The 57,112-nt window shown below is 67.3% G+C and carries 55 protein-coding genes and 1 pseudogene (1 of these 56 cut by a window edge); 27 read left to right on the top strand and 29 right to left on the bottom strand.

Translation table 11 applies throughout. The features are described from left to right. Positions 1-176: 176 nt before the first annotated feature. Together BJF89_RS00005 and BJF89_RS00010 are read right to left on the bottom strand one after the other, a co-directional pair. Positions 177-992 carry a response regulator transcription factor gene (locus BJF89_RS00005; protein WP_075811123.1) on the bottom strand — a complete coding sequence of 272 codons (816 nt, stop codon included), beginning with the start codon at positions 990-992 and terminating at the stop codon, positions 177-179. A 44-nt stretch (positions 993-1,036) separates the two neighbouring features. Beyond that, positions 1,037-2,317, bottom strand: a complete 1,281-nt coding sequence (locus BJF89_RS00010) for a sensor histidine kinase (RefSeq protein WP_083650396.1) — start codon at positions 2,315-2,317, stop codon at positions 1,037-1,039. A gap of 65 nt (positions 2,318-2,382) precedes the next feature. Here BJF89_RS00010 and BJF89_RS00015 point away from each other — a divergent pair, with 65 nt between their 5' ends. The 5 genes from BJF89_RS00015 (at position 2,383) to BJF89_RS00035 (ending at position 7,088) form a co-directional block, all read left to right on the top strand. Continuing rightward, on the top strand, positions 2,383-3,438 hold the full coding sequence (locus tag BJF89_RS00015) for an ABC transporter ATP-binding protein (protein ID WP_075811125.1): 1,056 nt from the start codon (positions 2,383-2,385) through the stop codon (positions 3,436-3,438). A gap of 170 nt (positions 3,439-3,608) precedes the next feature. Continuing rightward, positions 3,609-4,874 carry an ABC transporter substrate-binding protein gene (locus tag BJF89_RS00020; RefSeq protein WP_075811127.1) on the top strand — a complete coding sequence of 422 codons (1,266 nt, stop codon included), beginning with the start codon at positions 3,609-3,611 and terminating at the stop codon, positions 4,872-4,874. 119 nt (positions 4,875-4,993) lie between these two features. Then, on the top strand, positions 4,994-6,040 hold the full coding sequence (locus tag BJF89_RS00025) for a carbohydrate ABC transporter permease (protein ID WP_369803614.1): 1,047 nt from the start codon (positions 4,994-4,996) through the stop codon (positions 6,038-6,040). Then, positions 6,040-6,858 (top strand): carbohydrate ABC transporter permease, encoded by an 819-nt coding sequence (locus BJF89_RS00030; RefSeq protein ID WP_187344658.1) that lies wholly within the window; start codon positions 6,040-6,042, stop codon positions 6,856-6,858. The genes BJF89_RS00025 and BJF89_RS00030 overlap by 1 nt, the downstream gene beginning before the upstream one ends. Beyond that, positions 6,855-7,088, top strand: coding sequence for a hypothetical protein (locus BJF89_RS00035; RefSeq protein WP_075811133.1), 234 nt, complete (start codon positions 6,855-6,857; stop codon positions 7,086-7,088). Before BJF89_RS00030 ends, BJF89_RS00035 begins: the two co-directional genes overlap by 4 nt. An 11-nt stretch (positions 7,089-7,099) precedes the next feature. On the opposite strand, the gene BJF89_RS00040 is transcribed toward BJF89_RS00035, so the two are convergent. From BJF89_RS00040 to BJF89_RS19195, 6 genes are all read right to left on the bottom strand, one after another. Beyond that, positions 7,100-8,134: a YdcF family protein gene (locus BJF89_RS00040; protein ID WP_075811135.1), complete on the bottom strand. Its 1,035-nt coding sequence runs from the start codon at positions 8,132-8,134 to the stop codon at positions 7,100-7,102. 21 nt (positions 8,135-8,155) lie between these two features. Beyond that, positions 8,156-8,632 carry a 5-(carboxyamino)imidazole ribonucleotide mutase gene (purE, locus tag BJF89_RS00045; RefSeq protein ID WP_075811356.1) on the bottom strand — a complete coding sequence of 159 codons (477 nt, stop codon included), beginning with the start codon at positions 8,630-8,632 and terminating at the stop codon, positions 8,156-8,158. A gap of 129 nt (positions 8,633-8,761) precedes the next feature. Continuing rightward, entirely contained in the window at positions 8,762-10,009 is a 1,248-nt protein-coding gene (locus BJF89_RS00050; protein WP_369803615.1) for a 5-(carboxyamino)imidazole ribonucleotide synthase, read from the bottom strand. A gap of 39 nt (positions 10,010-10,048) precedes the next feature. Continuing rightward, positions 10,049-10,612, bottom strand: coding sequence for a hypothetical protein (locus BJF89_RS00055; RefSeq protein ID WP_075811139.1), 564 nt, complete (start codon positions 10,610-10,612; stop codon positions 10,049-10,051). 10 nt (positions 10,613-10,622) lie between these two features. Further along, entirely contained in the window at positions 10,623-11,120 is a 498-nt protein-coding gene (locus BJF89_RS19190) for a biotin--[acetyl-CoA-carboxylase] ligase (protein ID WP_255372416.1), read from the bottom strand. Further along, positions 11,051-11,521 carry a biotin--[acetyl-CoA-carboxylase] ligase gene (locus tag BJF89_RS19195; RefSeq protein ID WP_255372417.1) on the bottom strand — a complete coding sequence of 157 codons (471 nt, stop codon included), beginning with the start codon at positions 11,519-11,521 and terminating at the stop codon, positions 11,051-11,053. Before BJF89_RS19195 ends, BJF89_RS19190 begins: the two co-directional genes overlap by 70 nt. Before the next feature lie 79 nt (positions 11,522-11,600). On the opposite strand from BJF89_RS19195, the gene BJF89_RS00065 reads away from it, so the two are divergent. The 7 genes from BJF89_RS00065 to BJF89_RS00095 all read left to right on the top strand — a co-directional run bounded on the left by BJF89_RS00065 (position 11,601) and on the right by BJF89_RS00095 (position 19,445). Continuing rightward, entirely contained in the window at positions 11,601-13,202 is a 1,602-nt protein-coding gene (locus BJF89_RS00065) for an acyl-CoA carboxylase subunit beta (RefSeq protein ID WP_075811141.1), read from the top strand. A gap of 10 nt (positions 13,203-13,212) precedes the next feature. Further along, positions 13,213-13,476 (top strand): hypothetical protein, encoded by a 264-nt coding sequence (locus BJF89_RS00070; RefSeq protein ID WP_075811143.1) that lies wholly within the window; start codon positions 13,213-13,215, stop codon positions 13,474-13,476. Continuing rightward, complete coding sequence (locus tag BJF89_RS00075; RefSeq protein ID WP_075811145.1) at positions 13,469-14,128, top strand: nucleoside triphosphate pyrophosphatase; 660 nt, start codon at positions 13,469-13,471, stop codon at positions 14,126-14,128. Before BJF89_RS00070 ends, BJF89_RS00075 begins: the two co-directional genes overlap by 8 nt. 209 nt (positions 14,129-14,337) lie before the next feature. After that, positions 14,338-15,258 (top strand): sulfurtransferase, encoded by a 921-nt coding sequence (locus BJF89_RS00080; protein ID WP_075811146.1) that lies wholly within the window; start codon positions 14,338-14,340, stop codon positions 15,256-15,258. Between the two features lie 93 nt (positions 15,259-15,351). Continuing rightward, the gene (locus BJF89_RS00085; protein ID WP_075811148.1) at positions 15,352-17,124 is read left to right on the top strand and encodes a biotin carboxylase N-terminal domain-containing protein; all 1,773 of its coding nucleotides are present in this window, start codon (positions 15,352-15,354) and stop codon (positions 17,122-17,124) included. Further along, entirely contained in the window at positions 17,124-18,716 is a 1,593-nt protein-coding gene (gene glpK, locus BJF89_RS00090) for a glycerol kinase GlpK (protein ID WP_075811150.1), read from the top strand. Before BJF89_RS00085 ends, glpK begins: the two co-directional genes overlap by 1 nt. 24 nt (positions 18,717-18,740) lie before the next feature. Next, complete coding sequence (locus tag BJF89_RS00095; RefSeq protein WP_075811358.1) at positions 18,741-19,445, top strand: DUF1707 domain-containing protein; 705 nt, start codon at positions 18,741-18,743, stop codon at positions 19,443-19,445. Here the strand turns inward: BJF89_RS00095 and BJF89_RS00100 are convergent. After that, the gene (locus tag BJF89_RS00100; RefSeq protein WP_369803610.1) at positions 19,442-20,677 is read right to left on the bottom strand and encodes an amidohydrolase; all 1,236 of its coding nucleotides are present in this window, start codon (positions 20,675-20,677) and stop codon (positions 19,442-19,444) included. The two genes, BJF89_RS00095 and BJF89_RS00100, sit on opposite strands and share 4 nt — an antisense overlap. A gap of 138 nt (positions 20,678-20,815) precedes the next feature. Between BJF89_RS00100 and BJF89_RS00105 the strand changes: the two genes are divergently transcribed. Beyond that, on the top strand, positions 20,816-21,709 hold the full coding sequence (locus tag BJF89_RS00105) for a purine-nucleoside phosphorylase (protein WP_369803611.1): 894 nt from the start codon (positions 20,816-20,818) through the stop codon (positions 21,707-21,709). After that, entirely contained in the window at positions 21,706-23,283 is a 1,578-nt protein-coding gene (locus BJF89_RS00110) for a phospho-sugar mutase (protein WP_075811154.1), read from the top strand. The genes BJF89_RS00105 and BJF89_RS00110 overlap by 4 nt, the downstream gene beginning before the upstream one ends. A gap of 4 nt (positions 23,284-23,287) precedes the next feature. On the opposite strand, the gene upp is transcribed toward BJF89_RS00110, so the two are convergent. After that, positions 23,288-23,938, bottom strand: a complete 651-nt coding sequence (gene upp, locus BJF89_RS00115) for a uracil phosphoribosyltransferase (RefSeq protein WP_075811362.1) — start codon at positions 23,936-23,938, stop codon at positions 23,288-23,290. Positions 23,939-24,078: 140 nt separating this feature from the next. On the opposite strand from upp, the gene BJF89_RS00120 reads away from it, so the two are divergent. The 4 genes from BJF89_RS00120 to BJF89_RS00135 all read left to right on the top strand — a co-directional run bounded on the left by BJF89_RS00120 (position 24,079) and on the right by BJF89_RS00135 (position 26,925). Further along, positions 24,079-24,420 (top strand): hypothetical protein, encoded by a 342-nt coding sequence (locus BJF89_RS00120; protein WP_075811156.1) that lies wholly within the window; start codon positions 24,079-24,081, stop codon positions 24,418-24,420. A gap of 322 nt (positions 24,421-24,742) precedes the next feature. After that, the gene (locus BJF89_RS00125) at positions 24,743-25,396 is read left to right on the top strand and encodes a C40 family peptidase (protein WP_083650399.1); all 654 of its coding nucleotides are present in this window, start codon (positions 24,743-24,745) and stop codon (positions 25,394-25,396) included. A 12-nt stretch (positions 25,397-25,408) separates the two neighbouring features. Then, a complete protein-coding gene (locus BJF89_RS00130; protein WP_075811158.1) occupies positions 25,409-25,588 on the top strand; it encodes a hypothetical protein in 180 nt (59 codons plus the stop codon). 11 nt (positions 25,589-25,599) lie between these two features. Next, positions 25,600-26,925, top strand: a complete 1,326-nt coding sequence (locus tag BJF89_RS00135; RefSeq protein WP_075811160.1) for a hypothetical protein — start codon at positions 25,600-25,602, stop codon at positions 26,923-26,925. 27 nt (positions 26,926-26,952) lie between these two features. Here BJF89_RS00135 and BJF89_RS00140 read toward each other — a convergent pair whose 3' ends face one another. Then, positions 26,953-27,624: a hypothetical protein gene (locus BJF89_RS00140; protein ID WP_075811162.1), complete on the bottom strand. Its 672-nt coding sequence runs from the start codon at positions 27,622-27,624 to the stop codon at positions 26,953-26,955. Between the two features lie 235 nt (positions 27,625-27,859). Here BJF89_RS00140 and BJF89_RS00145 point away from each other — a divergent pair, with 235 nt between their 5' ends. Next, entirely contained in the window at positions 27,860-29,278 is a 1,419-nt protein-coding gene (locus BJF89_RS00145) for an HNH endonuclease signature motif containing protein (protein ID WP_075811164.1), read from the top strand. 114 nt (positions 29,279-29,392) lie between these two features. On the opposite strand, the gene BJF89_RS00150 is transcribed toward BJF89_RS00145, so the two are convergent. The 8 genes from BJF89_RS00150 to BJF89_RS00185 form a co-directional block, all read right to left on the bottom strand. Then, a complete protein-coding gene (locus BJF89_RS00150) occupies positions 29,393-30,133 on the bottom strand; it encodes a hypothetical protein (protein WP_075811166.1) in 741 nt (246 codons plus the stop codon). A gap of 1 nt (position 30,134) precedes the next feature. Beyond that, positions 30,135-31,166 carry a hypothetical protein gene (locus BJF89_RS00155; protein WP_075811168.1) on the bottom strand — a complete coding sequence of 344 codons (1,032 nt, stop codon included), beginning with the start codon at positions 31,164-31,166 and terminating at the stop codon, positions 30,135-30,137. 317 nt (positions 31,167-31,483) lie between these two features. Continuing rightward, a complete protein-coding gene (locus BJF89_RS00160; protein WP_075811170.1) occupies positions 31,484-33,055 on the bottom strand; it encodes a serine/threonine-protein kinase in 1,572 nt (523 codons plus the stop codon). Beyond that, a complete protein-coding gene (locus BJF89_RS00165) occupies positions 33,052-33,765 on the bottom strand; it encodes a hypothetical protein (protein ID WP_075811172.1) in 714 nt (237 codons plus the stop codon). Before BJF89_RS00165 ends, BJF89_RS00160 begins: the two co-directional genes overlap by 4 nt. Positions 33,766-33,788: 23 nt before the next feature. Next, entirely contained in the window at positions 33,789-34,361 is a 573-nt protein-coding gene (locus BJF89_RS00170; RefSeq protein WP_255372418.1) for a hypothetical protein, read from the bottom strand. 160 nt (positions 34,362-34,521) lie between these two features. Continuing rightward, positions 34,522-35,298 carry an ATP-binding cassette domain-containing protein gene (locus BJF89_RS00175; protein ID WP_075811174.1) on the bottom strand — a complete coding sequence of 259 codons (777 nt, stop codon included), beginning with the start codon at positions 35,296-35,298 and terminating at the stop codon, positions 34,522-34,524. After that, positions 35,295-36,302 (bottom strand): ABC transporter permease, encoded by a 1,008-nt coding sequence (locus tag BJF89_RS00180; RefSeq protein ID WP_083650401.1) that lies wholly within the window; start codon positions 36,300-36,302, stop codon positions 35,295-35,297. Before BJF89_RS00180 ends, BJF89_RS00175 begins: the two co-directional genes overlap by 4 nt. Continuing rightward, positions 36,299-37,300, bottom strand: coding sequence for a substrate-binding domain-containing protein (locus BJF89_RS00185; RefSeq protein WP_083650407.1), 1,002 nt, complete (start codon positions 37,298-37,300; stop codon positions 36,299-36,301). The genes BJF89_RS00180 and BJF89_RS00185 overlap by 4 nt, the downstream gene beginning before the upstream one ends. A 593-nt stretch (positions 37,301-37,893) precedes the next feature. Here BJF89_RS00185 and BJF89_RS18355 point away from each other — a divergent pair. The 3 genes from BJF89_RS18355 to BJF89_RS00195 all read left to right on the top strand — a co-directional run bounded on the left by BJF89_RS18355 (position 37,894) and on the right by BJF89_RS00195 (position 39,696). Next, positions 37,894-38,502, top strand: a complete 609-nt coding sequence (locus BJF89_RS18355; RefSeq protein ID WP_139311813.1) for a hypothetical protein — start codon at positions 37,894-37,896, stop codon at positions 38,500-38,502. 178 nt (positions 38,503-38,680) lie between these two features. After that, a complete protein-coding gene (locus tag BJF89_RS00190; protein ID WP_075811179.1) occupies positions 38,681-38,863 on the top strand; it encodes a hypothetical protein in 183 nt (60 codons plus the stop codon). A 185-nt stretch (positions 38,864-39,048) separates the two neighbouring features. Then, complete coding sequence (locus tag BJF89_RS00195) at positions 39,049-39,696, top strand: LiaF domain-containing protein (protein WP_075811181.1); 648 nt, start codon at positions 39,049-39,051, stop codon at positions 39,694-39,696. 5 nt (positions 39,697-39,701) lie between these two features. Here the strand turns inward: BJF89_RS00195 and BJF89_RS00200 are convergent. Further along, positions 39,702-41,029 (bottom strand): annotated as a pseudogene (locus BJF89_RS00200) (adenosine deaminase). A gap of 72 nt (positions 41,030-41,101) precedes the next feature. On the opposite strand from BJF89_RS00200, the gene BJF89_RS00205 reads away from it, so the two are divergent. Then, positions 41,102-42,433, top strand: a complete 1,332-nt coding sequence (locus BJF89_RS00205) for a D-alanyl-D-alanine carboxypeptidase family protein (RefSeq protein WP_075811183.1) — start codon at positions 41,102-41,104, stop codon at positions 42,431-42,433. Between the two features lie 12 nt (positions 42,434-42,445). Here the strand turns inward: BJF89_RS00205 and yhjD are convergent, their stop codons facing one another. The 3 genes from yhjD to BJF89_RS00220 form a co-directional block, all read right to left on the bottom strand. Next, a complete protein-coding gene (gene yhjD, locus BJF89_RS00210; protein ID WP_075811185.1) occupies positions 42,446-43,537 on the bottom strand; it encodes an inner membrane protein YhjD in 1,092 nt (363 codons plus the stop codon). Positions 43,538-43,647: 110 nt separating this feature from the next. After that, positions 43,648-44,664 (bottom strand): tryptophan--tRNA ligase, encoded by a 1,017-nt coding sequence (trpS, locus tag BJF89_RS00215; protein ID WP_075811187.1) that lies wholly within the window; start codon positions 44,662-44,664, stop codon positions 43,648-43,650. 11 nt (positions 44,665-44,675) lie between these two features. Further along, positions 44,676-45,572: a LysR family transcriptional regulator gene (locus BJF89_RS00220; RefSeq protein WP_075811189.1), complete on the bottom strand. Its 897-nt coding sequence runs from the start codon at positions 45,570-45,572 to the stop codon at positions 44,676-44,678. 72 nt (positions 45,573-45,644) lie between these two features. Here BJF89_RS00220 and BJF89_RS00225 point away from each other — a divergent pair, with 72 nt between their 5' ends. Next, positions 45,645-46,601, top strand: coding sequence for a hypothetical protein (locus tag BJF89_RS00225; protein ID WP_075811191.1), 957 nt, complete (start codon positions 45,645-45,647; stop codon positions 46,599-46,601). On the opposite strand, the gene BJF89_RS00230 is transcribed toward BJF89_RS00225, so the two are convergent. Together BJF89_RS00230 and BJF89_RS00235 are read right to left on the bottom strand one after the other, a co-directional pair. Next, complete coding sequence (locus BJF89_RS00230) at positions 46,550-47,518, bottom strand: exodeoxyribonuclease III (protein ID WP_075811193.1); 969 nt, start codon at positions 47,516-47,518, stop codon at positions 46,550-46,552. The two genes, BJF89_RS00225 and BJF89_RS00230, sit on opposite strands and share 52 nt — an antisense overlap. 10 nt (positions 47,519-47,528) lie before the next feature. Beyond that, the gene (locus BJF89_RS00235; protein WP_075811364.1) at positions 47,529-48,701 is read right to left on the bottom strand and encodes an MFS transporter; all 1,173 of its coding nucleotides are present in this window, start codon (positions 48,699-48,701) and stop codon (positions 47,529-47,531) included. A gap of 452 nt (positions 48,702-49,153) precedes the next feature. On the opposite strand from BJF89_RS00235, the gene BJF89_RS00240 reads away from it, so the two are divergent. From BJF89_RS00240 to BJF89_RS00250, 3 genes are all read left to right on the top strand, one after another. Continuing rightward, positions 49,154-51,409: an NADP-dependent isocitrate dehydrogenase gene (locus BJF89_RS00240; protein WP_075811195.1), complete on the top strand. Its 2,256-nt coding sequence runs from the start codon at positions 49,154-49,156 to the stop codon at positions 51,407-51,409. Positions 51,410-51,566: 157 nt separating this feature from the next. Then, a complete protein-coding gene (locus BJF89_RS00245; RefSeq protein WP_075811197.1) occupies positions 51,567-52,907 on the top strand; it encodes an O-acetylhomoserine/O-acetylserine sulfhydrylase in 1,341 nt (446 codons plus the stop codon). Between the two features lie 11 nt (positions 52,908-52,918). After that, positions 52,919-54,040, top strand: coding sequence for a homoserine O-acetyltransferase (locus BJF89_RS00250; protein WP_075811199.1), 1,122 nt, complete (start codon positions 52,919-52,921; stop codon positions 54,038-54,040). Here BJF89_RS00250 and BJF89_RS00255 read toward each other — a convergent pair. The 4 genes in view from BJF89_RS00255 to BJF89_RS00270 are tightly spaced (at most 10 nt apart) and all read right to left on the bottom strand, a layout consistent with a single transcriptional unit that may run on beyond the window. Next, complete coding sequence (locus BJF89_RS00255) at positions 54,009-55,166, bottom strand: sulfate/molybdate ABC transporter ATP-binding protein (protein WP_083650403.1); 1,158 nt, start codon at positions 55,164-55,166, stop codon at positions 54,009-54,011. The two genes, BJF89_RS00250 and BJF89_RS00255, sit on opposite strands and share 32 nt — an antisense overlap. Position 55,167: 1 nt before the next feature. Further along, entirely contained in the window at positions 55,168-55,971 is an 804-nt protein-coding gene (locus BJF89_RS00260; protein ID WP_075811201.1) for a sulfate ABC transporter permease, read from the bottom strand. Continuing rightward, positions 55,968-56,750 carry a sulfate ABC transporter permease subunit CysT gene (cysT, locus tag BJF89_RS00265; RefSeq protein WP_075811366.1) on the bottom strand — a complete coding sequence of 261 codons (783 nt, stop codon included), beginning with the start codon at positions 56,748-56,750 and terminating at the stop codon, positions 55,968-55,970. The genes BJF89_RS00260 and cysT overlap by 4 nt, the downstream gene beginning before the upstream one ends. Positions 56,751-56,760: 10 nt before the next feature. After that, positions 56,761-57,112, bottom strand: the end of a protein-coding gene (locus BJF89_RS00270) for an extracellular solute-binding protein (RefSeq protein WP_075811203.1). The gene runs 827 nt beyond the window's last position; the window shows 352 of its 1,179 coding nt (coding positions 828-1,179); its start codon lies off the right edge, out of view; the stop codon is at positions 56,761-56,763.

Genomic DNA, 57,112 nt, shown 5'->3' on the forward strand with positions numbered 1-57,112 from the left:
AACCCTGAACGACACATCCTCGACGGCCTGAAACCGCCCGTACCTCTTCGACAAACTCTCAACTGTGATCATGACTACCAGTCTTCTCCCCCACCACCACCGCACACATCGACCCACAGACTGATCTACCAGCGACTTTCGGGGAAGTGGATGTCATACCGCAGTATGACCGTCAGTCACTCCTCCAGAACCCGCACGGGGTCAACGAGTCCGTTGCTGAACGCGAAAAGCACCGCGTGGACCCGGTCGCGTGAGTCTGTCTTCGCCAGGATCCTCCCGACGTGCGTTTTCACCGTCGGCAGGGAGACGAACAGGCGCCGGGCGATCTCCGGGTTGGAGTACCCCCGTGCGACCAGGACGAGGATCTCCAGCTCGCGCGGAGTCAACGGGTCAGGCAGGTCCAGTGCCGCAGCCGCCGCAGCGGTGTCGGCGCCGGGCCCGGAACCAGCCTCGGGATCGGACTCAGCGTCGGCCCCGGTACCCGAGACGACCTGCGACGTCGCTGCGGCAACCGGCTCCCCCGCCCCCGCTCCTCCCCGGACCTGCCGCAGCAGGCGCGCGGTCGCCTTCGGGGAGATCACCGCCTCCGCCTCGCCGACCGTTCGGACAGCGTCGATGAGTTCCTCCGGATCGGCGTCCTTCAACAGGAAACCGCTGGCACCGGCGGTGATCGACCCCATCACGTACTCGTCGTTGTCGAACGTGGTCAGCACGACCACTCTGGTGGGATCCCCCGACGGACCGGTGACACCGGCGTCGACGATCTTCCTGGTGGCGGCGATACCGTCGAGCTCCGGCATCTGGACGTCCATGAGGATCATGTCGACCGGGTGCGACATGGCCGAAGTGACCGCCTCCGCACCGTCGACGGCCTGCCAGACCACGGTGATGTCCGGCTGAGAATCCAGCACCATGCCGAACCCGGCGCGTACCAGCTGCTGGTCGTCAGCCAGCCCGACCGTGATGGTGGATGTTGACCTTGTCTCGTCCATGATCTCCCTGTCCTCGGTGTGTGCGGGCGTGTACCGGTGCCCTGTCAGATACTGAGCACGACGTCGACACGCCAGCCGCCGACGTACATCTCCGACGCACCCCATTCTGCCGTGCCACCGTGGATCCGGGCACGCTCCCGCAGCCCGACCAACCCCTGCCCCCGTCCATCGTCCGAGTCATCCGAGTCGATGAAGCCGTTACCGGGTGCGTTGTCCACCGTGACGCGGAGCTTACCGGGCACGTTCCAGTCCAGGACCACCCGGGCGCGGGTGGGGCCGGCATGTTTCAGGACGTTGGTCAGGCACTCCTGGACAGTCCGGTACACCGTCAGACCGACAGCGACGTCGACCGGGCCCTCGGTGCCGAGCACCTCGTAGTCGACGGACAGGCCGGACCGCCGGGCATCTTCGACCAGTCCCGCCACCCCGGACACACCGGGCGGCGCGCTGGTGTCCCGGGTCGCGTCGGAGGTTCCACCGCCGTTGCGGTCGCTGCGCAGCACACTGAGCAGCTGCCGCATCTGCGCCAGCGCGTCCCGTCCGGTGCTGCTGATCGTGTCAAGCGCCTCGATGGCTTTCGAGGGGTCCTGCCGCCCGGCATAGCGACCACCGTCGGCCTGTGCGATCACCGCGGTCAGTGAGTGGGCGACGATGTCGTGCATCTCCCGGGCGATCCGGGTCCGCTCGGCCACAGCGGCGAGCTCCACCCGCGCGGCGAGGGACTCCATCCGTTCGTACTGCCGACGTGTCGTCATTCCCAGCTGCCAGAACAGTCCGATCGAGATCACGGCGAGCAGTCCCAGGACCGCACCCATGGTGATGACCTGGAGCAGCGGTGGGCTGTACGGGTCCACTGTCGGATCAATGTCCGCCGTGGACGCACCCCACGCCCGACCAGACCCTGACACGATGCTGACGACCACCACGGCGGCGACCGACCCCCCGGTCAGCAGTGCCAGCCACAGACCCCTGCGCCGCCGGACGTACGCGGAGATGAACCATGCTTCGTAACACACCACGAGATAGGCCAGGACGTAGATGCCCGCGAGGCTGCCCGCTGCCGTCACCAGTCCCACGGCGACGAAGGTCAGCCCGGTCTCCGCGCGCCAGCGTTGGATCAACAGGCCGGCGAAGACCAGGGTGTAGCCACCGACGAGAACCCAGGAGGGGATGACCGGCCCGAAGGAGAAGGCGTTACCCGCGTCCATGGCACCGAACAGGAAGAACACGGCGGACTGGATGACCAGCTGCAGCCAGAACCCCCGGTCGCGCCAGAAGGGCCCCGACTGCGCCTGTGGCGCGCCCGATAATGCTGGTTGTTCCATCACAGCCACAGATCCTACGGCAGTCGCCACCTGCGACGGATCGACCTGCGGTATGATTCCCCACCATGGCAGACGTCGAATTCTCGCATGTGGACATCCGGTACCCGGGTGCGGACTCCCCCACGGTCCCCGACCTCAACCTCAGTATCGGCGACGGCGAGTTCCTCGTCCTCGTCGGACCGTCCGGATGCGGTAAGTCGACCATCCTACGGTCCCTGGCAGGCCTGGAGCCCACGAGTGCCGGTGCGGTCACCATCGGGGGACGCGACGTCACCGGTGTCGAACCCGGCGACCGGGACATCGCCATGGTGTTCCAGGACTACGCCCTGTATCCCCACATGTCGGTCCGGGAGAACATGGGCTTCGCCCTGTCGATCGCCAAACGTCCGAAGGCGGAGATTGCCGAGCGTGTCCAGCGCGCCGCCGACCTGCTCGACCTGGGCGACTACCTCGACAGGAAGCCCAAGGACCTCTCCGGCGGTCAGCGGCAGCGGGTGGCGATGGGACGTGCGATCGTCCGCGAGCCGCAGGTGTTCCTCATGGACGAGCCTCTGTCGAACCTCGATGCCAAATTGCGGGTGCAGACCCGCGCCCAGATCGTGAAGCTGCAGCACGATTTGAGGGTGACCACGGTGTACGTCACCCACGACCAGGTCGAGGCGATGACGATGGGCGACCGGGTCGCCGTCCTGCGGGACGGTCGGCTCCAGCAGGTCGACACCCCACAGAAGCTCTACAACGAGCCGGTCAATGCCTTTGTCGCCGGATTCATCGGATCACCGGCGATGAATCTGCTCGACCTGCCCGCCGGTGCCGACGTCCTGGAGGGGCTGGGGGTCCGTCGTCCGGAGGGTGTGGACGGTGCCCTGCTGGTGGGGGTGCGTCCTGAACATCTCGTGGTCGACGACACCGGCACCGGCCTCCGTGGCACCGTCTCGCTGGTCGAGGAGCTCGGGGCCGACTCGAACGTCTACGCCGAGACCGAGGCAGGCCAGGTCACCGCGAAAACTCAGGCAGTGGGCCAGGACCTCCCGCCCATCGGGGGGAACGTCTCCGTCACCCTCACCGCCCAGGCCCGGGTCCACTTCTTCGATGCGGTGTCCGGTCAACGGGTGAACTGACACCCCCGATCTCCCCCGGATCGTCGACGCAGATACTACACTCAACCGAAGAACCCGCCGGGCGGCGACAACCGGTCCGCCATGGTGTGGTGACGTTTCATTGTTGAGTTCCGTCGGCAGCGTTCCTTAGCCTTCCTGCGGAGCCGTACCTACGCAGAAAGGTTCGGGCCATGGCCAACCTCTCAAAGAAGATCCTGGCCGGTGTCTCGGCCGTCGGACTCAGTGCAGCACTGGTGTCCTGTTCCTCCGACGACAGCGGCGACGGGGACAACGGGGGCGGCGGCACCGACGGCCGTGGACCCATCACCTTCGCCATGGGCAAGAACGACACCGACAAGCTCCGCCCGATCATCGACAAGTGGAACGAGGACAATCCGGACGAGGAGGTCACGCTCCAGGAACTCGCCGGAGAGGCGGACGCCCAGCGCGACACACTCGTCCAGTCCCTCCAGGCGGGGTCCTCCGACATCGACGTCATGGCACTTGACGTGGTCTGGACCGCGCAGTTCGCCGCTCAGGGCTGGCTCGCGCCGCTGCAGGACGATCTCGAGGTCAGCACCGACGGCCTGTTGGACGCCACTGTGGAATCCGCGACCTACAACGACACCCTCTACGCTCTGCCGCAGAACACCAACGGACAGCTGCTGTACCGCAACACCGACATGGTGCCGGAAGCGCCAGAGAAGTGGGAGGACGTCATCGACTCCTGCGAGGATGTCACCGCGGACAACAATGACTGTCTGATCACCCAGCTCAAGCAGTACGAGGGTCTGACGGTCTCCACCGCCGGCTTCATGAGCGGCTGGGGTGGCGGCATCCTCGACGACAACGGTGAGGTCACCGTGACCTCGGACGAGTCCCGCGAGGGTCTGCAGGCGCTGGTCGACGCCTACGAGGACGGCACCATCTCCCGTTCCTCCACGGGTGCGACCGAGGAGGAGACGAACCTCAGCTTCACCCAGGGACAGAACGCCATGGCGATCAACTGGCCGTACATGTACGGCGAGGCCGAGGCCGAGGGCTCCGCAGTGGCGGGCAAGGTCGAGGTGCAGCCGCTCGTCGGCAAGGACGGAGTCGGAGTCTCCACTCTCGGCGGCTACAACAACGGCATCAACGTCAACTCCGAGAACAAGGCCACCGCCCTGGACTTCATGCAGTTCATCGTCAGTGAGGAGAACCAGCGGTCCTTCGCCGAGGAGTCCTTCCCGCCGGTGCTGTCGTCCATCTACGACGATGAGTCCCTGATCGATGAGTTCCCCTACCTCCCCGCCCTGAAGGAGTCCCTGGAGAACGCTAAACCACGTCCGGTGTCCCCGTCGTACGACTCCCTCTCGAAGGCCGTCCAGGACAACGCGTACGCCGCCATCACCGGTGGCAAGAGTGTCGACGACGCCACCAAGGACATGGAGTCCGCCATCGCGAATGTGACCAGCTAGGCCCAGATCCACCGACAGTCACGCCCGGCTGCCGTCGCCCGTCGACGGTATACCGGGCGTCCTGTGTTACCGATAAGGTTCACTCTGTGACTTCCGCTACCCCCCAGAAGAAGCGTGATCTGCGTGCCCTGTGGTTCGTCGGCCCCAGCCTGGCCCTGCTGGCCGTCGTCATCGGTTACCCGATCCTGCGCGCCATCTACCTCTCCTTCCAGGCCGACCGCCACCTTGACCCGGACACCGGCATGTTCGTCGACGGCGGGTTCGCCGGCCTCGACCACTACCTGTACTGGCTGACACAGCGCTGCCTGTCCCCCACCGGCGAGGCGACGACCTGTGCGCCGGGCAACCTGGCCACGGACTTCTGGCCTGCACTGTGGATCACCCTGTTCTTCGTGGTCGTCACCGTCGCCCTGGAGACCGTCCTCGGTCTGTGGATGGCGGTCACCATGTCGAAGACCTTCTGGGGTCGCAGTCTGCTGCGCGCCGCCGTCCTCATCCCCTGGGCCATCCCCACCGCCGTGACCGCGAAGCTGTGGCAGTTCATCTTCGCCCCGGACGGGATCATCAACTCCCTGTTCGGTCTCGACATCGCCTGGACGACCGACCCCTGGGCGGCACGTTTCGCCGTGATCATCGCCGACGTGTGGAAGACCGCACCGTTCATGGCGCTGCTGATCCTCGCCGGACTGCAGATGGTCCCCGGGGGCGTCTACGAGGCGGCACGGGTGGACGGTGCGTCCCGGTGGCAGCAGTTCACACGGATCACGCTGCCGTTGATCAAACCCGCCCTCATGGTCGCCGTGCTGTTCCGGACCCTTGACGCACTACGGATGTACGATCTCCCGGTCATCATGATCAGCGAGTCGACGAACTCCCCGACGGCGGTGATCAGCCAGCTGGTGATCACTGACACGAAGTCCGGCAACTTCAACTCCGCGTCCGCCGTGTCGACCCTGATCTTCCTGCTGATATTCGGCGTCGCCTTCGTGATGGTGAAGTTCCTCGGCGCCGATGTCGCCGGCACACAGAACATGCCACGGTCGACGCGGACCCGAAGATTCCTGAGACGTCGGGCCCCTTCCGATCCCCCCGGCACCGGTTCTGACCGGACTGCCGGCCAGCCCACTGCCCGGACCCCAGAAGAGACACCGGAGGCCACCCGATGATGAAGGTCGTCCGCAACTACCTGCCCGTGATCTTCATCCTGATCTGGGCGCTCGCACCGTTCTACTGGATGGTGGTCACCGCCTTCCGCGACAAGGCCCACACCTTCTCCACAAATCCGCTCCCCAGCCATCTCACCCTCGACAACTTCAAGGATGCACTGGCCACCGACGCCGGAAACAACTTCCTGCGAGCCATCGGCAACAGCCTGATCATCGGTGTGGCGACGACAGCGATCGCCCTGGTCGTCGGGGTATTCACCGCCTACGCCCTGGCACGCGTCGACTTCCGCGGGAAGGGGTTCGTCACGGGCATCATCCTCGCGGCCTCGATGTTCCCCGGGATCGCCCTGGTGACGCCGCTGTTCCAGCTGTTCAGCAACATCGGGTGGATCGGTACCTACCAGGCACTGATCATCCCGAACATCTCCTTCGTCCTGCCGTTGACGGTGTACACGCTGACGTCCTTCTTCCGCGAGCTGCCCTGGAAGCTTGAGGAGGCTGCCCGCGTGGACGGCGCCTCGCGTGGCCTGGCGTTCCGGAAGGTCATCCTGCCGTTGGCCGCGCCGGCCCTCTTCACCACGGCGATCCTCGCGTTCATCGCCACGTGGAACGAGTTCATGCTCGCCAAGCAGCTCTCCACCACCTCCACCGAGCCCGTCACCGTGGCCATCGCCCGGTTCACCGGCGCCAGCGCCTTCCAGTTCCCGTACGCGGCGACGATGGCGGCCGGTGCGCTGGTCACCGTCCCGCTGGTGATCATGGTGCTCGTGTTCCAGCGGCGCATCGTCTCCGGCCTGACCGCCGGTGGCGTGAAGTGACCAGGCAGACCCCCAATCGCCGCGACAACCCGGACCATTCCGAGTACCGACGTCGGCGGACCGTCCTGGAGGCGGTCCTGGGGTTCCTGTCGTTCTTCACCGTGCTGGCGCTCGTGCAGGCCGTCTGGAACGTGTTCCAGGACGACCCCGCGGTGTGGCCCGCTCTGCTTCTGGCCGCACTCCTGGTCGCGACCTGGGCCGTGTGGCGGCAGTGGCGCCGCTACGACTGAACCGATCCGGGTCAGGCCCGCCCCAGCACGCGGTGGATCATCAGGGCCACGTATTCACGCAGGTACGCCGCTGGCAGAGACGGTTTCGGGGTTGGCGCCCCCAGCACCACCGCATCGAAGGGACGGCCGTTGCCACCCCGTTCCTCCCGGAGCATCGCGACGATGCGCTCGGTACGCATCACGTGGAAATCCGAGGTGCACACCACGATGAAGGGGTCCTCGACGCCCTGTCCGGCAAGCAGGTCAAGACTGAAATGCAGGTTCTCCGTGGTGTCGGTGGCCTCGCGTTCCTCCAGGACCACGTCCCGCGGGAAGCCGCGTCCCGCGATGTAATGGTGCATCGCCTCCGCTTCGGTGCAGGGTTCGTCGTCCCCCCGCCCACCGGAGACGATGAGCGGCACGGTCCCCGACCGGTCCGCCCGCTCCAGGGTGCGCCAGGCGGCGGCGCCACGGTCGCAACGGCATGCGAGCAGGGCACTGACCTTGTCCGCGGCCAGTCCCGCCCCCAGGACGACGACGGCGTCCGCCTCCTCCGGCGCAGGACGGTGGCGCCCCCGACGGACCTGCACCAGGAAGACGACCATCGTGCCCACCGCAACGAGCCACAGGACCACGCCAAGAGCACCGAGGACCGTGAGGACGATGAGGGCGTCGTTCACCCCGGCACCCCAGCTCCGCCAGGCACTCCAGGCAGACAGGGCCAGTACGGCACTGCCCAGACCCAGGGTCAGCATCATTGCCGCGGCGACGACGGTGCTCAGGTGGAACCAGCCACGTCCGTCGACACCGGGCAACGCGTCCCCCATCCACCGGGCGACGACCCAGCCGACACCGGCCACCACCAGCTGTGAGAACCCCCACGCGACCCACACCGGCAGCGGGAACCCACCCCCGTAGGCTGCGACGATGAGCCACGCCCACAGGAGTTCAGCGACCAGCAGCACCATCAGCCCGTTGCCGCGCCACCGCGAGCGTGACTTCACACTCCAGGCCGTCGCTGCGACGGCCACGGCCACGAGAAGCGTGACGAGCAGGATCCCCGACATCCCCAGGTTCCTCCCCGGTCCCTACTCGCCCATCAACTGCTGCTTCAGACGGTGGTCCTTCTCCAGAACCTCGTCGCGCATGCGTTCCTGGTACGCCACCATGCCCTCGAGAAGCCGGGGATCAGCCACGCCGAGCATCCGGACGGCGAGCAGCCCGGCGTTCTTCGCGCCGTCGATGGAGACCGTCGCGGTGGGGACACCGGCCGGCATCTGCACGATCGACAGCAGCGAGTCCAACCCGTCCAGGTTCTTCAGCGCCCGGGGGATGCCGATGACCGGCAGCGGGGTGGCTGCAGCGACCATACCCGGCAGATGGGCGGCACCCCCGGCACAGGCGATGATCACCTTGACCCCGGTGGTGTGCGCCGCACGGGCGTAGTCCAGCATCCGCTCGGGGGTGCGGTGCGCCGACACCACACCGATCTCCATGGGGACGCCGAACTCCGCCAGAACCTGCGCCGCAGGTTCCACGGTCGGCCAGTCGGAGTCCGACCCCATCACGATGCCGACCAGAGGCGCCCGCCCCTCCGTCGCGTCCTGTCCGGTGTCCTGCCCGGTGGTCTGCCCTGTGCTGTTCTCTGCGCTGCTCTCGGTAGTCACGCGGGCAACTCTACCCGCCCGGGAGGCTCAGGCGTCCGTCCAGCGTGCCGTCACCAGGAAGTCCGACGCCAGGCGGGCATCGCGACGCAGAGCCTCCACCGCTTCCGGCGTCGCCTCCCTGCCCAACGGCAGCGACATGTTCACGTGCCCGATCTTGCGGCGCGGTCGCCAGTCCTTGCCGTAGAGGTGGATCTTCGCGTCCGGGTACCGGCGCCACACCTCGTCCATACGGCGGGGCATCGGCATCTCCGGGTCCGCGGTGTCGTCGCCGAGGACGTTGGCCATCACGGTCGTGGCCGTCAACGCAGCCGTCGACCCCAGCGGCCGGTCCAGGACCGCCCGCAGGTGCTGCTCGAACTGACTGGTCACGCATCCGTCCTGGGTCCAGTGGCCGGTGTTGTGCGGGCGCATCGCCAGTTCGTTGACGATGATCTCCGGCTGGCCGGCCTCATCGACGGTCTCGAAGAGCTCGACGGCGAGAACACCGGTGACACCCAGCTCCCCGGCCACCTGACGGGCCAGCTCATGTGCCTGGTCGACGACGCGCCGTCGTCCCTCCGACTCCGCCGGTGCCGGGGACACGGCGAGGTAGCAGATCCCGTCGGCCTGCACCGATTCCACGACAGGCCAGGAGGCGATCTCCCCGGAGGGCGTCCTGGCCACCATGGCGGACAGTTCGCGCACCAGGTGCACCTTCTTCTCCACCATCAACGGCACGCCCTCTGCCAGGAGGTCCTCGACCAGCGCAGCGACATCCTCACGCGACTCCGGGAACCACACCCCCTTACCGTCGTAGCCGCCCCGACGTGCCTTGAGGCACACCGCGCCGTCAGTGGCGTCCCAGAAGCCGGTCGCGTCCGCCACGGTCTCCACGGCGAGGAACGGGGGCACCGGTGCGCCGATCTCCCTCATCCGCTTGCGCATCACCAGCTTGTCCTGGGCATTGATCAACGCGGACGGCTGCGGCTGCACGTTCACGCCGTCGGCGATGAGGCCTTCGAGATAGTCGTTGGGCACATGCTCGTGGTCGAAGGTCACCGCGTCCGCCCCCGCGGACACCTCACGGACGACGCTCTCGTCGGTGTACTCCCCCAGCCAGACGTCTGCGGTGGCCTGGGCCGCCGAGGCACCGATCGATCCGGCGAGGAGCCGGACGGTGAGGCCGAGCTCGATCCCCGCCTGCTGCATCATGCGGGCCAGCTGCCCGTCACCGATGACGGTGACCAGCGGCATGTCCGGCGAGTGCGCCTCAGGACGGGCATGTGATCGGTCCAGCGGTTCTTCCGGGGTCTTCTGCGCGTCAGTCACGGTGGTTCAGTATAGCGGCCGAGGCAGATGCACCGGGATGTGGGAATGCACCAGACGGGCGAAACGCTTGGCATAGGGCACGTCCCGCAGTACCAGCGGTCGACCGCCGCCACGGAGGAACACCCGGACCTCGGACTTGTGCACCCGGACGTCCACGATCTGCGCCAACGGCACCTCGCCGATGTGGCTGCGCATGTGCCCGGTGGCGGTGATCAGGCGGGAATCCGTGAGTATCATCCGGCTCCGTGTCCGGAACAAGAGGTGACGCAGGCACCTGCGCCAGCTCAACCACACCCATGCCACCAGGACGATCCTGCGCCCCCACACTGCTGCGGTGGCGGTGCCGGTGTCCGATTCACCGACCAGACGGGGCACGTCGGCGATGTTGTCCGGAACGTACCCGACCCAGGTCGTGGCGAGGCTGCCCAGGTACGAGTCGAGCAACCCGACCGCGAGCCAGACCACGCCGGTGATCACCACGAGTTCCAGTACCGGGAACAGGGTGCTGCGCCGCGACGGACTCAGTTCGGCGAGGACCTCCTCATCCGGGGCGAAATTTATCTTCGGCACGACAGAGACCTTAGTTCCTCTGGTCCGTGGCGGGCACCGGCCGCAGGTGGACGACGTCGCCGGCGGTGACCGTCCGCCGCTCACCGGCAGCCGTCTCGATGACCAGTCCACCCTGACCGTCAAGGTCGACGGCGATGCCGGTGAGCTCTTCACCACCCGGGAGCTCGGCGCGGACCCGCGTGCCGAGTGTCGCCGACAACTCCCGGTAGCGACGACGCAGGTTCTCCAGGGACGGGCCACCACGACGCCACGCCTCGTCGACGTCGACGATCCACGACAGCTCAGCGGCGGCGAGTGCCTCCCGGTCGTGCACCGACGCCAGGGTGGCCCCCTGGTCGGTCAGGGAGGTTCCTGCCTCCACACCTGCCTCGGCGAACTCGTCGGCGGTGATCGACGCGTTCAGCCCCACCCCCACGACGACGGCCACCGGGTCAAGGCTCACCGCTTCGACGAGGATGCCGGCGAGCTTCCGGTAGCCGTGGGGAGTGTCACCCGGCCGGCTGTCCACGACGATGACGTCGTTGGGCACTTCAGTCGGGCGTCAACCCCGACTGTGCGGGCTGCTTCGGCCACTGCCACGCCGATCAGCAGCGGAAGCTCCCCAAACCGCTCGGGTGGGACGTCCTGCACGGACGGGCGGAGCAGCACACTCATGATCACCTGGGCTCCGGCCGGGGCCGACCATCGACGACCCAGCCTGCCCCGGGCCGTCACCTGTTCCTCCGCCACGATCACCGTGCGGTCGGCAAGTCCCGGATCGGCACGGAACGCGTCCGCCAGGTCGGCGTTGGTCGACCCCGTCGTGCCGACGACGGTGACGGTGCCGACACTGCTGTCCCTGTCCTGGATGACGGCGGAGAGACGGGTGGCGTCGAAGGGGGCACGGGAGTCGGTCGGGGAGTCGGTCATGGCCACAAGGATAACGCCCACACGCGCACGGGCGACCTGTATGGCGACGCCCGCACCGTTTCCTCCTAGACTGTAGGCCATGACTTCACCCACCCCCGCCCCTCGCCAGGTCGACACGTCTACCACCGCAGGGAAACTCGAGGACCTCCGGATCCGTCTCGAGGAGACGTCTGCCCCGGTCGGCGAGGAAGCTGTCGGCGCCGTCCACGAGGCCGGCCGACTCACCGCCCGCGAGCGGGTCGAGCACCTCCTCGACGACGGCTCGTTCGTCGAGATCGATGCGCTGGCACGCCATCGCGCCAACGCCTACGGCATGGACCGGTCCCGCCCGGTGTCCGACGGTGTCGTCACCGGTTACGGCACCGTCGACGGCCGCCAGGTCTGCATCTTCTCCCAGGACGGCACCGTGTTCGACGGCACCGTGGGTGAGGTGCACGCCGAGAAGCTCGTGAAGGTGATGGAGCTCGCCCTGCGTTCGGGCGTGCCCCTGGTGGGCGTGCATGACTCGACCGGCGCACGCGTGAAGGAGGGCGTGGTGTCCCTGGGGATGGCCGCACGCCTGTACCGCCTGCGCACCCGGATGTCCGGGGTCGTCCCGCAGATCTCGGTGATCGCCGGGCCGACGGCCGGTACCGAGGCCCACCAGCCGGTCCTCGCCGACGTCGTCGTGATGGTGGACGGAACGTCCTCGCTGTACCTGACCGGCCCGGAGATCACCCGACGGGTGGTCGGTGAGGACGTCACCGCCGACGACCTGGGCTCGGCGGCGACGCATGCCGCGGTCACAGGCACCTCGCACCACACCGCCGCGGACGACCGCGCTGCGCTGGACTTCGTCCAGACCCTGCTCGGCCAGCTTCCGTCCAACAACCGCTCGACGGTGCCGTTCAGTGAGGAGACGGACGGTAACTCTGCCGCCACGGCACAGCTGGACTCCGTGATCCCCGACTCCCCGTTGGCCGGTTACGACGTCAGCGACGTGCTCGCCGGCATCGTGGACGCGGATTCCTTCCTCGAGCTGCAGCCGGACTTCGCGGGCAACATCCTCACCGGGTTCGCCCGCATCGGCGGGCGCGGCGTCGGTGTCGTCGCCAACCAGCCGATGGTCCTCGCGGGAGCGCTGGACGCCGCCGCGGCACAGAAGGCTGCCCGGTTCATCCGCACCTGCGACGCCTTCAACCTCCCGGTCGTGTTCGTCGTCGACTCCCCCGGCTTCATGCCCGGCGGGGACGAGGAACGCAACGGGCTGCTGCGCCGCTCAGCCTCCCTGCTGTACGCCGTGGCGGAGGCGAGCGTGGGCATCGTCACCGTGGTGACCCGCAAGGCGTACGGGACGTCCTACATCGCCCTGGGGTCCAAGAACATCGGTGCCGACCTCGTCTTCGCGTGGCCGAGCGCACAGATCTCCAACGCTGACGCCGAGAACACCGTCGCCGCCGTCCACGCCGATACGCTGGCGAAGGCGGAACGTCGGAAGAAGGACGTCGCCGCCCTGACTGTCGAACTCACCGACGAGGTCGAGAAGAACCTCGTCAACCCCTACGCCGCCGCCGAGCGCGGCTACGTCGACGCCGTCATTCCCCCGTCCCGAACCCGTTCCCAGGTGATCGACGGTCTCGGACTGCTGGAACGCAAGGTCGTCGACTCCCCCGCCCGCAAACACGGCAACCTGCCGCTGTAGAGGAGCCTCCATGACTGTCCCCGACACCACGCCCTTCACCGTCCTCAAGGGTCGGCCCGACGACACCGAGACCGCGGCCATCGGACGCGCACTCTCCGTCCTCCTCGCCGAGGCCGCCGACGCGGCGAGCTCGTCCGCCGGCTCCGACCCCCGCGAAATCAACCGGATGCGTGCCCGGACCAGCTCCCGCGGGACCTGGGGAACCCCCGCCGAGCAGCTGCCCGGACACCGGAACGCGACCGGGACCTTCAACCCGACTGGCTTCCGTGTCTGAGCCGCGCCGCTCCCCGGCTGCCCGGGTGATCCTGGCGTCATCGTCCCCGTCGCGACTGTCCGTGCTGCGGTCAGCCGGGGTTGAGCCGGAGATCCTCGTGCCCGGTGTCGACGAGGACGCGGCCACCGCAGAGCTGCACTCCCGGATACCCGACCCGACGCCGGCGGAGGTCGTCTGCCACCTGGCGCAGACGAAGTCCCAGGCCGTACTCACCCAGTACAGCGACCGGCTGGACTCTGGGCAGGACTCTGGGGCCGTCGTCATCGCCGCGGACTCCATGCTGCTGCTCGACGGCGAGCTGCAGGGTAAACCCCTGACCGTGGAACGCACCGTCGAACGGTGGCGGCAACAGCGCGGCGCGACGGCGACACTGATCACCGGCCACGCGGTGACCTTCCGCGGGGAGACCGTCACCGGGGCGAGTGACACGGTCGTGCACTTCGCCGACGCCTCCGACCGCGACATCGAGGCCTATGCAGCCACCGGTGAGCCGCTCCAGTGCGCGGGTGCGTTCACCCTCGAGGCACTGGGCGGCTGGTTCATCGACCGGATCGAGGGCGACCCCTCGAGCGTGATCGGGCTGTCCCTCCCGCTGGTGCGGCGGACGCTGGCCGGCTTCGGGCTGGACGTCTCGGACTTCTGGAACCGGTAGGCACGGGCTCCCCCACCGTCGGCCCTGCGATTGAGTCCTCAGGTCACACCCCACCCGGAATTCTGACCTGAATGCTCAAACCGTGTGGATCAGCAGCCCCGTCCCATCCTGTACTGTGCGGTTTCACAGCTGTTTGCCTCACGATCGCGATTCACCGACCCGTGGACGCTAGACTTCTTGTGACGACATGAAAGGCGGTGCCCTCACCCGTGGGAATCGAACTGGACCCCAGCCCGAATCTTCGGCAGTACGCCCACCCGGGCAAGCTCGTCACGAGCTCCTGGCTCGGCGCGAAGCTGGGTGGCCCCGGGTTGAAGGTGGTGGAGTCGGACTCCGACCCCATCCTCTACAACATCGGCCACCTCCCTACCGCCATCCGCATCGACCTCCACGAGGATCTCGGTGACCCGGTCACCCGGGACTTCCTCGACGGGGAAGGCTTCGCCCGTCTCATGGACGCCAAGGGGATCACACGGGACGACACAGTGGTGCTGTACGGCGACGACTCGAATCTGTGGGCGAGCTACACTCTCTGGGTCTTCGAGCTCTTCGGGCACCCTGACGTCCGGCTGCTGGACGGCGGCCGTGAGGCGTGGATGCAGGACGAGCGAGAGACCTCGTACGATGCCCCGCCGGAGCCCACGTCCGGGTACCCCGTGGTGGAACGCGACGACGCCTCCCACCGCATCTTCGTCGACGAGGTGCGCTCCCGGCACGATGCGTTGCAGCTGATCGACCTACGTGATCCGGAGGACTTCATCGGTATCGGCACGCTGGAGCACGGTAGTGCGGCGGAAAGCGGTCAGCCGGACACCTACTCCGGCTACTCCGACGCCGTCACCCACATCCCGGTCTGCCGGAGCGGGCACATCCCCGGTGCGGTGAACATCCCGCAGCGGGCGACACTGCATCCGAACCACCGCTTCCGGACCCGCGAGGAACTCGACGAGGTGTTCTCCGCGCTGGACGCTTCCGGCGCCACGGTGCCGTACTGCCATGCCGGGGAACGTGCCGCCCACCTGTGGTTCGTCCTGCACCACCTGCTGGGATGGGACGATGTCCGCGCCTACGACGGCTCGTGGGTGGAGTGGGGGAACATGGTCCGGATGCCGATCGCGACAGGTGCCTGAAACATTCCGTCTGTGACCGACGCTGGTTGTCGTAGTAACGTCGTAGAGTCTTGTGTGAGTCATGTGTGTGACCCGTTGTTGTGAGGAGTGAACGTGCCGGTAGAGACCCGGAAGTTGTCGAAGGTGCTGATCGCCAACCGTGGCGAGATCGCCGTCCGGGTGATCCGGGCTGCCCGGGATGAGGGGATAACCTCTGTCGCCGTGTACGCCGAGCCGGACGCCGACGCACCGTTCGTGCGCATGGCCGACGAGGCTTTCGCTCTCGGCGGCTCCACCCCGGCGGACTCCTACCTCGACATCGGCAAAGTCGTCGACGCCGCCGTGCGCTCCGGTGCGGACGCCGTCCACCCCGGTTACGGCTTCCTCTCTGAGCGGGCCGACTTCGCTGCGGCGGTCGTGGAGGCGGGCCTGACCTGGATCGGCCCGTCCCCCAACGCCATCGCGGAGCTCGGCGACAAGGTCACCGCGCGCCACTACGCCCAGAAGGTCGACGCCCCCATGGTGCCGGGCACCAGCGAGCCGGTCGCCGACGCCGGGGAGATCATCGCCTTCGCCGGTGAGCACGGCCTGCCGGTCGCCATCAAGGCCGCGTTCGGCGGCGGCGGTCGCGGCATGAAGGTCGCCCACACCGTCGAGGAGATCCCCGAACTCTTCGACTCCGCCACCCGTGAGGCGGAGAAGGCGTTCGGACGCGGCGAGTGCTTCGTGGAGCGCTACCTGGACCGCGCCCGGCACGTGGAGTGCCAGGTGCTGGCCGACGCCCACGGCAACTACGTCGTGGCGTCCACGCGTGACTGCTCGCTGCAGCGTCGTTTCCAGAAGCTCGTCGAAGAGGCCCCTGCACCGTTCCTCACCGCGGACCAGGACGCACGCCTGCGGAGCTCCGCCAAGGACATTCTCCGCGCCGCCGGATACCAGGGTGCCGGGACCGTGGAGTTCCTCATCGGTTCCGACGGCCTGATCTCCTTCCTCGAGGTCAACACCCGTCTGCAGGTGGAGCACCCCGTCACCGAGGAGGTCGCCGGCTGGGACCTGGTGCGTGAGCAGTTCCGGATCGCCGAGGGGCGTGAGCTCTCCCGGACCAGCGACCCGGAGTTGCGCGGCCACTCCATCGAGTTCCGTATCAACGGTGAGGACGCCGCAGCGAACTTCATGCCCGCCCCGGGTGCCCTGACCACCTACCGGGAGCCGTCGGGCCCGGGCGTCCGGGTGGATTCCGGGGTGGAACAGGGTGCCGTCATCGGCGGGCAGTTCGACTCGATGCTCGCCAAGCTCATCGTCACCGGTGATGACCGCGAGCAGGCACTGAGCCGTGCGCGCCGGGCCCTGGACGAGTACGTCGTCGAGGGGCTCCCCACGGTGATCCCCTTCCACCGGGCGGTGCTCGACGACCCTGCCTTCACCGGTGACTCCCTGGACGTCTACACGCGGTGGATCGAGGAGGAGTGGGACAACCAGTTGGCCACTGAGGACACCGGGAACACCGGTTCCGTCGATGCCGCAGAGGCCGCAGAAGCCGTCCCGGCCCGCCGGATCACCGTCGAGGTCGACGGCCGTCGTGTCGAGGTCTCAGTCCCTGGCGACCTTGTCGGCACCGGGGGTCCCCGCCGCCGGGCGCGCAAGAGCACGGGACGCCGGGAAGTCAAGGTCTCCGGCGACACATCCGTCGCACCGATGCAGGGCACCGTGGTCACCGTCCTGGTCGAGGACGGGGCGGCGGTCGCCGAGGGTGACCAGCTTCTGGTCATCGAGGCGATGAAGATGGAGAACGCGGTGAAGGCCCACAAGGCCGGTACCGTGTGTGAACTCGGTGTGGCGGCCGGGGACGGTGTCACAAAGTCGCAGCCGTTGCTGAAGATCGTCTGATGGTCGACCGGTTCAGCAGTTTCTTCCGCTCCGGCCGTCCAGGGAAGTCCGGCGGGAAGTCCGGCGGACAGCACCGGGGGTACGTCCTCTCGCTGGACCAGGGCACGACGTCCACCCGCGCCATCGTCTTCGACGCGGCAGGGGCGGTCCACACCGTCAGCCAGCTGGAGCACCGGCAGATCTTCCCGAAACCCGGTTGGGTCGAACACGACCCGGAGGAGATCCGCCTCAACGCCCGCAGAGTCATCGCCGATGCGGTCGCGCGGGCCGACATCGGCACCGAGGACCTCGCCGGACTCGGCATCACCAATCAGCGCGAGACGACCGTGATCTGGGACCGGGAGACCGGTGAGCCCGTGTACAACGCGATTGTCTGGCAGGACAACCGCACAGGCGACTTCTGCTCCCGTCTGGACGCAGAGCACGGCGACCTTTTCCGTGAGCGGACCGGGCTGCCGGTGTCGACCTACTTCGCAGGACCCAAGATCCGCTGGATCCTCGACAACGTGGAGGGTGTCCGCGAACGCGCCGAACGCGGTGAACTGGCCTTCGGCACGATGGACACCTGGATCATCTGGGAACTCACCCGCCGCTCACGGCGCAACTCCACCAACCGTCGTCACCGCGTCCGGCACATCACGGACGTCACCAACGCCTCGCGCACCATGCTCATGGACCTGCGGACCCAGAAGTGGGATCCGGAGCTCTGTGAGGCGATGGGCGTGCCGATGTCGCTGCTGCCCGAGATCGTCAGCTCCTCCGAGCAGGTCGGGCGGGTGCAGCGCTCCGGACCGGTGAACGGCGTCACCATCGCGGGGATCCTCGGTGACCAGCAGGCAGCCACCTTCGGCCAGGCGTGTACCGAGCCGGGTGAGGCGAAGTGCACCTACGGGACCGGTAACTTCCTGCTCATGAACACCGGCACGACCCTGGAGACGTCCTCCCACGGTCTGCTCAGCACGGTGGCATACCGGCTCGGCAACCAGCCCACGGTGTTCGCCCTCGAAGGGTCGGTCGCTGTGACCGGGTCGTTGATCCAGTGGTTGCGCGACAACCTCGGTCTCATCTCGTCGTCCTCCGAGGTCGAGGGGCTGGCCCGCAGTGTCGACGACAACGGCGGATGTGTCGTGGTTCCGGCCTTCTCCGGCCTGCTGGCACCACGCTGGGCGCCGGACGCGCGTGGCGTGGTCGCCGGGCTGACCCGGTACGTCACCAAGGCACACATCGCCCGCGCCGCCCTGGAGGCGACCGCTTTCCAGACCCGTGAGGTCGTCGACGCGATGAACGCGGACTCGGGTGTTCCGCTGACACACCTGCGTGCCGACGGTGGCATGGTCGTGAACTCCCTGCTGATGCAGTTCCAGTCCGACCAGCTCGGGGTTCCGGTCACCGTACCGAAGATCACCGAGACCACGGCGCTGGGTGCGGCCTACGCCGCCGGCCTGGCGACGGGCTTCTTCGAGGACGTCGAGGAGATCCGGCGGCTGTGGCAGGAGGAGCACTCCTACATCCCGGACGTCTCGGCGTCGGAACGCGACGAGGCCTACGCCCTGTGGAACAAGGCCGTCGAACGGACCCTCGGTTGGGCGTAGGGCCCCTGCTCTACACTGGTGCACATGTCCCGTGACCCCCGCGACCCCGCCGTCCGCATCGGCGACGCCGACCGCGAAGCCGCGTTGTCCGTCCTCGCCGTCCATTTCGCCGACGGACGTATCACCCTGACCGAGTACGACGAGCGGTGCAAGGACGCCGCAGCGGCACAGACGCGGCAGGAACTGGACGTCCTCTTCCGCGACCTGCCGGCACTGCCCAACCAGCCCGGCCCGCCCGGTCAGCCGGTGTCACCGGGCACGGACGTCTCGGTCTACTCCGCCGGAGAACTCGCCGAACAGCACCGGCGCGGATCACGGCCGCGGGCCGGGATCATGGCCCTGACCACGCTCGGCGCCGTCGGAGGGGCGATCGCGCTCGGCAGCGACGCCTCGGCGATCATCCTGCTGCTCATCCCGGCGATGGCGGTGCTGCTCTACGTGCTGAAGATCGGCCCGGAGTCCTGGCACACCCCCAGTCCGGAGGCGTTGGAACGTGCCCGCGTGCGCCGGCTGCGCCGCGAGCACCAGCTGGCGTTGGAGGAGCAGCAGCATTCCCAGCAACTCGCGCTGGAGGAACAGAAGGCCCGCCGTAAACTGCGTACCTCCGAGATGACAGGCGATGCCATGGACATCGCACAACGCGCGATGAAAGGGGCCGTCGGCAGGTTCGGTAAGGACGGCAGAAACGGGAAAGACAGCAGCGACGGCAGGGACGGCAGCGACAGCTAGTCGGTGAAGCTTCCGCGCCCGGGACGTCCGAACCGGGCGAACTGGTCCACCACGCCGGCGAACATCCGGATGCCCACCGGGAGGCAGGCCTCGTCGAACACGATATTCGGCTGGTGCAGGTCCGGCTTCTCCCCCGAGCCGGTCCAGGCGCCCAGCCGTGCCATGGCACCGGGGACATGTTCGAGGTACCAGCTGAAGTCCTCCCCGCCGGAGGACTGCGGCGCCTCCTGCAGGGCATGCGGGTCGACGTCCTTCACCGCCTGCGCCATGATGGCGGTACAGGCGTCGTCGTTGGTGACCGGCGGGACGCCCTTGGTGTAGCGGATTTCCGCGGTGGCGCCGGTCGGTGCCAGGATCTGCTCGACGAGCCGGGGGAACACGGTGTCCAGCTCCCGCCACACCGTGGGACTCCCGGTCCGCAATGTCCCCAGCAGGGTGGCTTCCTGGGGAATGGCGTTGAACGCCGACCCGCCGCTCACGGCGCCGAACGTCAGCACCGTGCCGGTGCGCGGATCGACCCGGCGAGAGAGCAGGCCCGGCAGCTGGGTGATCAGCAGCCCGACGGCGTAGATCACGTCGGCGGTGAGATGTGGTCGGCTCGTGTGCCCACCGGGTCCACGCACGATGAGCTCGACGACGTCGGTCGCCGAGGTGATCGCGCCGGTGCGCACCCCGATCTGCCCGGCGCGCAGTTTCGGCTCCGCGTGCACGGCGAAGATGTGGCTGACCCCCTCCAACGCCCCGGCGCGGATGACATCGGTCGCCCCGCCGTCGAGGACCTCCTCGGCAGGCTGGAAGATACACCGGACCTGCTGGTCGAGTCCGTGTTCCCGGTCATATTCGGCAAGTGCACAGGCCAGGCCGAGCACCACGGTGGTGTGGATGTCGTGACCGCAGGCGTGCATCACTCCGGGTGTGCGGGACGCGAACTCGAGGCCGGTGACCTCGGTGAGGGGCAGGGCGTCGATGTCGGCGCGGAAGGCGATGGCCGGTGCACCCGTCCCTCCCCCGATGTCGACGGTGACCCCGGTCCCCGGCAGTCGACGTGGTGAGAGCCCCGCCTCCGTCAGTTTCTCGACGATGAACTGCGTGGTCCCGGTCTCCTGGTGGGACAGCTCAGGGTGGGAGTGCAGGTGGCGCCGCCAGCCGATCACCGTGTCGTGGTTGTCGACGGTCCAGGCGGCGACGGCGTCAACCACCGGGACAGAGTCGGCGGAACCAAGAGTGCTCACTGAAGCGGTGCTCCTTAGCGAAGATAAACAGACGGGGCCCGAAAAGCCATTCTCGGCCATCTTAGTCACGCCACCCCCGTACGCCTATCGCGGGGCGTACCAGGACCCCGGCAGGGCGTCCCGTCCTATGCTGGTCCCATGGTTGATTCAGTGGTTGATTCAGTGGCCCCTCCAGACATGTCCCCCTCCGACACCGCTGCTGTCGCCGCCGACGCTGCCGCCGAACTCGCCCGACGGACCGGCCGCGACGCCCATGACGTCGCCGTCGTCCTCGGTTCCGGGTGGCGCCCTGCGGCGGACGTGCTGTGCGGTGGTGCCGGCGAGGGGGTCTCCGGCATGACGGAGTTCCCCATGTCGGACCTGCCCGGGTTCCTGCCCCCGACCGCGGAGGGCCACGGCGGCACCATCCGCAGCCTCGAGCTCAACGGACTCCGGGTCCTTGTCCTGCTGGGCCGGACCCACAGCTACGAAGGGCACCCGGTGTGGCGGACGGCGCACGCGGTACGGACCGCGGCGGCCGCCGGCGTACGGCGACTCGTCCTGACCAATGCCGCAGGCGGTCTCGCTGACGGCATGACGGTCGGCGAGCCGGTGCTGATCAGCGACCACCTCAACATGACCGGACGCACACCCCTGGTCGGCGCAGACTTCGTCAACCTGGTGGACGCCTACTCCCCGGGTCTGCGTTCGCTGATGCAGGAGCTGCGTCCGGGTATGCGGGAAGCGGTGTACGCGATGATGCCGGGACCGCAGTACGAGACGCCGGCGGAGATCGGGATGCTGCGTACCCTCGGTGCCGGCCTGGTGGGCATGTCCACGGTGTACGAGACCATCGCCGCGCGTGCCGCGGGTGTCGAGGTCCTGGGGCTCTCCCTGGTGACGAACCTGGCGGCCGGGATCACCGGCGAGGCGTTGAACCACGAGGAGGTGCTGGCGGCCGGGGCAGCCTCCGCCACCGAGGTGGGTTCGTTGCTGAGGACGTTGATGGAGAAACTCGGCGACGCCGACGGACGGACGGAGGTCGGCCGGTGACCGCACAGCTGAGGTTCGGGACCGCCGGTCTGCGCGCGCCCGTGGGGCCGGGCCCGGACCGGATGAACGTGTCGACGGTGACCCGCGCGACCGGCGGCGTCGCCGCGTGGTTGCGGGCCCGCCACACCGGTGACGCGCCGGTGAGCGTCGCCGTCGGGTACGACTCGCGGTACGGTTCCCACGCCATGGCGCGTGCCGCGGCCGAAACGTTCGCGGGTGCCGGGTTCGACGTCACCCTGATCGCCCATCCCGCGCCGACCCCGGTCATCGCCTGGGTCGTGAAGCACCGCGGTCTGGACGCCGGTGTGCAGATCACCGCAAGCCACAACCCCAAGGAAGACAACGGCTACAAACTCTTCCTCGCCGGAGGGTCCCAGCTGGTCAGTCCGGCGGACCGTGAGATCGAGGAACTGGTCGACGGGCAGCCGGAGGCACCGGACATCCCGCGCTCCACCACCGTGTCCCTCGATCTCGGTGCGGTCGACGGGTATGTCTCCGCCGTGGCCGCACCGTTGTCCTCCGGGGACGGTCAGGTGCTGGCGGCACGTCGTGACCTCACCGTGCTCTACACTGCGCTGCACGGCGTGGGCGGCAGCACCCTGGAGGAGGCGTTCCGGCGGGCCGGCTTCCACCGCCCCGAGACCGTCGTCCCCCAACGCTGGCCGGACCCGGAGTTCCCCACCGTGGGTTTCCCGAACCCCGAGGAGCCCGGAACCTGTGACCTCCTGTTGTCACAGGCCGGTGCAGCCGCACCCGGTGACCGCCCTGACCTGCTGATCGCCCTGGACCCGGACGCCGACCGGTGCATGATCGGCATCCCCGACGCCGACGCGGACTCCGGGTTCCGGATGCTGCGCGGCGACGAGACCGGCCCATTGCTCGCCCAGCGGGCCGTCGACCTCCGCTCCCACGGCGACGGGCCGGCGTCCGTCGTCGCCACGACGGTGGTGTCCTCCAGCCTGCTGGGGCGGATCGCCGCGGCCCGCGGGTGGGACTTCCGGGAGACGATGACCGGCTTCAAGAACCTCGCCCGCGCGGCCGACGATGCCCCGGGCGAGCTGACCTACGCCTACGAGGAGGCGATCGGCACCTGCCCCTTCCCCCAGATCGTGGCGGACAAGGACGGCTTCGCGACCGCCCTGCTCGCAGCCACCTGGGCGGCGGAACTCAAGGCGGCCGGCTCCTCCCTGCAGGACGAACTCGACCACCTGGACAAGGAGTTCGGCCCGGTGCGCACCACCCAGATCCCGGTGCGCTGCGACTCCGCCGCCGCAGCCGCACAGCTGGTGGCCGACTGGGCCCAGTCGCCCCCGGCGGCGCTCACCTCCGGGCAGCCGGTGACCACCGGCCCGCTCGACGGGAAGGATCCGACCTCCGGTGTGCGGCTGACCTGGGCAACTGGTGAGGACTCGTCCGTCCCCGAGCTGGCCTGCCGCGTGATCGCCCGCGCCTCGGGGACGGAACCGAAGGCGAAGTTCTACCTCCAGGTCGCCGGAGCCCCCGGCACCGACGTCGGTGAGGTCGAGGCGTCGCTGGAGCGCCTCACCGCCACTGTCGCCGCTGTCCGGGGGTGAACTGCTAGCGGGGGTCGGTGAGGTCGATGTTGCGTGGCCCGTAGAGGCGGTCCCCGGCGTCGCCCAGGCCCGGGACGATGTAGGCGTTCCCGTCGAGTTCCGGGTCAATCGTGGCGGTGACCAACCGCTTCACCGGGTACCCGGAGTCACGTACCGCCTCGACGCCCGGTACCGCGGACACCATGCAGACCACGACGATCTCCGTCGCACCGCGCTCGGCCACGAGTCGCAGACCGTGCAGCAGCGAGCCACCGGTGGCCAGCATCGGGTCAACGAGGAAGACGGTACGCCCCGACAGATCGTCCGGCAGCGCCTCGAGGTAGGGCACCGGCTCGTGGGTTTCCTCGTCCCGGGCCATCCCCAGAAAGCCCACCTGGGCGTCAGGGATCATCGACAGGGCAGGGTCGATCATCCCCAGGCCCGCACGGATGATAGGGACGATGATCGGTGGGTCCGCCAGCCGCCGTCCCGTCGCCGTCGCAACCGGGGTCTCCACAGCGAACTCCTCGGTCTCCAGGTCCCGTGCCGCCTCGTAGACCAGCATCGCCCCGAGGTCAGCCAGTGCTCCCCGGAAAGCGACGTTGTCGGTGCGGGCGTCCCGCATGATCGTCAGCCGCGACGCGGCGAGCGGATGGTTGACCTCGACAACCTCCATGCCGTTGTCCGTGCCTGACTCTGTCACGCTGCTCTTCCCGGTTCGCTGCGACCGCTGTGTCCGCTGTGTCTCTGCCATACCGTCCAAAATAACCCACGATCGTGGGGAACCTCCGGGCACCCGGGCGAGTCTCTCTCACCATGGCAATCGTAGATACGTCCCCGAACGGCTCCCTGGCGGTGCTGGCCGCCGACACCGACGTCCTCAGAACGGTGGTGACCCGCATCGGCGATTTCGCCGACCGGCTCTCCTCGACGGTGCCCGGTCAGCCGATGGTCCTGACCGCCGGTGTCCCGCAGGCGGCGCGTCTGGCAGCGACGCTGCACCAGGCACGCGAACGACAGGTCGGTCTCCTCGCGGACTTCGCCAGCTTCTACCGTGCAGGCGCCACCTCGCTCAGCTCCGTCGCCGACGGACTGAACGACGCAGAGGACGCGGCCACCACGTCCTTCAGGACGTTGCACACCGGACGGCTCGCATGACCGACCTCCTCGCCCTGGTCGAGCCCATTCGTCGGCTCGTCCCCGATGCCGCTGTACCCGGGCTGCATCCGCTCTCGCCTCTCACGGATGCCGGGGCAGGGCCTCCAGCCGATCTCGTCGCCGAACTGACCCGGCACATCCCGTCCGCCGTGGACGCCGTCCTGCGTGGCGCAGCGGGCACCGCAGCCGTCCAGCGTCTGACCGCGGCCGGTGTCGGCGCGACCGAACTCCTCGAGGTCTCCGCGGAGGTGGACACCGTGGCTCAGGACGGGGCAGCCGCGGTGAACCGTGCCGCCGTCGACATCCTGGAGATCGCCGAGCAGTGTCTGCGGCAGATCCTCGCTCGGTCGTCGTCGCCCCGCTCTCACCGACCACGCCGGCTGCTGCACTGCAGATCGCCTGCACACACCTGGCGCAGGCGCAGGCCCGTCTCACTGCACTGGGGACGGAGCTCGAGGCACTCGTCAACCGCGTCACCGCAGCGGAGGCGAGGCTGCCGGAGGCACCTGCGGAACTGGCGGGACCGTGGGAACCCTCGGGACCGTCGGCGGCCGGGTCGTCAGAGACAGCACCCCCGACCTCCGGGACGGGGGAACCGGTCGGGGACGCCGCTGTCCCGGGCGCACCGACCCCGCAGGCGGCAGCCGCGGTGGAGGCGGCGACGTCCGCACTGGGGACGCCCTACGTGTGGGGCGGTACATCCCCGTCGACAGGCGTCGACTGCAGCGGACTGACACAGTGGGCGTACGGCCAGGCCGGGGTCGACCTCCCCCGTACCGCCGACCAGCAGGCCGTCGGAGCCCAGGTCAGTGAAGACCAACTGGCCCCTGGAGACCTGGTGGTGTGGGACGGTCACGTCGCGATGGTCACCGGCGACGGCCAGATGATCGAGGCCGGTGACCCGGTCCAGGTCAACCCGGTGAGAACAGAGAACATCGGCATGGGGTTCCTCGGTTTCTACCGACCCACCGCCTGAGAGGAGACACCCATGCCCACCAACCGCGGCCTTGCCCGCATCACCACCACACCCCCGGTACCGGAATACAACATCCAGCAGTTCCTCGGGGAGCCCCCACCGACAGTGCCGGCGGTACTCAAGGCCGACCTCTTCTCCGCTGCGGGCGCACACGGTGGTCCGGTCATCGACCGCGGTCGTCCTTCCAGCTAACATCTGTCGTCATGGCAGACAACGGAATCGTGACCCTCGAGCTCGAGACAACCTCCGGCACGTACTACACCCTCTGGGCCCCGGGCTGGGTGTCCCGCGGCGAGCAGTGGCAGGCTTTCCTCGGTGACGACTCCGGGGTCTTCGCGTTCGAGTCACCGGCGGCGCTGCTCGCCGGGATCACCGCCTCCTCGGCCCACGACCTGGCCGGGCACCCGGACTGGCCGGCGTTCATGGACGGTGCCGAGACCAAGGTGACACCCCGCAGGGGCGGCAGCATCAGCTTCATCGAGCTGCCCAACAACCTCGCCGGACGGCCGTCGTTCGAGAACACCCGGACGGTCTCCAACGCTTTCCAGGTGCTGCGCTCACTCGGGACGGTCTGCGGCATCGACCGGATCAACCGCTGGTTCCGGTCCTACTCCGTCCTGGCCAACGTCAGCCGTGGACAGGACCATTACGCCGGGGAGAACGGCCTCGCCGAATGGTCGAGCGTGGGATTCACGGTGCGGGACAACTGGGTGGAGATCCTCGACGCCGTCGACGAGGCTCTGGTCACGCCGGATCTCGGTGACAATGCCGCCAGTCTCGTCGCTGCAGCACAGAAACGGATCGACGACGCCGCATCAGCCCCCGGGGACGCCACCGACTCACCTTCCACGGCTGCCGGGGCGGCCGGAACGGCGGATGTCACCGCGGCCTCCGCAACCTCCGCAGACACCCCAGCCACCGCCGGGGACGCAGACGGTGCCGAGGGTGACGACGCAGATTCAGCCGCCGACCCGTACGACACGACCCCGTGGGGAAACGCCGGGATCGATCCGATCCGTGTCACGGTGGACGGCACCACCGTCTACACCCTGCGGTGCTACGTGGGGAACCGGTCGCCGGTCTTCCTGGGGCACCGGGGTGAGATCAACACTTTCACGTCATCCCGCTCCCTGGTGCGGTGGATGATCGACGCGAAGGACCATGATCTCGCCGAGATGGAGACCTGGGGGGATCTGGTGACTCTGGCCAACGCCGGGGAGCTGGAGGTCGAGGTGCATCCGTCAAACGTCTACGGCTTCACCGGTCTGCGCAGCGATATCACCGAGGGCATCGACGCTGTGGACACCGACCAGCTGGGACGCGCCTACGAGCTGCTCGCCGATGCCGCGGACTGGGCGCAGGACGACGGAGTGAACAAGGTTCTACTGGCGTACCCCCGCCTCCAGGACTACATCGCCTACATGCTCGGTTCGCCCTCTGCGGCGACGCCGACCGCCCCCTTCGACGAAGAGGCGAACGGCTGGACGCAACTCGAAGAGAACCTGACGAACCGTTTCAGCAAGTTCTGAGGCTGCAGCCTCAGGGCCCCAGGGACTTCAGGGGCCCCAGACGGTGTCGTCGTACCAGAAGTCGTCGAACCGGGCCAGAGGTTCTGCTCCGTCACCGGTGGTGAACCACAGTTCGGTTCCGAAGAATTCGACTACGCCACCGTCGACTCCGACGGTGTAGATGCCGTCGACGATGTCCACCTCCTCATCCGTCGCGACGTCCCCCCGTGCGACGCCGGTGGTGAAGTCACCCCGCATGTACAGCGTGTCGTCGGCGTCCGAGACGCACACGACCACCGCCGCTCCCCCGCCCTCGCCGGCGTAGACCCAGGTGTCGAAGCCGTCACACACCGCGTTCTCGTTATCGAGGTACCCGGTGTAGCCGAGCCCCGGCGGTAGGCCGTCCTCCGGAATGAAGTCTTCGGCAGCGGGACCATCCTGTCCGTCGACGAGGTAGTCGTCGAGCGACTCTGACGGTGAAGCGCCGGGTACCGCCGAGTCAGCGGGGCTCGAGTCCCTGCCGATGAGCCAGAGGCCTACCGTCCCTACGGCGATGAGCACGGCAAGGGCCGCGATGACGACGGTAACGACCAGACCACTCCGTGGCTCGGGGGCTCCTGCTGACGGGACGGCCTGTTGCGGTCGGTGGTACGGGTTCTGCGGCTGGTAGTCGGGCGGGGACTGTTGTCCGTCCCCACGGCCCCAGGTGTCTCTGTCCATGCTGTGTCACTCTCCGGTGCCGTCCGGCACAATTCACTTTTCTTGTCCTCGTCTCGTCACGGTGCACGTTAGTGCCCCTCCGGCGGGGAGTAGCTCATCGGGTGGTCGATCATGAACACAACGAACATTGCTTGACGAACAAACATTCGAATGATACTGTGCAGTCAGTAGAAGATGAAGCATGTTGGTAGGGACAACAGAAACTCATGTTCGAGTCTCACAGGGGGGACACCGTATGCCACAGCAGCAACCTCCGGTACCGCCGGTCGGCTCCACGACTGCCCTGTTGGAAGCACTGTCTGCGCTGGATGCTGCGGTGGAGGACATCATCGCACATGGTCCGGACACCTGGTCCCGACTCTCCGGCACCGACAGGCTGCAGGCTGTGGCGCGCATGGAACGATCCCGCAAGAAGCTGACCGTCGCTGACGCCGCATTCCTGTCGGGTCATGAATCGGAGCTGCCGGTTGGCATCCAGCGGAAGGCCCGTGCCGTGAGCAGGATCTTCACGACGACGATGCGTGACGCCCGCTGTCGGCTCGCGTCATGGTCGCGCGTCGCCGAGCGGCCGGACCCGTGGGGTCCCGATCCCACCACTCCACACGAGGACCACATGCCCGAGTTGGCGGCTCTCGTCGCCGAAGGACACCTCGATGCCGCCGGTGTCGAGAAAGCCGACAAGCAGATCCGCGCCCTGCCCCAGAACGTCCAGGCCGAAATCACCCGCATCGCAGATGGACCGATTGCCAATCTGGCCAGGAAGCAGGGGCCCGACGTACTCGACTCCCTGCGCGCTTTCCTGCTCGACCTCGTCGGGGCCGAGGAGCCGTACACGGAGAAGGACCATTCCCGGCTGCGTTCATTCACCCTCGGGAGACAACGTTGCGACGGCATGACCCCGGTGCAGGGCACCCTCACGCCGGAACTGGCCGCGGCGCTGCAGCGCCTGATGGCTGACTACGCCAAGACCGGTGACCTGGTCGACGAGGCTGACCGCGACGCTGACGACCGTACACCCGACCAACGTCGACACGACGCCCTCGCCGCGGCCGTCCACGCCGGATACGGACGCGGTCGCGCACTCACCCCGGGGCGCGGCGCGACCACCATCGTCGCCGTCATGTCGGTCGATCAGTTCGTCAATCCGACGGGCACCGTGCTGACCGACGTCGGCACACATGTTCCCGCCACAACGCTCCTCGCCGGGCCGCACGGACTGGAGACTTACCTGCAGATCCTTGATGTCGAGGGGCGGACCCTGAGCTTCGGACGGACCCGGCGTCTCGGCGACCTCAGCCAGTACCTCGCCCTCGTCGGAGAAGAAGGGATCAGCTCGGCACCGGGAACCGACTCCGCACCTGCACACTGCCATGTACACCACATCGACGGGTGGAGTGCCGGTGGCTGCACCGACCTCGAGAACCTCACGCTCGTGTCCCCGGGCATGCACGCTCGTGTGGACGACACGCGCCAGCATCCGGACCGGTGGTGGACCATTCCTGCTCCTCCGGGTAGCGGGCGGCGCGTCCACTGGATTCCACCGGTCAGCGTCGATCCGGAGCGTCGCCCCGTCCACAACGACCACCCCACGACCCGGCGTCATCCCGGCGACGCCCGACGTCGGCGATTCCGGGAAGCAGAGGACCCGCCATGATCTCTGTCAGACAGTCAGAGGGATCAGCACGGACTCGAAACGGACGGGAATAGGAGGCGTCGTCGTTCAACACGCGAGGGTTGCTGCCCGGTCGTCTCCGTCAGCGGTCGTCTGTCACGGGTGCACGTCACCGGCAGCGTTTACGCTGCCACCAGCGACACTCCCGGCACCGTCGCCAGAAGACGGTAGCCACGGAAACCCGGAACGGACAGCAACATAACCACCGAGCGCGAGGAGAAGAACCCCGGCGACCAGCACCACGTACTCGCCCGGGCCGGTCGAGGCGGTGAGCGAGTCGAGAAGGGACTTGATGATCGCCGATTCCTGCTCGCTCAGCCCCGAGGTGTCGTCCGTGAAGAGTTTGTCGTCGAGCCCCAACCCGGTCACCAGACCGTAGATCGAGTATGCCGTGAGCCCCGCACCGCTACCGGCCACGATCACAGCGGCGATCCGTCGCAGTGGGGTGAAAGCCACAAGCACCGCACTCGCCAGGACCAGGAACAGCAGGACGACGGCAATGGAGAGGAACGTCGCCTCAATCCACGACTCCTGCAGGCCGACGGCCTCAAACGTGCTCTTCACCATGCCGAAGCCCGACATCGTGAGAATCATGTCGGCGTCCTCGGACCCCGCCTGCCCTGCACTGACCACAGTCCTGGCCCACGGAAGCGACAGGCCGACGACCGCCACGAGGGCGAGCAGCCCGGTAGCTACCGCGGCAATCAACGGATGAGTCACCAGGGCGTGGGCGTACTGCAGTTTCGTCATGCCGCCGACCCCACCGGGTGCGGCAGGTGCGGCGGGCCCCTCCGGGTTGCGGGGGGTTCCAGGTTCCTGACTGTGCGTCTCTGTCAAGCTATTTCTCCGTCGGTCGATTCGGCGCCACGATCTTGCGGACGCCCCAGATGATCTCGTTGATGCTGACCCAGGCCGCGACGTGGGCGAGGGTGAACAGCGTCGCCTTCATCACCGACAGGCCGGCGCCCAGGTCATCCGGCCCGGCGGTCAGCAGGACGATGAGCGGGTAGATCATGCCCACGGCGATGATCGCGAGGATGGCCAGGTAGATCTTCGACTCGCTCCGCCTACGGTCACCGACCCCCCAGTTGCTCGTGTCCAGCTGGGAACCGGGACGCTGCGGGGGCTGCTGCGGCTGCGAGAACTGGCCGGGCTGTGCCGCGTGCTGGCCACCGCCGAACCCGCCGGACTGTGCAGACGGGGCAGGCTGCTGCCACGCGTTCTGCGTCGGGGCCTGGTAAGTGGGGCCGTCACCGGCGGAGAGGTCAGTACCTGCCCCAGTATCCGTGGCGGGTTCATCGGATCCACTCGCATCCGCCGATCCCCGCCCGTACGTCCCGTACGCCCCCTGCACCCCGGAGGTCCCGTAATCAGACTCGGGCTCCGGTACGGCGGCCGTCACCCGGGTGGCCTCCAGGTCGGACGAGGACCCGGCCGCATCGTCGACACTGTGCTCACGGGTGGCTTCAGCGGACGGTCCGCCGATTCCACTCAGGCCGCCCGCCCCCTGGTCGTCCCCCTGGTCGGCGCTGGCCGGCTGAGGCTCATACGCGTCGTAGGACGGGTACCCGGTCGGCGCGGCGGACGTCGCGGCCGGGAAGCTGGGTGACTGGGAGTCCGCGAGGTCGTGCAACCACCGGATGTTCACCACGTCATCTTCAGGGCCGTACAGCGCAGCCTCGTAGATGTCGCGCTTGTAGGGGTCACCCAGGATCGCGCGGGCGGTGTCCACCTGGTCGAGCTCCGGGGAGTCACTGCCGTACCCCTGGTTCCGCAGGTCGGAGGCCCGGGCCCCGAGGACCTCGGCTATCTCGTACGGCGGCATGTCCTTGTCGAGCTGGAGTTCGGTGTACAGATCGTAGTTCGCCATGGGAGTCCTTGTTCGTCCTTGTTTCTCGGGAGCCGTCTCTCTGGAACCTCGCTGAAGCATTGAGGAGCGTTCAGGGGCACCTTAATACATCAGGCGGGCGCGGGAGAACACCTGCAACTCCGCACACCGGTACGGAAGTGGTGACATCCGCAGCGTCCTGACGCGACAGCAGCAGCACATCTGCTCCGCCATCCACCGGGATCATCGCGTAGGTGGGGTTCCCGTTACCGGGAACGTCCGCCGTCTGCACGATGCAGTCACCGTTGCTGAGGGTCTCACGCCCCTCCGACGGTACCCGTCTCCCGCGGGTTTCTTCATCAATGAATTTCGGCCACCACGACCTCCGGATACGGGTCAGCAGACGGGAATACTCCCCACGACGTCGGTGGTGGAGACGCGGAGTCGACCGGCGCGCCGGTCAGCAGCATCGCGTAGCGCGTGCGGTCACCGGTCTCGGGAAAGACGCTCATCGCACCGCCCGACTCGGTCGGCGCAGCAACCCGGATCCTGCACCCGTCCGCCTCGAGCTGCTCGGTGCCACTGGCGGGGACGTACGCTGACCGTGTCTCCTCACTGCCGAAGTCAACCACGGCCATGGTCAGCCCGTCACCGTGGCAGGTCACCCGCGCTTCTTCCTCACCCCTGGGGTCGCCCCCGTCGCAGGTCATGTCGCGCCACCCCTCCTGTCCCTGCCGCTGGGGCAGCAGGTCGGGAAAAGCATTGACGATCCGGGCGTCGGATGCCTCCCACCCGGGAGTCATGAACTGCCGGTACCCCGCGTACCCCAGGACGCCCAGTGCTCCGACCACCGCAACGACAGCGAGCAGCGCGACGGGTGCCTTCCACCGTCTCGCACCGGACGCCGCCGGCGACGCATAGGGCGGATGTGACGGAGACGCCGCCGCTCCGGACCAGGCCACCGGAACCTCGCGGGTCTGCCCCACCTGTCCCCGTCCGGCATCCCGTACCGCGTCGAGAAATGCGACTGCAGTCGGGAAACGCCGGGACGGGTCATTGTCCAACGCCCGCCGCAGGACGCCCGCGACCTGCGGCGCAACGGGGCCGTCCGGCTCCGCCAGGACGTCGGCGGTGAGCCTCGGCAGCGTGCGTTCTCCCCGCCACGCCGCCGTGGACATCGTGTCGCGGAACGCGGTGAGCGTCAGCATCTCCAGGGCGATCAGGGCGAGCGCGTAGCGGTCGGTGCCGGGACTGTAGTCGACCAGGTGGGCACCGTAGGTGCTCGCGACGGTGAAGATCTCCGGTGCCATGTACTTCTCGGTGCCGATGACCAGCCCCGTGGACGTCACCCGGGTGTCGTCCCCGGCGATGCTGATGCCGAAATCGGTCAGCACGGCTGTGGTGCCCACCGCGCTGTGCGGGTCACGCGGCAACAGGATGTTCGCCGGCTTCAGATCCCGGTGAACCACCGGCGGGTTCCGGTGGTGGATGTGGTCCAGCGCTTCGGCGACAGGCCTGAGGATACGGTCGACCTCGTCGACAGTGAACCGTCGCCCGGTCCGCCTCCGCTCGGCGAGGGCGTCCTCGAGGTCGCCACCGTCGACGTAGTCCATGACGAAGTAGGCTGCTGTCCCGGTGGACGACAACGCGTCCGCGTAGTGGATGTTGACGACCGAGGTGTGTCGGATGGTGGCCAGGGTCCGCATCTCCGCGAGGAAACGCCGGTAGCCCTCACCTCCGCTGCCGACCACGTCCGGACGGACGGCCTTCACCGCCACCCACCGACGCAGACCCTGATCATAGGCACGGTAGACGTGCCCCATCCCGCCCTGACCGATCAATGTGAGGTCGGTGAGATTCCGCCGGGCCGCCAACTCAGCCGCCAGCTGCGCGACGTCCGGGTCACCGGACCAGTTACCGCTGTCACTCACCTGTCGTCGTCCTCAGAGCTCCAGGTGAAGTCGCGCGACGAGACGGAATCACCGTCACCGTCGACGACACGGACCCCGGACCCGCTGATCTCCACGCGTGACCCGTTGTTGTCGAGGGACCGGGTGACCCAGCGCCCCGACCCGGCGCGCTGCATGTCGATGTCGTACTCGGCGGCGCGGCTGTTGTAGTACCCGCGGTAGTACAGGTCGCCCCGCTCCCCGACGCGGCAGACCACCGCGTGGTCCTCACCGTTGGTGCCGGCGAACACCCACCGGTCGGACGCATTGCACGTCGCCGCGCTGACCCCGCGCCATCCCTGACTGGTCAGGTCGGACGGGGTTCCGGAAGCCCCGGACGTCCCGGACCGTTCAGACGGAGACGGAGACGGGGACGGCGAAGGTGACGGTGAGGGTGACCGTGGGGACGACTGCGGCGGTGTCGAGGACTGCGTGGACACCGGCGCGGAGGACGTCGTGTCGTCGGGCACGGCGGTGAATGCCGGCGAGGCGGACTCGTCCCCGTCTCCCTGACTACTCCACATCCAGACACCGGCAGCGACGAGTCCGATGACGAGAACCACGACGGCGACCGCTGCCACGATGATCCCGGTCGCGAGACCGCCGGCCTTCGAGGGGACCGGCTCGTCCTGCCGCCACGTGTTCCCGGCCGGGCCTGTCGGCCCCGGCGATCCCCAGTCGTTGTTCCCCATGTCGTGTCCTCCGTCTACGTCCCCTATGACTGTTTTCTCAGGGACCAGTAGTTTTCCTGAGCATACCTGGCAAGGGCAAGTCGTCGGGTGGGGGCATTGCCGTTGCGCGCCGAGAATCCGGTGACCCCGCTCCCCTCGAGAACCTTCGAGAGATAGTCGATCTTGGTGTTCACTTTCTTCTGTGACCAGCCCAATGTCTGTTCGAGATCCCGGACCGTCGGCACCTCGGACAGGTCGGTCCCGGGACGGCGGAGCAGGGGTGCCGCCAACGCGCGCAGCAGGTCGATCTGCTCATCGTTGAGGATCAGCTCCCCGACGGTCATCGGGGCGCCGTCGAGACGCTCGGCGCCGACGCTCCCCGTCGGCGGACGCAGCGTCGCGGCGACCGTGAAGTCGAGTTCATAGGTCGTCACGGACGTGCCGAACACGACCGCCGACTCACCCAACGGCAACGGCAGACTGGCGCCGGGGCCCAACCGACTCTGGCTGAACGAGTTCTCCGCCCGCGGCTGGATGTTGGCGCTCAGCCGTCCACCCCGGTTGGTGATCATCCAGGTGCCATCGGAGTCCCAGACCTGCAGGAACTGCCGGTGCATGAATTCATCGTCCAGGCCGAGGGGGAAGTCCGCCGCACGCCCGAGGGTGAGCGACTGACCGGGATTGAGCGCGACACGGTGGCCGATCTAGTCGTCGATGAGGACCTGGCCGGGGAAGAGGCCGGGGGACAGGCGGGGAAGCGTCATACCGGACATCTTCCTAGCGTTCGAGCTCGTGCGCCAGAGAATCGAGTTCCCCGCCCCCGGCCATCTCCAGGGTCAGCTGCTCCAGCGTCACGTCCTCCCGCGCTGCGTCGAGCACCCGGCGGCCGAGATTGAGCAGGACGAAATGGTCGCCCACCAGGTGTGCGTGATGCGGGTTGTGGGTGATCAGGATGACGCCGATGCCCTCGTCACGGGCTGCGGCGATGAACCGCAGCACCATGCCTGACTGCTTCACCCCGAGGGCTGCGGTGGGTTCGTCGAGGATGAGCACCCGGGCGCCGAAGTAGACGGCACGGGCGATGGCGACCACCTGGCGTTGCCCACCGGACAGGGACGCGATGGGGACCGACACGTCCTTCAGGTCCACCCCCATACGCTGCAGGCGGTCGGCGGTGATCTCACGCATCTCCGCTTCCCGGAGGGCACCGAACCGTCCGGTCATCTCCTGGCCGAGGAAGAAGTTCCGCCAGACGGGCATCTGACCGACCACGGCGAGATCCTGGTAGACCGTGGCGATGCCGTGGTTCAGGGCCTCGCGGGGGTTGGCGAAGGTGACAGGTTCACCGTCGACGAGGATCTCACCGTCCGTCGGAGGATGCAAGCCCGCCAGTGTCTTGATCAGCGTTGATTTTCCGGCACCGTTGTCCCCGAGGACGCAGGTGACGTGACCTTGCTGGACGGACAGGCTGATGTCGTCCAGCGCGCGGAAGCTGCCGTAGCTCTTGCCGACGCCGCGGAGCTCGATCACGGGAGTGGTCTCGTGAGTAGTCACTGTCGGGCCTCCGAGTACTTCGAGAAGGAGTTGTTGGCGAGAACCGCGAGAAGCAGGACGCCGCCGAGGAAGAACTTGAACCAGTCGGGGTTCCAGCCTGCGTAGACGATGCCCTGGTTGGTCATGCCGAAGATCAACGCACCGATGGCGGTTCCGACCGCTGTCCCCTTGCCGCCGGTCATCGCACAGCCACCGACGACGGCCGCGATGATGTAGAGGAACTCATTGCCCACACCCTGGCCGGCCTGGATGGAGTCGAACTGGTACAGGTTGTGCTGGCCGACGAACCAGCAGGATGCGGCGACGGTCATGAACAGGATGATCTTCACCCGGTCCACCGGCACACCGACGGCACGGGCGGCGTCCTTGTCCCCGCCGACGGCGAAGATCCAGTTGCCGAAGCGGGTCTTGAACAGTACCCAGCTGGCGACCGCGACAAAGAGGATCCACCAGAAGACCGTGACCTGGATGGTCACACCGAAGACGGTCAGTGAGCCAGCGAAGAGGCGACGGCAGAATTCGTAGCCCTGCATGTCGGATATCACCGGGGTGGCGACCTGGTCGTTGACGAGTTTGGTGACCGCCAGATTCAGCCCCTGCAGCATGAGGAAGGTCGCCAGGGTGATCAGGAAGCTGGGGATCCCGGTGCGGGTGACCATCCACCCGTTGAAGAACCCGATGGCCAGCGCGATGACCAGCGCAAGCAGCGAACCGACCCAGGTCTGCAGATGGAAGTTGTAGGCGATCATCGTCGCCGCCAGGGCGGTGGTGGTCACCGCGACGCCGGTGGAGAGGTCGAACTCGTCGCCGATCATCAGCAGTCCGACGGCCAGGGCCACAATGCCCAGCGTCGATGACGTGTAGAGGACGGTGGCGACGGCGTCCATCGAGCGGAAACTCGGTGCGACGACGAGGAAGAGGATGAAAATCGCCACCGCGCCGATGAGGCTGGCGAACTCGGGACGGCGCAGGAGGCCGGCGGCGCGCGAACCTGTCGCCGTCATCGCAGACCCTCCTTCGCAGCGTCGGCGATGGTGTCGATGTTGCTCCCGTCGACGAAGCTGGGGCCGGTGTAGACGGGGCGCCCGCCACCGACGGTGGTCCCGTTGCGCTTGGCGAGCCAGAGCGCATCGACGGCCATGTACCCCTGCAGGTAGGGCTGCTGGTCGACGGCGAAACTGATCCGTCCGTTCTGGATGGCCGGGACCAGTTCGGCGTTGGTGTCGAAGGTCCCGATGTTCACGTCCGCGCCTGTCGACTCGGCCGCGTCGGCGACGACGAGCGAGACCGGGGTGACCAGGCCCATGACCCAGTCGATGGAGCTGTCCTGGGCGAGTTTGGACTGCACGGTGGATTTCACCGAGGTGAGGTCCTGGCCGTTGACGTAGAGGATCTCCACGGAGCCGCCGGTCAGTCCCTTACGGATACCGTCGCACCGCGCCTCCTGTGAGGAGTTGCCCTGTTCGTGGATCACGCAGAGGGCCTTCTTCGCGCCCTCTTCCTGCAGGCGTTCTCCGGCTTTCTCCCCGGCGACGCCCTCCTCCTGGCCAAAGAAACCCGTGAGCCCGTAGTCCTCGTAGTCCTCCATGCCGGCGTTCAGACCGACGACGGGGATGTCCGCGTCCACGGCGCGCTGGGCCGCCGGCCCGATGGCGTTGGCGTTGGGCATGGTGACCGCGATGCCGTCGACGTCGGAGTCGATGGCGGACTGGACGAGGCTGGCCTGGTTGGGCGCCTGAGGGTCCGAGCTGTAGCGCAGCTCGATGTTGTCCTTGCGGGCTGCATCTTCGGCACCCTTGCGCACCAGGTCCCAGAAGGTGTCGCCGGGGGCACCGTGGCTGATCATGGACACCACGTAGCGCGGGGTGTCCACGGTGCCGCCGCCTCCTTCCCCGTCGGAGGCGCGGGGTGCACCGCCGGTGGCGGAGCACCCGGCGGCCGCAAGGGCGGTGGTCAGTCCGACTGCCGTCACGGCGGCGGTCAGGACGGTGCGGAAGCGCATCTTGAAAGTCACAAACCGCAAGTCAATGCGTCTGAAGCGGTTAAGTCAAACCGGCTGACCTGCGACTTTACCGATCCAGTTGATCGGTTCAGGTGGGTCTACCTGCAGAGAGCAGAGGGCCCGTTCACTACCTGACAATCCTGAGGACTGCTCCCCACTGAACGCGTGACCACAGACCACCGTAGCCAACAATGGGCCAGAGTTACCGCCCCCGCCGCCGTTCACCGAGGATCCGTGAAATGCCCAATTCCCCATCCGACCGCTGGAAGCGCTCGAGAGACACTGCCCACCGAGATCCCCTTCCTCCGTCCTCACATACAGAACGGAGTTCCGCGGTCGGACATCAATGGCCTCCGGGGGAACGTCCCGCACCCAGTGACCCCACCGCCCGTCCTACCAGTGATCATGCACGGGCCCGCTGGACTCACCAAGAACCGGGGTCACATGCTCACAGGCGCCCAGCGGCTGAATCTGCTTTCACTCCGTCACCTGCTCCTGACATCCGCTCCGCTGCAGCCAACAGGACCCATCAGGAGCACTCGCTGACCCCTGGGCATACTTCCGACGCCGCCGCGAGACCATTACACGCCTACTTGCGCGACCCCCGTATATTGCTCGGGACAGCCGGGGCTGCACTGCTGCTCATCATCTTCATCGTCGGTAGCTCTATCTTCGCTTTGCGCGAGACGGGCGGTGCTGGGATGTCTGGAGGCAGCAGTGACGGCTTTGCCCTCACAGACGACGAGGTGCGGAACGCTTTCAGTATCGACGGCGTTATTCATGACTGCGTACTTAACGACGATTTCTACAATGCAGCAGAAGTGACTGAAGTTGAGCAAATGGATAGCCCAGGAAGTTGCTCAGGAGAATCCGAGTACAGCAGTCAGTCTTTCGAAATACGCCTCAACCAGACACCTTCGACAAGCAGCGTTTCGTCCATCAGAACAATTACCATAGGGACGACACCATGGAAGAAAATCAGTAGCCCGCCCGGCGGAAATTCCGGCATACCATGCGCATACTTCTACAGCGGCAACACAAGCTCACTGTCCCTCACTTCAGATGACTCTTGCACAGATCTCGAACCCCTGGCTCGCCAGTTCCAGAACCTCTTCGACCGAAAAACGTGGATCGACCTCAAAGATTCCGGCTCCAGTCGTCCGGCACCGGAGCTCCTCGATCCCTTAGAAGATGCAGAATAGGCTACCGGTGAACCACTCCCATAGCACTGGAGAACGCTCTGCAGTACACCCTATTTCAGTTTCCGAGATAGCTCTCATCGCCATTTCCAAGGACCACTCCCCGCGCACTTCACTAGCCGGTAAACAACCTCGCTAGAATCAACATTGATCCACATCACACGGCAAGAAGGAAAATTACATGGATATCATCTGGAATACCTACGTCATGGCACTTGAGAACTTCAACAACGGAGCACTCGACTTCATGAACTTCACCGGGATTCGTCCCGTTTATAATGCGGTGTTCGACTTCATTTATCCAGCCAACGGTGCAGCATTCGATGACAATGGATACCTTGATCTCAGTCCACTGCTTCGCTAAACCTGAGAAACCGAGATGTACCCATTTTCGATGGGTGCATCTCGTACTTTATGGGGATACTTCCCTGATATGGCCCGGCAGAGGACATTGAAGCCAAACTCGTGGAGGTCGTATGCCACAGTACGCGAGCTCCCTGGTTCTTCAGTCGCTGAACACCAGACTGGCGGTCACGTATCCTGAACCACATGAACTCCCTCCCTGACCGCATCCCCGACGAGCGCCGACACCGACTCAGCGACGCCCTGACACTCGCTGTCGGGCAGGGTCGGATCGACCTCACGGAGTTCTCCGAACTCAGCGAGGAGGTATGGTCCACCACCGACGCCGCACGGTTTGAGCGGCTCGAAACCCTCGTCACCGGCAACGACGGTCGCCGGGACGTCGAGGAACTCGCGGCCAAGGCAGCCACTCCGGTGCCGGAGTTCTCACGCGCCCAGACTGTCCCCCAGATCAGCTCCCCCTCGCAGACGTTGTGGTTCGGTGATCTCAAGCGCGGTGGCGACATGCAGCTGGCCACACAAGAGAGCTTCTTCCTGCTGTTCGGCGACGTCCATCTCGACCTCCGCGAGGCATCGCTGTCCGCCCCGACGACAACTCTCAACGTGACCTCGATATTCGGGGACGTAGTGATCACGGTCCCGCCCGGAATCCGTGTAGAGAACCGGATGTCTCTTGTCTTCGGCGACGTCAAGGCTGATCAGGGCCCCCGTCTCAGCCCCGGCGCTCCCGTCGTCGTCCTCACCGGCCACACCACGTTCGGTGACCTGAAGATCACCGTCGCCGAACCGGGCGTCCCCCTGAGGAAGAGCTGGTGGGACTGGCTGTCCGGCTAGACCTGCTACTTCTCTTCCTGCCCCTCGGAGCCTTCGGGATCCTCAGCATCGTCCTCGTCGTCGAGACTCAGGCCCAACTCCGCAAGCTCGGCCCGCAGGTTCTCCATCGACAACTGCACTTCCTCGACACCGGCGCCGTGCACATGCCCGTGGTCGCCGTGGAGTTCGCCGAGTCCCTCGGAGTCTCCCTCACCCGAGCTCAACGTTCCGCCAAGCTCGGCGTAGGCCGGGTAGATGACCTCGCGTTCCAGGGACTCACGCAACGGCTGGTCGCAGAAAGCGTTGTCAAGGGCATTCGTGGTCAGCTCCAGGAACTGCCAGTACTCCAGGTCGAAGTTCTCCGCCAGGGCCAGCATCTCCCCGGTCATCGTGCATCCGGACACCAGGCGGTTGTCCGTGTTCACCGTGCAGGTGAACCCCAGCTCGTAGAGAAGGTTGAACGGATGGTCGGCGACGGTGTCACAGACCCCGGTCTGGGTGTTGGACGTCGGGCAGATCTCCAACGGGATACGACGGTCCCGGATGAACTTGGCCACCTCACCGAGCTCGATGCCGTTCATCGTCGCGTCCAGGTCCTCGTAGATGCGCACGCCGTGTCCGATGCGCACCGCACCCTGGCGCAGTCCGTCTGCGATGGACTCCACCCCTGCTGCCTCACCGGCGTGGACGGTGACCGGCACAAGGTTCTCGCCCAGGATCCGGAATGCCTCAACGTGGTTCGACGGTGGGAAGCCGTCCTCCGCGCCGGCGATGTCGAAACCGACGACGTACCCCTCGCCCGGAGTGTGCTCGCCGTGGTTATCGACGGTCAACTGGGCGATCTCAGCGGCGCGGTCGGCGTGCCGCATGGCGCACATCAGCAGCCGGACGTGAATCCGTCCGCCGCGTTCGGAGACGACGCGCTCCCCCTCCTTGACTCCCTGCACGGTCGCATCAACGACCTCCTGCAGGCTCAGCCCTTGGCCTGGTGCTGCTCGGGGGCGAAGCGCAGCTCGGCGTAGCACACACCGTCGGCGGCGAGATCTTCGACGGCCTCGCGGGTCACGCGCACCAGTGAGTCCCGCGTCTGCATCACGGCAGTGGTGTGGTCGAACGTGGTGAGGTAGGTGGGCAAGTCACCGGAGTTCGCGGCGTCGAAGAACCACTTCTCCAGCTCCGTGGCATCGGTGGTCGGCAGTCCGTCGTATCCGGTCTCCGCGGCGATGTCGATGATGGTCTGCGGTCGGAGACCACCGTCCAGGTGGTCGTGGAGCTCCACCTTGGGAAGATGCCGGACGACGTCCGGTTCAACGGTGGAGATGGCTTCGGTCTCGCTGAATTCGCTGTCGCTCATGGTGCCCCACGATACCGCTGCTCCCGGTTCCTGTCCGTGGCGGACCCCGCTACCGATAGACTCTGACAACTGATGACTGCACACACTCTCCCCCGGCGCCGGACGCTCCGAGCCCCGGCACTGGCCACTGCCCTCGCGACAACGTTGACGATAGGCCTCACCGGCCCCCTCACCGCACCAGCTGTCGCAGAGACCGGCCTCAACAACGTCGAGAAAGACGACTGGCTCCCCCTGACAGCGGACCCGGGAGCACCGTTACCGGCCGACCGCTTCCTCGACACCGACGACTGCCCCTTCGCCGACGACCTGCCACCGGCCTTCGACGATGACGCGCTGCCGTCCGACGGCGAAGACGCTCCTGCGCCCATTCCCGTGGATCATCCGGGTCCCGGCGGCGAAGCACTCGACACCTGTGCCCTGGTCTCCGCCCCCGGCATGGAGGTTCCCGACCGCCTCAGTCTCGGCAGCTACCTCGTCTACGACGTCGACTCCGGGGACGTGCTTGCTGCGAAGGACCCGTACGGGCTCTACCGACCCGCCTCCATCATCAAGGCGCTGCTGGTGATGACCGCACTGGATGAGCTCGACCTCGATCAGGTCGTGCCCGTCAGTGACGAAGCTGTGGCCATCGACGGTTCACAGGTCGGCGTCGGCCCGGGGGGCCGGTACACAGCGCGCGAACTGCTGCTCGGTCTCGTCATGAGGTCAGGAAACGACGCCGCCATCGCGCTCGCAGAAGCCATGGGTGGCCAGGACGAGACGGTGAAGCGGATGCAAGACCTCGCCGACTCCCTGGGCACACAGGCGACCAGAGTGATGACCGTGCACGGTCTTGACAGCCCCGGCGTACAGACGACAGCCTATGACATGGCGTTGATCTACCGGGCGGCCTTCCAGCGCGAGGACGTCCGGGAACTACTCGGGGAGGAGACGATGGACTTCCCCGGCTACGGTGACATGGACGGGTTCGAGCTCTCCAGTGACAACGAGATGTTGTTCAACTATCCCGGCACCATCGGCGGCAAGACCGGCTTCACCGACAATGCGCGGCACACGTTCTCGGTCGCCGCGGAGCGGGATGGCCGGACGCTGGGCATGGTGCTGTTGAACTCCACGATTGCCGCCGGTCGTCCCGCAGAACAGGCCAGTGCGGTCCTCGACGCGGCGTTCGACGCCCCCGCTGACGCAGGCATCGGCACACTTGACGCCCCGGACGACGATGCTCCGGAGAACGAGGGGGACGGCGGTGGCGAAAGCGCAGAGCAGCCCCGGGCACCCGACGCCGCCGGCCGAGACACCTCTGACGCAGACGGTATCGACATGCGTGCCGTCATCGGCGCGGGTGTCGCCGTCCTGCTGCTGGTCGGGCTTGCGGCAGGAGCGGCACGCTTCCGTCGCCGGTAGTTCGGGAACCCCCTACTTCCGGCGGAAAGCCCTGCCAAGCAGACCGACTGCGGTGGCACCGACGGCGGTTCCGAGGCCGACCAGCCCAGCGGTGCTGATGTTGCGGGCGCCGGGGCGGACCTCCTGGCGCACGCGGATCACTGCGGCCGGCGGCGCCTCGGGGATCATCGCAGCGAGGGCCTCGGGAGTCGTCGCAGTCCATGCCGCGAGGTAGAGCGTGACGCGCCACACGAGGTAGAGCACGACCATCACACCGATAACCGGACCGAAGGCCGCGCCTGCCGGGTTCGACAGCGCATTGGAGAAGACGATGGTCGCGATCTGCTTGATCACCTCGAAGGCCAGGGCGCCGATCACGGCTGCACGTGCCGCCGCCGGACGCGGTACGCGGGTGCGCGGCAGATAGAGCATCAACCAGAAGAAGACGATCCAGTTCGCGATGAGGGCGACGACCAGTGCCACCAACCAGGTGAGAATGCGGATACCCGGAATGTCGCCCAGCCCGATGGTCTCGAGGACACTGCTGGTGAAACCACCGCCACCGAAGGCGGTCACGGCGAAAGCGACGACAAGCGCCAGCAGAAGGCCGATCAGACCGATCAGGTCGCTGATCTTGCCCTTGATGAAGTTGTCGGCCTGCCCCGGGGTCTTCCACATGTTGGACACCCCGATGCGGAGATTGCCCATCCACCCCAGGCCGGTCCACAGGGCCAGGACAAGACCGATACCGAAGACACTTCCGCGTTGGTCGATCGCCTGCATGATGATGTCGTTGAGCGTGTCGCCGAGCTCGCCCCCCGCGGAATCGGTGACGGTCTCCGTGATCTTGTCGATCAGTTCCTGGTTGCCGGCAACCACCATGGCGACGGTCGCGAAACCGAGCATGATCAGCGGGAAGATCGACAGGACGGAGAAGTAGGTGATGCCGGCGGCGAAGTTGTTGCCGCCCTGCTCGGTGTAGCGCTCGTTCATGCGCATCACGTGGTCGAACCAGGGCCACTTGTCCCGGTAGCGGTCGATCGCCCCCGGGGAGTCGTCGGTGGACCGCTCAATGCCGTGGTCGTCCAACTTGTCCCGGTCGGAGGCGGTGATCGTGCGAGCCATCAGAGGACTCCTCTTGTGTGTCTCTTCATAGTCAATGTCCCACCGCGGACGGTGAGACCGTGGGGCCCTACCTTAGTTCATTTCAGTTACGAGGCGCGGGCTTCGCTCCCCTACCGCAGCAGCCCCATCTTGTCGTACACGTCGGCGACCACGGATTCCGCCACGACAGACGCCTTCTCCGCTCCACGGTCCAGGATCCGCTTCAGCTCCGCCGGGTCGGACATGTACTCGTCGTACCGGGCCTTCAGCGGGGTGGTGAAGGCCTGCAGCGCATCCGCGGTGTCCACCTTCAACGCACCGTACTGCGCGCCTGCAGCCTGGTAGTCGGCCACGATCTCATCCACGCTACGTCCGGTCAGGGCAGACTGGATCACCAGCAGGTTCGACACCCCCGGCTTCTCGTCCCGGTCGTACCGGATCTCGCCGTCGTTGTCCGTCACCGCCGACTTGATCCGCTTCGCGGACGTCTTCGGTTCGTCCAACAGGTTCACGATGCCTTTCGGGTTGTCCCCGGACTTGCTCATCTTCGACGTCGGATCCTGTAGATCGTAGATCTTCGCCGCGCCCTGCGGGATGAACCCGTCGGGCACCACGAACGTCTCGCCGAAACGGGCGTTGAAGCGCTCAGCCAGGTTGCGGGTCAACTCCAGGTGCTGGCGCTGGTCCTCACCCACCGGCACCAACTGCGGACGGTAGAGCAGGATATCCGCCGCCATGAGCATCGGGTACATGAACAGACCCGCAGAGGTCCGCTCCGCACCACGCTTGGCCGACTTGTCCTTGAACTGCGTCATCCGCGACGCCTCACCGAAACCGGTGAGACAGGTCAGAACCCACGCCAGCTCGGCATGCTGCGGTACCTGGGACTGCACGAAGATCGTGGACTTCTCCGGGTCGATCCCCAGCGCCAACAGCTGCGCCACGCCGGCCAGCGTCCGCTCCTTCAGCTCCTTCGGATCCTGGTCCACGGTGATCGCGTGCAGGTTGGGGATGAAGTAGAACGCGTCGTACCCGTCCTGCAGCTCGATCCACTGCTTGACCGCACCCAGGTAGTTCCCGAGGTGGTAGGAGTCCGCCGTGGGCTGGATGCCTGACAGGACGCGCTTGATCTGTGCTTCATCACTCATGGGACGTCATGTTACCCGGGCAGTTTGGCGATCCGGAGCAGCGCCTCTGCATCCGGGTCGCTCACCCCCAGCGGACGGCCCCGGGGATACACCGCGCGCAGCAGCCGCCGGAACGTCACCCCCTTCACGGGGACACGCACGAGTTCGCCGGACGACACCTGCGCCTCCACCGCGCGCGCCGCGATGACGGTCGGCTCGCCCATCCCGGTCACCGCCGCCCGCTGGGCCGACAACGACCCGAACTCCCCCGCCGGTTCGGCGATCGTTCCCAGGGTGGCTTCCACGATCTCGCGGCTTCCGGACCCCCGCTCGCGGGTGACCAGCGGGGTCCGCCGCAGCTGCCCGGCGTCCACCTCGGAGCCGGCCCATGGGTGTGTCGGAGGAACCACCAGGATCAGGTCGTCGACCCCCACCACGTCGGACGCCAGACCGTGGGACACCTCGGCCCCTTCGACGAATCCGAGCACACACTCCCCACCCGCCACGGCGTCACACACCTCGGTGCTGTTGCGGGAACGCAGCTGCAGACGGACCGTCGGGTTCTCCCGGTGGAACCGTGCCGCCCAGGAGGGGAAGTACAGTTCCGCGATCGTATTGGAGACGGCGACGGGCAACGGACGGACCGCATCCGGTTGTGTCGCCGTCGTGACAGCGCGGGAGAACTCTCCCGCGGCGCTGAGCAGGTCCCGGGCCGCCGTCAACACGACCCGCCCCCGCTCGGTCGGCTCTGATCCCCCCACTCCCCGCCGGAAGACCGCGACCCCGAGTGTCTTCTCCGCCGCGGCCACCCGCGCACTCACCGTCTGCTGGCTCAACCCCAGGTCACGTGCCGCCGCGGCGATACTGCGGCGCTCATCCACAGCCACGAGCGTGGCAAGTTGGTCGACCTGCGGGACATGAGGGTACATACAGTCACTGTACCCCTTTCCACCTGCTCCGTTATCCCGGTCTGCGGTGGCGGCCGTCTACGGTCAGGACTCATGGACACCACCACCGAACTCCCGCCGCCCGGCCCCGCCTGGGCAGGTGCGCTGATGGGCACCTCCATCACCGCGTCCATGACGGGGACACACGTGGGGACGCCCGCCGGTGGCGTCGTGACCGTCCTGGCTGCCGTCGTCCTGCTGGTCCTGGCCACCGGCGGACGGAGTTGGCTGACGACGGAGCTGCCGCCGTGGTCGATGGTCACCATGGGGGTCCTCGCCCTCGGCTCGGCGGCCGACAGCACCCTGGGACTCGTCGGGGTCCACAAGGTCACCTGGGTCCTCGGGACGGTCGCCTCCGTGATCGTCTTCACCCCTCAGGCTGCGAGACTCGTCCGAGGCACGCTGCCACGTACCTACCCCGCGACACTTCCCCTGGTCACTCCGATGGTGGCGGCGACCAACGCAGCCCAGCTCGGACACCCGCTTCCCGGCGTGCTCTGCTTCGCGGCATCCCTGGTGACCGGTGTCCCCGCTTTCCTCCTCATTTACCTCACGGCAGGACGACGCCCGGAACCTCCTGCCGCGGCGACGACGTGGATCCCCCTCGGCATCGTCGGTCAGAGCAGCACGGCGGCCCTGCTGCTCACCGACGGGACCACCCTCACCGACGCAGGCCGGACGTATGCCGCCGTCATGCTCGCCGTCGGTGTCCCCGCCGCACTGTGGGCCCTCTGGAACCACTGGGGGACCCTGCTACGGACCTCCCCCGCAGCGTCCGCGGCGACCTACAGCCCGGCATGGTGGTCCGCCACCTTCCCCGTCGGCACCTGCAGTCTGGGCACCCACCAACTGTCCGTCAGCACTGGTGCCGGTTGGTTGGACGGGGTCAGCGTGGCACTCCTCGTCCTGCTGGCCCTGCACGTCACGCTGGCAACTGCGGGACTGGTCGGGGCCCTGTGTCAGCGGTACGTGACCAGCACCGGTGAATGGTCGCTCCAGCGCAGGTCGTAGTGCTCTGCCCGGTCCACCCACGCGGACTCCACGCGCTCCATCAACGCCGATGTCGCCGCCTGGTAGTCGATACGCCACCCGGCGCCGGTGTCGAAGGCCTTCCCGCGCCACGTCCACCAGGAGTAGGGACCGTCCTCGTCCGGGTGCAGCCGGCGCAGGGCGTCGAACCACCGGGGCTCCCCCGTCGCGCCGTCGTCCAACCGCCGGGCAGCCACGTCACCGGGCGTGTAGTCCACCGCGCCGAAGAAATCTGACGGCGTCCCGCCGGGGTTGCCGGTACGACCGGCGTCCGTCGGGTCACCGATCTGCGTGGACTCGTCAGGGAACGTACCGAACACTGAATCCATGAACGCCCGCTCCGCCGGCAGGTACCCTGACTTCTTCCGGTTCGGACGCCAGTTCTTCAGGTCCTGGCGGCGGTGGCAGATGTTCCAGTCTCCGCCGACGACCATCTGCTCATGCACCCCGGCCTGCTGGTCGAGGTACGGTCCGAAGATGTCGAGGAACCGGAACTTCTCGTCCTGCTTGGCCGTGCCCTCGGCCCCGGACGGCAGGTAGACGCTGGCGACCCGGAGTCCGGCGGTGGACGCCTCGATGTAACGGCCGGCGTCGTCGAACTCGCTGCTGAACCCCTCCCCGAATCCGACCTGGACGTCCTCGATGCCGTGGCGCGACAGGATCGCCACACCCGCACGCCCCTTGGCCGCGGCCTCGGCCTGCACCAGGTTCCATCCGGCTTCCAGGGCAGGAGCCAGTGCCTTCTCGGTCTGCTCGGGGGTGGCACGCACCTCCTGCAGCAGCACCACGTCCGCCGGGGTGCTCTCCAACCACGGCAGGATCCCGTGGTTGTCCTCGTTGCGGACCTTGGCTGCGGCACGGATGCCGTTGACGTTGACGGTGGCGACAGTGACAGTCATGCGGTCCAGACTAGCGGCGCGCCTCGCTCCTGCGCCGAAGCAGGTACGTCGGGATGAATACCACGATGCCGCACAGTGCCATGCCCACGCCTGCCAGCGCCGGTGCCGAGTACGAGTAGCCCGCGCTGATCACGGCGCCACCGACCGCAGCGCCGGCGGCGTTCGCCAGGTTCAACGCCGAGTGGTTCATGGACGCCGCGAGATTCTGCGCCTTTCCGGCGACGTCCATCAGCCGGGTCTGCAGGTTGATCGTCATCACCGAGCCAGACATCGCGACCAGACCGAAGTTCACGATCGCCAGCGGTGCACTGGTACTGGTGAAGTAGAACGCGCCGAGCATCACCACCATGGCGACCAGGGCGCCGAAGATCGACCCCTCCACGTTGATGTCGGCCAGCCGTCCACCGACGAAGGTCCCGGCGACCATGCCGATGCCGTAGACCATGAGCACCAGCCACATGAGACTCTCCGGGAAACCGGCGCGCTCGGTCATCGTCCAGGAGATGTAGGTGTAGACACAGAACATGCCGCCGAAGCCGACGGTACCGAGCAGCAACGTGAGCATCACCTGGGGGTTGACCAGCGCGCTGAGTTCCGTCATCGGCCGCGTGGCAGGCATCTGGGTCATGTGCGGCAGCGAGTACCACAGGCCGACCAGGGTGACCAGGCCGATCAGGGCGACCACGGCGAAAGCCGCATTCCAGCCCAGCGTCTGGCCGACCCACTGGGCAGCGGGCACACCGGCCACGGTCGCCACCGACAGTCCCATGGACACCTGTGCGACGGCACGCCCCCGCTGTCCGGCGTCCGCCATGGACGCGGCGATCAACGCGGCGGCGGCGAAGTAGGCGCCGTGGGGGATGCCGGCGATGAACCGGGACAACATCAGCAGTCCGTAGGAGCCGGCCAGCACGCTGAGGGCGTTACCCACGGTGAAGGCGCCCATGAGGATCAGGACGAGCCGCCGCCGGGGCATCGACCCGGTGAACGCCGTGATCACGGGAGCCCCCACCACCACGCCGAGGGCGTAGGCGGTGATCACGTGGCCGGCGGTGGCCTCACTGATCGAGAAATCGTCGGCGATGTAGTTGAGCAACCCCATCGCGACGAACTCGGTCGTCCCGATGGCGAAACCGCCGAGCGCGAGCATGAGGATGGCGATCGGGCGCCGACGACGGCCCATCTCCGTCTGCCGGGGCAGCGGGCGACGGCTGGGTCGGCGGGACGGACGGGGGAGGTCGTCCAGACGCTGCAGTCCGGCAGTCGTCCCGGTGGGTGGTTCAGTCACGTGCGGGCTCCTCATCAGTTCGGTGTCGGTTCGGCAAGTGCCACAGGAGAGGCCAACCGGTATCGATTCAGTTCTATTCCCGGAGGCGACCTGATTTATTGCGGAAGATTTCACTGATATCCAGATAACGGTCTATCCCCGGGTGTAGGGTATCCGCCGCCCCGCGACCGTCAGAGCAACCGGCATTGCCGTATTATCGCGATAGTAGATGCCCGAGCGGCACCCTTCCACACGAAGGCATCACCACAGAACGAGACGAATAATCGCAGGTGCGCCCGTCTACGGCCCTCACGAGGGGACGCTCGACGCGACGCTGCACTGACTATTGAAGAGGGAGACACCGGCCCATGGCCAAGATCATCTACACCCGAACTGACGAAGCCCCGCTACTCGCGACATACTCGTTGAAGCCCGTTATCGAGGCGTTCGCCTCCACCACCGGCGTCGCCGTCGAGACACGGGACATCTCCCTGGCAGCGCGTATCCTCTCCGCGTTCAACGATGTCCTGCCCGAGGGACAGCGCGTCCACGACGCACTCGCGGAGCTCGGCGAGCTGACCAAGAAGCCGGACGCGAACATCATCAAGCTCCCGAATATCTCCGCGTCGGTCCCGCAGCTCAAGGCTGCCGTCCGCGAGCTGCAGGAGCACGGTTACGACCTTCCGGACTACCCGGACGAGCCGTCCACGGACGAGGAGAAAGACGCCCGCGCACGTTACGACTCCGTCAAGGGGTCTGCCGTGAACCCGGTCCTGCGCGAAGGCAACTCCGACCGTCGTGCCCCGAAGGCCGTCAAGAACTTCGCACGGAAGCACCCGCACCGCATGGGCGAGTGGAGTGCCGACTCGAAGACCAACGTCGCCACCATGGCCGACGGCGACTTCCGCCACAATGAGCAGTCCGTCATCATCGACGGCGACGACACCCTCACCATCCGCCTCGTCGGCGCTGACGGGGAGACCACCGTCCTGAAGGACGGGCTGAAGGTTCTGGACAAGGAGATCGTCGACGCCACCGTCCTGCGCGCCCGGGACCTCGACGCTTTCCTGAAGGACCAGGTCGCCCGCGCGAAGGAGGAGGGCGTCCTGTTCTCCGCACACCTCAAGGCCACGATGATGAAGGTCTCCGACCCGATCATCTTCGGCCACGTGGTGCGGGCCTACTTCTCCGACGTCTTCGAGAAGTACGGCGACACCCTGTTCTCCAAGGGACTCAACGGGGAGAACGGCCTCGCCGCCATCTACTCCGGCCTCGAGGACTACGCCGACGAGATCGGCACCGACCTGGCGTCCGAGATCCGCGCAGCCTTCGACAAGGGCCTGGAGGACGGCCCCGACCTGGCCATGGTCAACTCCCACAAGGGCATCACCGGCCTGCACGTCCCCTCCGACATCATCGTCGACGCCTCCATGCCCGCCATGATCCGCAGCGGCGGACACATGTGGAACAAGAACGACCAGGAGCAGGACGCTCTCGCGGTCATTCCGGACTCCTCCTACGCCGGGGTGTTCCAGACGGTCATCGAGGACTGCCGGAAGAACGGTGCCTTTGACCCGACGACCATGGGCACCGTCCCCAACGTCGGTCTGATGGCCCAGAAGGCCGAGGAGTACGGCTCCCACGACAAGACCTTCAAGATCGAGTCCGAGGGCACCGTCGAGGTCGTCGACTCCTCCGGCGAGGTGCTGATGTCCCACACCGTCGCCCCCGGCGACATCTGGCGCGCCTGCCAGGCCAAGGACGTGCCGATCCGTGACTGGGTGAAGCTGGCCGTCAGCCGCGCCCGTGACACCGGGGCCCCGGCCGTCTTCTGGCTCGACCCGGAGCGTGCCCACGACCGCAACATGACCGCAAAGGTCGAGGAGTACCTCAAGGACTCCGAACTCGTCGGTGACACCGAGGGCCTGGACCTGCGTATCCTCTCGCCCGTCGAGGCGTGCCAGCTCTCGGTCGACCGCATCCGCGCCGGCGAGGACACCATCTCCGTGTCCGGCAACGTCCTGCGTGACTACCTCACCGACCTCTTCCCGATCATGGAGCTGGGCACCAGCGCCAAGATGCTCTCCATCGTGCCGCTGATCGCCGGCGGCGGGCTGTTCGAGACCGGTGCCGGCGGATCTGCACCGAAGCACGTCCAGCAGCTCATCGAGGAGGACTACCTGCGCTGGGACTCCCTGGGTGAGTTCCTCGCACTGGCCGAGTCGCTGCGCAAGCTCGCCGAGACGGACAACAACCCCCGGACCCCGATCCTGGCCGACGCACTGGATGCCGCCACCGAGCGGATCCTCAACGAGGACCTCTCCCCTGCCCGCGTCGTCGGTGAGATCGACAACCGCGGCAGCCACTACTGGCTCGCCCGCTACTGGGCCCTCAACCTCTCCAAGCAGACCGACGATCCGGAGCTCGCCGAGATCTTCGCCCCGGTCGCCCAGGAGCTGGAGGAGAAGTACGAGACCGTCAAGAAGGAGATGCGCGGCGGTCAGGGCTCCTCAGCCGACCTCGGCGGCTACTACTGGCTGGACGAGGAGAAGACCACGAAGGTCATGCGCCCGTCCGCTACCTTCAACGCCGTGATCGACGGCCTCACGGCGCGGAACTCCTGACGCCCCACTCCATCACCGTACAGCTCGGTCTACTAAAAACAAGGGTCGCGAACTGCACCTTTGTTTCAAAGTAGACCGAGCTGTTTGCCGGTACCCCTCCGGTGGGTTATCGTGTTCCCAGCGAAACGACACCCAGACCCCGAAGGGACCACCACAGATGAGCACCAGGTACGACAACTCCGACTCCGCCTCCTGGGGATTCGCCTCCCGCGCCGTCCATGCGGGACAGACCGTGGACTCCGACACCGGCGCCCGCAACCAGCCGATCTACCTCACCACCTCCTATGTCTTCGATTCCGCCGAGCACGCCAAGCAGCGCTTCGCCCTCGAGGACCTCGGTCCGGTGTACAGCCGCCTGACCAACCCCACCCAGGAAGCCCTCGAGAACCGCATCGGTTCCCTGGAGGGCGGCGTCCATGCCGTGGCTTTCGCCTCCGGCCAGGCCGCCGAGACCGCCGCGATCTTCAACCTCGCCGGCGCCGGTGACCACATCGTCACCTCACCCCGCCTCTACGGTGGCACAGAGACCCTGTTCGGCGTCACACTCGCCCGTCTCGGCATTGAGGTCACCTTCGTCGAGGATCCCGACGACCTCGACTCCTGGCAGGCCGCCGTACAGCCGAACACCAAGGCCTTCTACGGCGAGACCTTCGCCAACCCCCAGGCCGACGTCCTGGACATCCCGGCGGTGGCCGAGGTCGCGCACCGCAACAACGTCCCGCTCATCGTGGACAACACCATCGCCACCGCCGCCCTGGTACGTCCCCTGGAGCTCGGAGCGGACATCGTCGTCGCCTCACTGACGAAGTTCTACACCGGCAACGGCTCCGGACTCGGCGGCATCCTCGTCGACGGCGGGTCCTTCGACTGGACCGTGGAGCGCGACGGTCAGCCGGTCTTCCCCTCGTTCGTCACCCCCGATCCCGCCTACCACGGTCTGAAGTACGCCGACCTCGGTGCCGCCGCCTTCGGCCTGAAGGCCCGCGTCGGCCTGCTGCGTGACACCGGCGCCGCCATCTCGGCGTTCAACGCCTGGGTCACCATCCAGGGCCTGGACACGCTCGCTCTGCGCGTGCGCAAGCACAACGAGAACGCCGAGATCGTCGCCGGCTCCCTCGCCGAGAACGCGGCGGTCGCCACGGTGAACTACGCGGGCCTTCCGGACTCCCCCTGGTACGCCACCAAGGAGAAGCTCGGCCTGGAGTACACCGGCTCGGTGCTTTCCTTCGACCTCGCCGTCGACGACGTCTGGTCCGACGAGGCACGCGAGAAGGCCTGGGCTTTCATCGACGCCCTGAAGCTGCACTCCAACCTGGCCAACGTCGGTGACGTCCGCTCCCTCGTCGTCCACCCGGCGACGACCACCCACTCGCAGTCCGACCAGAAGGGTCTGGCTCGGGCCGGCGTGAACCTCGCCACCGTCCGACTGTCCGTCGGCATCGAGGACATCGAAGACATCCTCGCCGACCTCCAGCTCGGCTTTGACGCGATCAGCTGAGGTCGACGTCCATGACCATCGACCCCCGGTCCCTGCCCACGTCCCACTCGTCCGTCTCCGTGCCCATCGGCACCTTCACCACCGAGGCGGGGGTGGACATCCCAGGCACGGAGTTACGTCTGTTCGCCTGGTACGAGGGCAGCCCGGAGGAGGCGGTCGCCCGGCCCGTCATCGTCATCGAGCACGCACTGACCGCCGACGGCAACGCCGATGACTGGTGGGCGGGCATCATCGGCCCCGGACTCGCACTCGACACCGAGCGCTACCTGGTGCTCTGCGCCAACTGTCTGGGCGGCTGCCAGGGCTCCACAGGTCCGTCCTCCGCCCACCCGGACGGCGGCCACTGGGGGTCCCGCTTCCCGGCACTGTCGATCCGCGACCTCGTCGCCGCGGAGAAGACCCTGCTCATCGACGTGCTGGGGATCCGCCGCATCCGCGGCGTGGTCGGTGCGTCGATGGGCGGCGCACGTGTCCTGGAGTGGACGTTCATGTACCCCGAGGTGGTGGAGGCAGCCCTGCCGGTCGCCGTCTCCGCCCGTGCCTCGGCCTGGCAGATCGGGATCCAGTCCGCCCAGATCCGCTTCATCACCGCCGACCCTTGCTGGCAGAACGGCGACTACCACGGCTCCGGGAACATCCCGTCCCACGGACTCGGCCAGGCCCGGCGTATCGCCCACCTGACCTACCGTGGTGAGCTGGAACTCGACGAGCGTTTCTCCACCGATCCCCAGCCGGGCGAGAACCCGTACGGGCCCTACCACTCCCCCACGGAGCGTTTCGCCGTGGAGAGCTACCTCGACCGCCAGGCTGAGAAGCTGGAGGCCCGGTTCGACGCCGGCAGCTACGTGACCCTCACCGACGCCCTGAACCGCCACGACGTCGGACGGGGACGTGGCGGCATGAATGCCGTCCTGGGGTCCTCCCAGGTGCCGACCATGGTCGCCGGTATCGACACCGACATCCTCTACCCGTACCACCAGCAGGAACACCTGTCCCGCAATCTCGGGGACTTCATCGGCCTGTCGAAGATCACCTCCCCCACCGGCCACGACGGCTTCCTGACCGAGACCCGTCAGATGACGATCATCCTCGACAAGTTCCTCACCAAGGCGGCGTTGCTGGCGCAGCGGTAGGCCGCCAAACCCGTGCTGCCCGGGCTGCCCGGGTCCCGCACGGGAAATGTGCACCGTCCTGTGCACGTCTCCGGGGTCGGATGCGTGCACAGGACGGTGCACATTTCATGCCGGGGAGGTGACTCACCCCGCCACGGCGGCCTCCGTCGCCCGCGCGTACACCGTCTCCCCGACACTGCCCGCCCCCAGCCCCACGTCCGGGCGTCACCCGGGTGATCTGTGCGGTGAACCGTCGGCCGTTCTCTGCGTCGGTGAGTTCCACGCGGACCTCGAACCCCAGCACCGCAACCCGTTCGACCACCGCCTCGCGCACGTCGGTGGCGGCGACCTCGTTGCCCGGCACCTCCGGGTCCGCATTACGGCCGAGCCTGATGTCGTGCGGGCGCACGGTCTGCCCGGCGAGTTCGGTGACGTGCCCCAGGAAGGACTGGACGAACGGGGTCTCCGGGGCGTCGTAGAGCTCGGTGGGGGTCCCGACCTGCTCGATCCGCCCGTCACCCATCACGGCGATACGGTCGGCGACGTCGAGGGCCTCCTCCTGGTCGTGGGTGACCAGGACGGTGGTGACGGTGAACTCCTCGTGCATGTGCCTCAACCAGGTGCGCAGGTCCTCCCGGACCTTGGCGTCCAGCGCGCCGAACGGTTCATCGAGCAGCAGGACGCCCGGGTTCGGGGCGAGTGCCCGCGCCAGAGCCATCCGTTGCCGCTGACCGCCGGAGAGCTGCGAGGGGTAGCGGGTGTGGTACCCGGCGAGACCGACGATCTCCAGCAGTTCATCGACCCGTTGGTCGATCTCCTTCTTCGGACGCTTGCGCACCGACAGACCGAAGGCCACGTTGTCGCGGACGGTCATGTGCTTGAAGGCGGCGTAGTGCTGGAAGACGAAGCCGATGCCCCGGTCCTGCGGTGACAGTTGCGTCACGTCGGTTCCGTCGATGACCACCGCGCCGGAGTCGGGTCGTTCCAGACCGGCGATGGTGCGCAGGAGGGTCGACTTGCCCGACCCCGACGGTCCCAGCAGGGCGGTGAGGGACCCCTCGGGGATCTCGAGGGAGACGTCGTCGAGGGCTGTGAAGACCGGCGAGGAGCCGTAGGTCTTCACGGCGTGGGAGACGGAGATAGCCATCTTAGGAAACCTTCTTCTTCTGCAGCAGGGTCATGACGACCAGGACGATCACCGAGACGATCATCAGCAGGGTCGCCGCGGCGTAGGCGCCGTAGACGTTGTTGTCGTCGAGATAGCGGGAGTGCACCAGCAGGGTCAGGGTCTGGCCTCCTCCGGCGAATCCGGAGGCGACCATGATCACCGCTCCGAACTCCCCGAGGGACCGGGCGACGGTCAGGATGATGCCGTAGGACAGGCCCCAGCGGATCGACGGCAGGGTGATGCGCCGGAACGTCTGCCAGGGTGAGGCGCCCAGGGTGGACGCCGCCTGCTCCTGTTCGGTACCGATCTCACGCAGGACGGGTTCCACCTCCCGCACGATGAACGGCAGGGTGACGAACACCGTGGCCAACACCATGCCGGGCAGGCCGAAGATCACACGGAAACCGAGGTCCTCGACTCCCCCGAACCACCCGTCGGTGCCCCACAGCATGATCAACGCGACGCCGACGATCACCGGCGAGACCGCGAAAGGCAGGTCCACGACGGCCTGGACCAGAGCCTTGCCGGGGAACCGACCCCGGACCAGTCCGAGCGCGACGACGATGCCGAAGATCACGTTCAGCGGCACCGTGATGGCGACGATCAGCAGTGAGGTCTGCAGAGCGGAGACCGCCGCCGGGGTGGTGACCCATTCCCAGAACTGTCCGAGGCCGGGCTCCACGGTGCGCCACAGGATGGTGCCGACCGGCAGGGCGACCAGGACGGCCAGGTAGATCAGGGCGAGGGTGCGCAGTGTCAGCACACTGGTTCTGGACTGGTTCATGCGTCCTGCTCCTTCCGGGTGCTGCGGTCTCCGACGAGGCGGAGAACGAGGAGGACAATGAAGGTGATGGCCAGCAGGGCGACGGACACCGCCGCCGCGGCGGACGGGACGTCCGACTCGATCTGCTCCTGGATGTACTGGGAGGCGACCTGCGTCTCCCCGGGGATGTTCCCGCCGATGAGCACCACCGATCCGTACTCACCGATCGCCCGGGCGAACGCGAGGCCCGTTCCTGACAGCACCGCCGGCCACAGTGCCGGCAGGATGATCCGCCGGAAGATCGTGGCGTTGGACGCGCCGAGGGATGCCGCAGCCTCTTCGACGTCGTGGTCGAGCTCGATGAGCACGGGCTGCACGGACCGTACGACGAACGGCAGGGTGACGAACGCCAGCGCGATGACCAGTGCCGGCTGGGTGGCGTTGAGGGTGATGTTCATCGGGCTGTCCGGACCGTACAGGCTGAGCAGCACGAGCGAGGCGACGATCGTGGGCAGCGCGAACGGAAGGTCGATGACCGCGTCCACGATGCGTTTCCCGGGGAAGTCGTCGCGCACCAGGACCCAGGCGATCAGCGTGCCGGTCACCATGTTGACCAGCGCGACGGCGAGGGAGACCTTCGCGGTCACCCACAGTGTGTCCCGTGCGCCCGGTGCGGTCACGGCGTCCCAGAATCCGCCGAGACCGCCGGAGAAGGCCTCCGTGGTCAGTGCCACCAGGGGCAGCAGGACGATGACGGACAGCCACAGGGTGGCGGTACCCATACTGAGTTTCGTTCTCATGTCACCCATCTCAGACCGCCTGGTAGATCGTCGTGATGGCGCCGTTGGTGTCACCGCTGCCGGGTTTGGCCCGTTTGAACAGCACCGCGTCCACCACGTCCCAGTCCGCCGTGTCCCCGGCGGGGTCGAGGGAGGGGTCCAGGTCGCGGAACGCCCCGGCGAGTTCGTCGATCGTGTGCACGGTGTCCAGGGGCCGGAATGCTCCACGCTGCTCTGCGGGGAGGCCGTCGATCACGTCGGTGGAGTCGGAGAAGAGGTCTGGACCGGGCCGGAACCCTTCGGCGGCCCACAGTTTCTCGGCGGCCGGGGTGAACAGGTAGTCACGGAACTGCGTGGCTTTCCCGATGTTCCCGTCGGGGTCG

The organism is Corynebacterium sp. CNJ-954 (assembly GCF_001942345.1).
Taxonomy (GTDB): Bacteria; Actinomycetota; Actinomycetes; order Mycobacteriales; family Mycobacteriaceae; genus Corynebacterium.

Coding starts and splice junctions, on each gene's coding strand:
- BJF89_RS00140 (WP_075811162.1), bottom strand. CDS start 27,624: ATGGACAGAGACACCTGGGGCCGTGGGGACGGACAACAGTCCCCGCCC.
- BJF89_RS00065 (WP_075811141.1), top strand. CDS start 11,601: ATGACTTCACCCACCCCCGCCCCTCGCCAGGTCGACACGTCTACCACC.
- BJF89_RS00240 (WP_075811195.1), top strand. CDS start 49,154: ATGGCCAAGATCATCTACACCCGAACTGACGAAGCCCCGCTACTCGCG.
- cysT (WP_075811366.1), bottom strand. CDS start 56,750: ATGAGAACGAAACTCAGTATGGGTACCGCCACCCTGTGGCTGTCCGTC.
- trpS (WP_075811187.1), bottom strand. CDS start 44,664: ATGAGTGATGAAGCACAGATCAAGCGCGTCCTGTCAGGCATCCAGCCC.
- BJF89_RS00030 (WP_187344658.1), top strand. CDS start 6,040: ATGAAGGTCGTCCGCAACTACCTGCCCGTGATCTTCATCCTGATCTGG.
- BJF89_RS00195 (WP_075811181.1), top strand. CDS start 39,049: ATGAACTCCCTCCCTGACCGCATCCCCGACGAGCGCCGACACCGACTC.
- BJF89_RS00220 (WP_075811189.1), bottom strand. CDS start 45,572: ATGTACCCTCATGTCCCGCAGGTCGACCAACTTGCCACGCTCGTGGCT.
- upp (WP_075811362.1), bottom strand. CDS start 23,938: ATGGAGGTTGTCGAGGTCAACCATCCGCTCGCCGCGTCGCGGCTGACG.
- yhjD (WP_075811185.1), bottom strand. CDS start 43,537: ATGGCTCGCACGATCACCGCCTCCGACCGGGACAAGTTGGACGACCAC.
- BJF89_RS00255 (WP_083650403.1), bottom strand. CDS start 55,166: ATGGCTATCTCCGTCTCCCACGCCGTGAAGACCTACGGCTCCTCGCCG.
- BJF89_RS00040 (WP_075811135.1), bottom strand. CDS start 8,134: ATGTCGGGGATCCTGCTCGTCACGCTTCTCGTGGCCGTGGCCGTCGCA.
- BJF89_RS00190 (WP_075811179.1), top strand. CDS start 38,681: ATGGATATCATCTGGAATACCTACGTCATGGCACTTGAGAACTTCAAC.
- BJF89_RS00070 (WP_075811143.1), top strand. CDS start 13,213: ATGACTGTCCCCGACACCACGCCCTTCACCGTCCTCAAGGGTCGGCCC.
- BJF89_RS00120 (WP_075811156.1), top strand. CDS start 24,079: ATGGCAATCGTAGATACGTCCCCGAACGGCTCCCTGGCGGTGCTGGCC.
- BJF89_RS00155 (WP_075811168.1), bottom strand. CDS start 31,166: ATGGCGAACTACGATCTGTACACCGAACTCCAGCTCGACAAGGACATG.
- BJF89_RS00235 (WP_075811364.1), bottom strand. CDS start 48,701: ATGGGCCGTCGTCGGCGCCCGATCGCCATCCTCATGCTCGCGCTCGGC.
- BJF89_RS00130 (WP_075811158.1), top strand. CDS start 25,409: ATGCCCACCAACCGCGGCCTTGCCCGCATCACCACCACACCCCCGGTA.
- BJF89_RS00225 (WP_075811191.1), top strand. CDS start 45,645: ATGGACACCACCACCGAACTCCCGCCGCCCGGCCCCGCCTGGGCAGGT.
- BJF89_RS00170 (WP_255372418.1), bottom strand. CDS start 34,361: ATGCACCGGCAGTTCCTGCAGGTCTGGGACTCCGATGGCACCTGGATG.
- purE (WP_075811356.1), bottom strand. CDS start 8,632: ATGGGGTCGGACTCCGACTGGCCGACCGTGGAACCTGCGGCGCAGGTT.
- BJF89_RS00105 (WP_369803611.1), top strand. CDS start 20,816: ATGGTTGATTCAGTGGTTGATTCAGTGGCCCCTCCAGACATGTCCCCC.
- BJF89_RS00005 (WP_075811123.1), bottom strand. CDS start 992: ATGGACGAGACAAGGTCAACATCCACCATCACGGTCGGGCTGGCTGAC.
- BJF89_RS00020 (WP_075811127.1), top strand. CDS start 3,609: ATGGCCAACCTCTCAAAGAAGATCCTGGCCGGTGTCTCGGCCGTCGGA.
- BJF89_RS00205 (WP_075811183.1), top strand. CDS start 41,102: ATGACTGCACACACTCTCCCCCGGCGCCGGACGCTCCGAGCCCCGGCA.
- BJF89_RS00010 (WP_083650396.1), bottom strand. CDS start 2,317: ATGGAACAACCAGCATTATCGGGCGCGCCACAGGCGCAGTCGGGGCCC.
- BJF89_RS19195 (WP_255372417.1), bottom strand. CDS start 11,521: ATGACCGACTCCCCGACCGACTCCCGTGCCCCCTTCGACGCCACCCGT.
- BJF89_RS00095 (WP_075811358.1), top strand. CDS start 18,741: ATGTCCCGTGACCCCCGCGACCCCGCCGTCCGCATCGGCGACGCCGAC.
- BJF89_RS00135 (WP_075811160.1), top strand. CDS start 25,600: ATGGCAGACAACGGAATCGTGACCCTCGAGCTCGAGACAACCTCCGGC.
- BJF89_RS00230 (WP_075811193.1), bottom strand. CDS start 47,518: ATGACTGTCACTGTCGCCACCGTCAACGTCAACGGCATCCGTGCCGCA.
- BJF89_RS00180 (WP_083650401.1), bottom strand. CDS start 36,302: ATGACGGCGACAGGTTCGCGCGCCGCCGGCCTCCTGCGCCGTCCCGAG.
- BJF89_RS00015 (WP_075811125.1), top strand. CDS start 2,383: ATGGCAGACGTCGAATTCTCGCATGTGGACATCCGGTACCCGGGTGCG.
- glpK (WP_075811150.1), top strand. CDS start 17,124: ATGGTCGACCGGTTCAGCAGTTTCTTCCGCTCCGGCCGTCCAGGGAAG.
- BJF89_RS00165 (WP_075811172.1), bottom strand. CDS start 33,765: ATGGGGAACAACGACTGGGGATCGCCGGGGCCGACAGGCCCGGCCGGG.
- BJF89_RS00245 (WP_075811197.1), top strand. CDS start 51,567: ATGAGCACCAGGTACGACAACTCCGACTCCGCCTCCTGGGGATTCGCC.
- BJF89_RS00260 (WP_075811201.1), bottom strand. CDS start 55,971: ATGAACCAGTCCAGAACCAGTGTGCTGACACTGCGCACCCTCGCCCTG.
- BJF89_RS00145 (WP_075811164.1), top strand. CDS start 27,860: ATGCCACAGCAGCAACCTCCGGTACCGCCGGTCGGCTCCACGACTGCC.
- BJF89_RS00250 (WP_075811199.1), top strand. CDS start 52,919: ATGACCATCGACCCCCGGTCCCTGCCCACGTCCCACTCGTCCGTCTCC.
- BJF89_RS00185 (WP_083650407.1), bottom strand. CDS start 37,300: ATGCGCTTCCGCACCGTCCTGACCGCCGCCGTGACGGCAGTCGGACTG.